Below are 57,147 nucleotides of genomic sequence, written 5' to 3' on the forward strand. Positions count from 1 at the left end.
CGACACGCCCTTTCCAATCAAGCGCGGCGAGCGCATCGCGCAGATGGTGATCGCGCCTGTGGTGCAAGCGGAACTGGTTCCCGTCGCTTCGCTGACGTCAACCGGCCGTGGCAGTGGCGGTTTTGGCTCGACCGGCCGCTGAATCGTTCGGTTTGACGGTTCGGAGCGATGCCGCCTTGATTTTTTCACAGGCAGTTTTGCGTTCACGGTCTGGACTCTTACCGGTCGACTTCCGAAGGAGATACTCTCGACCCGATTCGTGTAGGGTGCGACCAGCAAAAGTGGAGTCCGGTTTTGTGTCCGGGCGCGCTCAATCCTTAGTCGGCGCATAATCTCAACGCAAACCGCTCACATTTTGGCGGATTATGCGCTGGGGGTGGTGCCTGCAGTCATGCGTTCTTGGGGCAAATAATGTCGGGCGTAGTCGCTGCGATGCGTCGAACCCTGCTGTCGTGCACCTCACTGGCGCGCCACGGCGTGATTGCGCTCGCCACCGCCCTCTCCGTGCTGCCGGAGGCCGCGTCGGCCGACGAATTGACCATCACGCAAGCCATTTCCGCCTTGTTCGAGCTCAATCACCAGGAATTCGCGGTGCTGACGACGGCGCTATCGCTGCTCGGCTTTACCGTGGTGGCCGCAATCCTGCTGATGCGAACGCGCATTCGGGCCACCCGGATCGAACTCGACCTGCGCTCCGATATCGCCGACCTGCAGGTACAAGCCGACCGGCTGCGCGCGTTGTTGTTTGCCGAGCCCCAGGTCCTGATCGCCTGGGCCGCAGGCGACAACCGGCCCCAGATCAGCGGCGACACCTCGCTTCTGATCTCGCAGGACGCACTGTCGAACTCGCCGCAACGCATTCTTGCCTTTGGAACCTGGCTGCCGCCGGAACCGGCGCTGCGGATGGACCATGCGGTCGACGCGCTGCGCGAGGCCGGCGAAGGTTTTCTGCTCAACCTCTCCACCTCGAACGGCCGCGCCATCGAAGCGATGGGCCGCGCCATTGGGGGGCAAGCCATTGTGCGGATACGCGAACTCGGCGGCTTGCGCCGTGAACTCGCCGAAGCCAATCTCCGCTACAGAACGCTTTTGGAGGAGACCGAGTTGTTGCGCGACTTCGCCGCCGCGGCGCCCTGGCCGATCTGGGCCAAGAGCGCCGAGGGTAATCTGCGATACGCGAACGCGGCCTATGTGCGGGCCACCGAAGGCGCAAGCGTCGCGGACACGATCTACCGCAACCTCGAACTGCTGGAGAACGATCAGCGTTCCGAGATGGGCCGGGTGCTGAATGACAATTCCACGTACGCCGCACGGCTGCCGATCGTGGTGGGCGGCGAGCGGCGCATCTATGACGTTCAGGCGCTCAAGCTCGGCGGCGGCAGCGCCGGCATCGCCATCGACGCCAGCGAGGCGACCCAGTTGCGCGACGCCATGGAGCGGATGGCGGAAGCCCATCGCCGCACCCTCGACCAGTTGTCGTCGGGGGTTGCGGTATTCGACGGCCAGCGGCGGCTTGCCTTCTACAACGAATCCTACCGGCGGCTGTGGGGTCTCGATCAAGCCTTCCTCGATTCCAACCCAGACGATTCAAGCGTGCTCGACCGGCTGCGCGCGGCGCGCAAACTGCCTGAGCAACCGGATTTCCGCGCCTGGAAGGCTAAGCTCCACGAAGCCTACCGCGCCGTCGAGCCGGAGAACTACACCTGGTTTCTGCCCGATGGCCGCGCCGTCAGCGTCGTCACCACGCCGAACCTCGAAGGCGGCGTCACCTATCTGTTCGATAATGTCACCGAAAGCTTGGATCTCGCACGCCGCTATGACCGGCTGACCCGGGTCCAGCATGAAACGCTCGACAATCTGGCTGAAGCGGTTGCGGTGTTCGGCAGCAACGGCCGCGTGGAGCTGTTCAATCCCGCTTTCCTGAAAATGTGGAAGCTCTCGGCGGAATCGCTCAAAGAGCAGCCTCACATCGAGACTGTAGAAGCGTGGTGCAAGCCGCTGTTCGACAATGCGTTGACCTGGCGGGCGCTGCGCGAGGCGATCACTGCGATCGAGAACCGGGCACAGGTGGCGCAAAAGCTCGAACGCAAGGACGGCAGCGTGCTGGATTGCATGACCATGCCGCTGCCCGACGGCGCGACCCTTTTGACATTCCAGGACATCACCGACACCGAAAATGTCGAGCGCGCGCTGCGCGAGCGCAACGAGGCGCTGGAAGCCGCCGACCAGATGAAGGTGGATTTCGTTCACCACGTGTCCTACGAGCTGCGCGCGCCGCTGACCACCATCATCGGCTTTGCGCATTTCCTCAGCGATCCCTCGACCGGCCCGCTGACGCCAAAGCAGGCCGAGTATCTCGACTACGTCACCAAATCGACCAACGCGCTGCTCGCGCTCACCAACAACATCCTGGATCTCGCCACCATCGATGCCGGCGCCATGAAGCTCGAGCTCGGCCCGGTCAATATCGAAGGAGCCATTCAGGCCGCCGCCGAAGGAATCCAGGACCGGCTGGCGACCGACCGCATCGAGCTCAAGGTCGATATCGATCCTGAGATCGGCAACTTCACCGGCGACGAGCGGCGCGTGGTGCAAGTGCTCTATAACCTGCTTGCCAACGCGGTCGGGTTCTCGCCGCACGATGCCGCGGTCACGATCAGCGCGCGGCGAACCGAGCATCGCGTGATCTTCACCGTCTCCGATTCCGGCCCCGGCATTCCCGCCGAGGTGAAAGACAAGGTATTCGACTGGTTCGAGAGTCACTCCCACGGCTCGCGCCACCGCGGCGCCGGCCTCGGCCTGTCGCTGGTACGCTCGTTCGTCGAACTGCATGGCGGCAAGGTGCGGGTCGACTCGGTCGTCGGCAGAGGCACGACCGTCACCTGCGATTTCCCGATCGACCAAAACGCCCACCGTAACGCCGCCGAATGACCGCGCCTGCAACATTTACAGTGGCGTTGGCGAACGAGGCGGCAACGGCGCATCTGATGGCCGACCTCGCGCTGTTAGTCGGCCCTGGCGACGTCATCACGCTCTCGGGCGATCTCGGCGCGGGGAAGACCGCGGCGGCGCGCGCCATGATCCGTTACCTCGCCGATGATCCCGCGCTCGAAGTGCCGAGCCCGACATTCACGCTGGCGCAGAGCTACGAGCTGCCGTTTCCGATTGTCCACGCCGATCTCTACCGCATCAACGATTCAACCGAGCTGGAGGAAATCGGCTTGTCGCCCTTGCCCGAGGGCACGCTGGCGCTGATCGAATGGCCGGAGCGCGCGCCCGACGCACTGCCTGAAGATCGCATCGACATCGCCTTCAGCCATCGTCCCGCGCTCGGATCGAGCGCGCGGGCCGCCGAAATCACCGGCTACGGCAAGGCGGCGGCGCAGGTGGCGCGCCTAAGCAGCTTGCGCAAATTTCTCACTGAGGCCGGCTTTTTGGATGCAGCGCGCGAGCGCATGCCCGGCGACGCCTCGACACGCTCCTATGCGCGCCTGATCGGCGACGACGGCACATCCATCCTGATGAATTCGCCGCGCCGTTCGGACGGACCGGCGATCTATGCCGGAAAATCCTACAGCGCGGCCGTTCATCTCGCCGAGGATGTCAAGCCGTTCGTCGCCATCGACAACGGCCTGCGCGCACACGGCTTCTCGGCGCCCGCGATCCGCCACGCCGATCTCGATTCCGGCTTTCTGATCACCGAGGATTTCGGCAGTGCCGGCATCGTCGAAGGCGACCCGCCGCGGCCGATCGCCGAACGCTATGAGGCGGCAACCGACATGCTCGCGGCGTTACACCGCGAAAGCCTGCCCGAAACGGCGCCGCTCGGGCCGCAGGGCTCTTACGAAATTCCGGTCTACGATATCGATGCATGGCTGGTCGAGATCGGGCTGATGCTTGAATGGTATTTGCCGGTTCGCGGCGCTGAAGTCAGTCCGCAACAACGCGACGAATTCATCGCGATGTGGCGAACGCTACTCGAAAAGCCGGCGGCTGCGCCGCGAACCTGGGTGCTGCGTGATTTTCATTCACCCAACATCATCTGGCTCGACGACCGCACCGGGATTTTGCGTGTCGGCATCATCGACTTCCAGGACGCCGCGTTGGGTCCTGCTGCCTACGACTTGGTTTCCCTGCTGCAGGACGCGCGGATCGACGTCCCCGAACCGGTCGAGCTGTCGCTCTTGACCCGCTACATCAAGGCGCGCCGCGCGACAGATGGCCAGTTCGATCCGGCCAGCTTTGCCGAGCTCTACGCCATCATGTCGGCGCAGCGTAATACGCGCCTGCTCGGTACCTTCGCCCGGCTCAACGGGCGCGACGGCAAGCCGCAATATCTGCGCCACCAGCCCCGGATCTGGACCTACCTGAACCGCTCGCTGGCGCACCCCGCGCTGGCGGCGTTTCGCGAATGGTATGCCGCCAACGTGCCGCCGCCGCTGCCCTGATTTACCTCCTGTTAGCCACCCCGCATTTAATCTGGAACCGGCCATGCTGCGCAGGCGTGGACCAGCATTTCTTGAAGCGGAAGGACGGCCATGGCGGGGGCGGAACGGCGCCGGGGAGATCGAGTCGTATTCGAGCGCGGCTTTGCGGCGCACATGATGGGCATCGACGGCACCTGGCGGCGTGATTGCGTGATGGAAGACGTCTCCGAGACCGGCGCCAAGCTGACGGTCGAAGGCTCAGTCGAGGGCCTGCATCTAAAAGAATTCTTCCTGCTGCTGTCGTCGACGGGATTGGCCTATCGGCGCTGCGAGCTGGCCTGGGTCAATGGCGATCAGATCGGCGTCAATTTCCTGAAGCAGGGCGACAAGAAGAAGAAAATGGCCAAGCGCGGGGCCGAGGACGCCGACGCCTGAAGTTGGCAAGCGCCGGTGGCCGTCGTACGGCCGTCATGTGCGGCCACTAAGGCCTCATGGTTGGCTGGGTTCAAGCGAAGCGCCGTGGTATGATCCGCGGCGCAATTTGATGGTTCGAGAAACTCCAAAAATGTCCGTTACGCCTACCAAAGCCATGGTCCTTGCCGCCGGTCTCGGTTTGCGCATGCGCCCGCTGACCGACCACATGCCGAAGCCGCTGGTGAGCGTGGCCGGCCAGCCGTTGCTCGATCACGTGCTCGACAAGCTCGCCGGCGCCGGCGTCAGCGAGGCCGTGGTCAACGTGCATTACCTGCCTGACCAGATCATCCAGCACACGGCGAACCGTAGCCGGCCCCGCATCATCATTTCCGACGAACGCGACCAGGTGCTCGGCACCGGCGGCGCGGTGGTGAAGGCGCTGCCGCTGCTCGGCAAGGAGCCGTTCTTCCACGTCAACGCCGATACGATGTGGATCGACGGCGTGCGGCCCAATCTGACACGGCTTGCCGAAACCTTCGATCTTGATCGCATGGACATCCTGCTCTTGATGGCGCCGACCACGAGCAGCATCGGCTATGCCGGCCGCGGCGACTACGCCATGCTGCCGGATGGCGCGCTGCGCAAGCGGCGCGAACATCAGGTGGTACCGTTCGTCTATGCGGGGGCCGCGATCATGTCGCCGTTGCTCTTCGCCGACGCTCCGGCAGGCGAGTTTTCGCTGACCAAAATGTTCGACCGCGCCAACGAGCAGGAACGATTGTTTGGCCTCAGGCTCGACGGCGTCTGGATGCATGTCGGAACCCCCGACGCGGTACAGGCCGCGGAAGAGGCGTTTCTGGAGAGCGTGGCCTGATCCTACGCTGGACCAGTAGTCCCGTAGGGTGGGCAAAGGCGCGTCGCGCCGTGCCCACCATGCATCCCGGATTTCGGTAGGAAGGGTGGGCACGCTTCGCTTTGCCCACCCTACCGCTCAGGCAAAAAATCTCGAAAACAAGCCCATGCAAAGTAGAGTGGGCCCGGACTGCCTTGGTAGTGAGTAGCGGGGACGCCGCCCTCACCCGCATGACCTCCCCGTCATTCCTCCCTATATTGGCGCCTGAGTTCGAATCAGGAAGTCCATGCGCGTTTTCAGCATTCCCGTCTCCGCACCGTTCCTGCGCACCGTCATCGCGGCGCTGGTCGACGGCCGGCTGGTCGAGGGATTCGAGGCGCGAAAGGATCCGCTGAATCTTGCAACGGCAACGCTCTATCTGCCGACCCGGCGCGCCGGGCGGTTGGCGCGGGAGATTTTTCTCGATGAGCTGAAGACCGATGCCGCGATCCTGCCGCGCATCGTAGCGCTTGGCGACATCGACGAAGACGAGCTGGCGTTTGCGGAAGGTTCCGAACAATTCAGCGGCGTCGCGCCGCTCGACATTCCGCCAAAACTTGGCGAACTGGAACGTCGCCTGACGCTGGCGCATCTGGTTGCGGCATGGGCAAAAAGCCCGGTGTCGGCGCCGCTCGTGGTCGGCGGCCCGGCCTCGACGCTGGCGCTGGCCGGCGACCTGGCGCGGCTGATGGACGACATGGTGACGCGCGGCGTCGCCTGGGAAGCGCTCGACAGACTGGTGCCCGACCAGTTCGACAAATATTGGCAGCACTCGCTGGAATTCCTGCGCATCGCGCGCAAGGCATGGCCGGAGCACCTAAAGGAAATCGGCCGGATCGAACCTGCCGAACGGCGCGACCGCCTGATTGAGGCGGAAGCCGCGCGGCTCACTGCACATCACGAGGGACCGGTGGTTGCGGCCGGCTCGACCGGCTCGATGCCGGCAACCGCGAAATTCCTCAATGCCGTAGCCCACCTGAAGCAGGGCGCCGTGGTGCTGCCGGGACTCGACACCGATCTCGACGAGGAAGCCTGGCAGACGATTGGCGGCGTCAGGGACGCTCAGGGCAAATTCACCACGCAGCCCTCCTCGAACCACCCGCAATTCGCGATGCATGGATTGCTGGATCGCTTTGGCATCAAGCGAAGCGACGTCGAAACCCTGGGTACGCCAGCGCAGCGGGGGCGCGAGGTGCTGGTATCGGAGACGATGCGCCCGTCGACGGCGACCGAGCAATGGCACGACCGGCTGGCGCAGCCCGACGTTGCCGCGAGGATCGCGGCCGGCATGGCAAATCTTGCCGTCGTCGAAGCGCCCAACTCGGAGATGGAAGCGCTGGCGATTGCGGTGGCGATGCGCGAGGCGCGGCACCTCGGTAAGTCAGCCGCGTTGGTAACGCCGGACCGCGCGCTGGCGCGTCGGGTGATGGCGGCGCTGAGGCGCTGGAATCTCGAATTCGACGATTCCGGCGGCGACGCGCTGATGGACACGCCAAGCGGCATTTTTGCCCGCCTTGCCGCAGAAGTCGCTGCCCAAGGGCTGGAGCCCCCGACGCTGCTGGCACTGCTAAAGCATCCGCTGTTTCGGCTTGGTCGCGCATCCGGCGCCTTCAAACATGCCATCGAGACCTTCGAATTGGCGCTGCTGCGCGGCACCCGGCCGCAGGCAGGAACGGGCGGCTTGGCGCGCGACTTCGATCGTTTCCGCGTCGAGCTCGGAAAACTCCGGCGCAAGGAAACCTCCTCGCTTCACGCTTCGGAGCCACGTGCGAAACTAAGGGATGACGAACTCGATCAGGCCCAGGCGCTGATCGCGGCGTTGCAGAAGGCGCTGTCGCCGCTGGAAATCATGGGCCCATCGAAGCCGTACGATTTCGCAGAGCTGGCGCTGCGCCATCGCGAAACGCTGATCGCATTGTCTTCAGATCACAACGGCGTTGCGGTCGTCTTCGAGGAAGCCCAAGGCTCGGCCCTGTCAGCGGCGTTCGACGACCTGCTGGCCGAGCAAAAGCCGAGCGGCCTGATGGTCCAGCTCGGCGATTACCCCGATGTGTTCCAGACCGCCTATGCCGATCGCATGGTGCGGCGGTCGGAATCCGCGAATGCACAACTCCAAATCTACGGCCAGCTCGAAGCGCGGCTGACCGAATCCGACCGCGTCATCCTTGGCGGGCTGGTCGAAGGCGTGTGGCCGCCGGCGCCGCGAGTCGATCCATGGCTCAGCCGGCCGATGCGCCATGAACTCGGCCTCGATCTGCCGGAGCGGCGCATCGGCCTCTCCGCCCACGACTTCGCGCAATTGCTGGGCACGCCAGATGTGATTCTCACCCATGCGGCGAAAGTCGGCGGCGCGCCGGCGGTCGCCTCGCGCTTCCTGCACCGCCTGGAGGCGGTGGCCGGTGAACTGCGCTGGGACGAAGCCAAACGTGCCGGAGAAAATTACGTCCGCTTCGCCGCCGAACTGGATCAGCCCGACGAGGTCAAGCCGATCGAGCAGCCCGCGCCGAAGCCACCGGTCGAGACGCGGCCACTCAAGCTATCGGTCACGGCGATCGAGGATTGGCTGCGCGATCCCTATACGATCTACGCAAAATATATTCTGCGGCTCGATCCGCTCGACCCCGTCGACATGCCATTGTCGGCGGCCGACCGCGGCTCGGCGATCCATGACGCGCTCGGCGAATTCACGCAAGTATTCGCCGACGCCCTTCCGCCAGAGCCCGCGCTGGCGCTGCGCGGCATCGGCGAGAAATATTTCGCGCCATTGATGGAGCGGCCGGAGGCACGCGCCCTGTGGTGGCCGCGGTTTCAGCGCATCGCCGCCTGGTTTGCGGAATGGGAAAAGGCGCGGCGCGACGACGTCGAGAAGATCGCCGCCGAGATCAGGGGCGAGATCAAGATTCCGCTCGACAACGAGCGCATCTTCACGCTGTCCGCGCGCGCCGACCGGATCGAGCAGCGCCACGACGGCAGTTTTGCGATTCTCGATTACAAGACCGGACAGCCGCCGACCGGCAAGCAGGTGCGGATGGGCTTGTCCCCGCAACTGACGCTGGAGGCCGCAATCCTGCGCGAGGGCGGGTTTGAGAATATCCACGCTGGCTCATCTGTCGGCGAACTCGTCTATGTCAGGCTTAGCGGCAACAATCCGCCCGGCGAGCAGCGCTCGCTGGAACTGAAGATCAGGAACAACGATACGCCGCAGCAGCCGGACGAAGCGGCCGACTACGCGCGCGAACAGCTCGAGGCGCTGATCCGCAAGTTCGAGAACGTGGAGACCGCCTATACCTCTTTGAACCTGTCGATGTGGTCGAACCGCTACGGCGCCTATGACGACCTCGCCCGGATCAAGGAATGGTCGGCGGCCGGCGGCTTGGGAATCGAGGAATGGTGAAGGCCCGGCGCATCATCCCCGACGCCGTTCGCGCGACGCAGGCGCGTGCGTCCGATCCGGCGGCGTCCGCCTTCGTCTCGGCAAATGCGGGCTCGGGCAAGACGCATGTGCTGGTGCAGCGGGTAATCCGCCTGCTGCTCGACGGCGTGGCGCCGGAAAAAATCCTCTGCATCACCTTCACCAAAGCTGCCGCCGCCAACATGGCGGAACGCGTGTTCACCACACTCGGCCATTGGGTAACGCTCGACGATGACGCGCTGGACGCGGCGATCCGCGAGGCCGGCATTCCCCATCCCAGTGCACGCCTGCGCAAATCGGCGCGCAAACTGTTCGCCTGCGCGCTGGAGACGCCGGGCGGGCTGAAGGTGCAGACCATCCACGCGCTGTGCACTCGGCTGCTGCAGCAGTTCCCGTTCGAGGCCAATGTGCCGGCGCGGTTCGCCGTGCTCGACGAGCGCGACCAGAACGAGATGATGGAGCGTGCCAATCTCGCCGTCTTCCTCGAGGCCTCGCGCAACCCTGACAGCGCGACCGGGCGCGCGCTAATGACGGCGATGGCGAGCGCTGCCGACGTCACCTTCAAGGAAGTCGTGCGCGAGGCCTGTCTCAGCCGCGATCATTTCATGGCCTGGACGGATGCCGCCGGCAGCGCGCAAGCGGCCGCCGCGCAGATTTCAGCCGCACTCGGCGTCGGTCACGATGATCGCATTGAAGATGTCGAGCGTGAGATCATCGACGGGCCGAATCTGCCGCGCGCGCGATGGCCGGAGATTGCGCTGGTGCTGGAAACCGGCAACAAGTCCGATCAGGATCAGGCGGCGCGGCTGCGCGATGCATTGGTGTTCAGCGACGCTGCGCAGGTCGACCAGTATCTCACCCTGTTCCTCACCGACACCGAGCGCACGCCGCGCAAATCGGTGGTGACGAAGAAATTCTGTGACAGCAACCCCGCCATTGGCCGGCTGCTGGAGTCGGAAGCCCGCCGCGTCCTTCCCCTGATCGAACGGCGCCGCGCATTGGTGGCGCGCGACCGCACCGAGGCGCTGCTATATATCGCAACCGCTGCAGCGGCGAACTATCGCCGCGAGAAGCAGGAGCGCGGCCTGCTCGACTATGACGACCTGATCGACAAGACGCTGGAAATGCTCGACCGCGTCTCCTCGGGCTGGGTGCATTACAAGCTCGACCGCGGCGTCGACCATGTGCTGATCGACGAGGCGCAGGACACCAGCCCGCGGCAATGGGACATCGTCGCGCACATCATCTCCGAATTCACTTCGGGTGCCGGCGCACGCGACGGCGTGGTGCGAACGGTGTTCGCGGTCGGCGACGAGAAGCAGTCGATCTTTTCGTTCCAGGGCGCGGCCCCGCGCGAATTCGACCTGCGCCGGCGCGCCTTGCAGAGGAAGTTCGAGGGCGCTGGACTGAAGTTCGATCCGGTTTCCTTCACCTATTCGTTCCGCTCCGGACCGGAGATCCTTCACGCGGTCGATCAGGTGTTTCGCGAGCAGGATATCTACCGCAGCATTCATGCAGTCGATATCGGCAACCCGATTCATCACGCGCTGGCCGATGCTGGTCCCGGCCAGATCGATCTCTGGGAGCTGGCGGAAGCCGATGACCGGCAGGATATCGAGGGCTGGCGTGCGCCGTTCGACGGCGTCTCCGCGACCAGCCCCGAAGTGAAGCTGGCCCGGCGCATCCAGGCCGAGATCAAGGCGCTGGTCGGCAGCGGTGCGACGACCGGCAGCAAGAACGACCGCCGTCCGCTGCGCTATGGCGACATGCTGGTGTTGGTGCGCCGACGCGGCAACGCGTTCGACGCCGTGATCCAGGCGCTGAAGCATGCCGGTATCCCGGTCGCCGGCGCCGACCGCCTCAAGCTGACCGAGCACATCGCGATCATCGACCTGATGAACCTGGCCGACGCGCTGCTGCTGCCACAGGACGATCTGGCGCTGGCAGTAGCGTTGAAGAGCCCTTTGTTAGGGCTCGACGATGACGACCTGTTCAGGATCGCCTGGCAACGCAAGGGATCGTTGCGCGCCGCATTGACCGCGCGCGCTCCAACCGACGGCCGCTTGAGGGATGCGCTGTGGCGGCTCGAACAATGCGAGCGCCGCTTTGCCAGCGAGACACCGTTTGCGTTCTATGCCTGGCTGCTCGGCGGCGATGGCGGCCGCGCACGAATCCTGCGGCGGCTTGGGCACGAGGCGAACGACGCGCTGGATGAGTTTCTGGAGCTGGCGTTGAGCTATGAACGCAAGGCGCCGGCCTCGCTGCAGGGCTTCATGGCCTGGCTGCGCACCGCTGACCTCGAAGTAAAGCGCGACATGGAAATCTCGCGCGACGAGGTCCGCGTCATGACCGTGCACGGCGCCAAGGGCCTGGAAGCGTCCGTCGTGTTCCTGGTGGATACGACGACCTCGCCCTCGGATACGCAGCGGCTGAAGCTCATCAACCTGCCGCTGGGCAATGCCGATCCGCATGCGCCCGGTGTCGTGGTGTGGGCCGGCCGCAAGGCGGAAGATCCGCCCGCGGTCGCCACCGCCCGCGCGGCGATGATTGACGATACCGAGGATGAATACCGCCGCCTGCTCTATGTCGCGATGACGCGTGCCGCCGACCGCCTCATCGTCGGCGGCTGCATGCCCGGCAACATGAAAAGCGTCCGGCCGCTGTCCTGGTACGACCTGATCACCAAGGGGCTCGCCGGCTCCGCCTTGCAGCTTCAGGAGATCGAGACCGCCATCGGCCGGGTGAAGCGCTATACGCGGCCCGAGGAGGCCGCGCCCTCGGCCGCTCCGCGTGCTGGGTCGTCCCCAGCGGCGCCGATCGTGCTGCCCACCTGGCTGCTGACGCCGGCACAGCCCGAAATTTCCCCGGAAAGTCTGTTGCGGCCTTCGGACCCCGCTGACAGCGACAGCCACCCGGTCCGGACGGCGGAGTCGCTCACGAAGCGCGCCCGCGCCCTGCAGCGCGGCACATTGGTGCACCGGCTTCTGCAGTCGCTGCCCGATGTCGCCGCCGAGCGCCGCCGCGAGGCCGCGCTGACCTATCTGGCCCGCAATGCGGATGGCTGGACCGATGAGGAGCGGCAAGTGCTGGCCAAAAGCACGCTCGCCTTGATCGCCGATGCGCGGTTTGCGCACGCTTTCGCCCCGGGTAGCCGCGCCGAAGTCTCGATCGTCGGGCGGTTGGAGCGGCCGGGCGGACGGCCGGCGCTGGTGTCCGGGCAGATCGACCGCCTCGTAGTGACCGAGCGCGAAGTCCTGATTCTCGATTTCAAGACCAACCACGCCCCGCCAAGCCGGCCCGAGGAGGCGCCGAGGGGCTATGTCCGCCAGCTCGCGCTGTACCGGGCGGTGCTCGGCAAGCTTTATCCCCAGCGCCCGGTGCGGGCGGCGCTGCTTTGGACCGAAACCTCTGAATTGATGGAGATTTCCGCTTCCGCGCTGGAGGCCGAGCTGGCATCCATCATCTCGGCGTGACCGCGCTTGACCCGGCAGGGTCGCGTTCATAGGTTTGCCACTATCATCCCAGGGCGCGATTCTTTGACCGCGCCCCTTAATTTCTAACCGAACGAGGTAATTCCGATGGCCGTTGGCAAGGTTTCTGACGCCGATTTCGAAGCCGAAGTGCTCAAGGCGACCGGGCCGGTGGTCGTCGATTTCTGGGCCGAATGGTGCGGCCCGTGTCGCATGATTGCGCCCGCGCTCGACGAGATTTCCGGCGCCATGGGCGACAAGGTCAAGATCGTGAAGCTGAACGTCGACGAGAGCCCAAAGACGGCCTCGAAATACGGCGTGATGTCGATCCCGACCCTGATGATCTTCAAGGGCGGCGAGATGGCCTCCCGCCAGGTCGGCGCCGCGCCGAAGGCGAAGCTGCAGCAGTGGATCACTGCGGCGGTTTGATCGCCGTCTTTCAGACAGTAAATTTTCGACAACGGCCGGCAAATTTGCCGGCCGTTTGCGTTGAGACGGTATGTCTCGCGTTGAAGAGTACCCCGGCCTGCCACCTGGAAAGGCTCGGCGGCGCCTTGCCCCGCTGGCGGCGATGGAAGCACGCTCGGTCGATGTCATTCCGCGCGGCGCGGAATGGCAATACGAGCCGAAATGGGATGGTTTTCGCTGCCTGCTGTCGCGCCACGGCGACAAGATCGACCTTCGCTCGAAGTCCGGCGAGGATCTCGCCCGCTACTTTCCCGAACTGGTTCGCTCCGCGCTTGCATTGAAGGCGACCAGTTTTCTGCTCGATGGTGAAATCGTCGTGCCGCATGGCAGGGCATTTTCATTTGACGATCTGCTGCAGCGGATTCATCCCGCCGCGAGCCGGGTAAAAAAGCTTTCGGAGGAAACGCCGGCGCTGTTTATCGCCTTCGACCTGCTGGCGACCACGGCGGACAAGAAGCTTGCTGCATCGCCTTTGCGGATACGCCGGCCGGCGCTGGAAGCATTTGCGAAAGCGCAGTTCAAATCCAGCCCGACGTTTCGTCTGTCGCCGGTCACCACGAGTTACACCACCGTCCAGAAATGGCTGAAGCAAGCCGGCGGCGGTTTCGATGGCGTCATCGCCAAGCGCGTCGACCTGCCCTATCAGGCTGGCAACCGCGACGGCATGCAGAAGATCAAGAAATTCCGCAGCGCCGATTGTGTCGTCGGCGGTTTCCGTTACGCCACCAACAGAATCGCGAACCGGAAAGTCGTCGGCTCGCTGCTGCTCGGTCTTTATGATGATAAGGGACTTCTGCATCATGTCGGCTTCACTTCCGCGATCAAGCAGGCGGACAAGCCGGCGCTGACATATCGGCTCGAGCCGCTGATCGCGCCTCCCGGCTTCACCGGCAACGCGCCGGGCGGCCCGAGCCGATGGTCGACCGAGCGATCGGCAAAGTGGTGCCCGCTGAAGCCAAAACTCGTGATCGAGGTCTGCTACGATCATTTCAGTGGCGAGCGATTCCGCCACGGCACCTCGATCTTGCGCTGGCGGCCCGACAAGGCGCCGCGGCAGTGCACCTTCGATCAACTCAAGCAGAAAGCTGCCGACCCGATGAAGCTGCTGAAGTGAAGTGGGCCGCAGCTCGGGTGAAGACCCGGGGTTCTATATTCGCGCCGCGATCGTCTCCCGGGTTGCGCTTCGCTCCACCCGGGCTACAGGCATCGGCTATCTGATCCATCCTGTCGCCAGCACGCTGGCGAGCTCGGCCTGACCGTTCCGTTGCGCGAGCGCTGCCATCGCGCCGTGATCATACGGCACATGCCGAAACGTGACGCGCCAGGCGCCGTCAGCAAGTTCGAGGATAGCATAACGCGCATCCGGCGTGCCGGCCTCGACGACATGCGGAAAGGGATGCACGTCGCGATAGCCGGGCGAGCCGACGCTGCCGGGGTTGACGATCAATCGGCCATCGCGAAGCCTGACCGCGCGGGCAAGATGGGTGTGCGCGCAGAGGATCAGGGACTGCGTGATGCCCCGCGCGCGCTCGTCGATTTCATCCAGCGATGACATTCGCACTGTGCCGTCGGGCAACACCGTTTCCAGCCAGTAGACCTCGTCATGTTCGGGCGTTGCATGGCAGAGGAAGACCCGATCGCGAAACACGGCCGTCTTCGGCACCGCGCGCAGCCAATCGAGATGGCGCTCTTCGAGCTGCGCGTGCGCCGGCCGGTCCCATGATCCCATCTTCTCCGGCGGCCGGTCGATCAAATACCGATCGTGATTGCCTAATACGTGAACGGCGTCGAGCGCTATCAGCGCATCCATAGTGCGTCGCGCGTCGAGCGGTCCGCTCGCCATGTCGCCGAGATTGACGATTTCGCCAATGCCCAGTGCGCGGATGTCGGCCAGCACGGCTTCCAGCGCGAGAAAGTTTCCGTGCACGTCGGCAATGGCGGCAAAACGCATGGCGATTCCAGCTTTGATGATTGTTGTCCTGGGCCTGCAAGAACAATGCTGCGCCATTTACCTCATTTGGGTGAAGCCAGCCTGCAACATTATCCCTACTTCCTATTGCGGAACGAAGGTTCCGACTCGCGGCTCTCAGGCGTCTTGGCTAGTCTTTGCAAAGACCGGGGCTGGTTAGTTTCATTAAGCAATTGATATTTTTTCCCGGGCGGCCGCTGGAAGCGATTCCAGCGGTCATTTAATTTTGGGGAATACTATGCCGGCGGTGTGCCGTTGATGGCAAGCACATGGCCGACGAGATAGAGCGAGCCGGTGACCAGAATCCGCGGCGGCACTTCGTAGGCGAGACGCGAGAGCGCGTGCAGCGCGGCTTCGACGGTTGCAGCATTTTCCACGCGCATGCCGAGCGCGCGCGCCGCATCCGCAAGCCGGTCCGGCGGCATCGCATTGTCGCGCCCGGGGATCGGCACCGCCACGATGTGCCGCGTCAGTCCTGCGAAATTGGCGAGAAACGCGCCGGCATCCTTGTTCGCCATCATGCCCGCGATCACCACCAGGGGCCGCGACACCCGCTCTTCGAGATCGCCTAGCGCGGCCGCAGCGACGCGGCCGCCTTCCGCATTGTGTCCGCCATCGAGCCAGATCTCGCAGCCCTTCGGCCCCTGATCGACCAGTGCGCCCGAGACCAGCCGCTGCATCCGCGCCGGCCATTCGGCGCCAATGATGCCGGCCTCGAACGCCGCCATTCCGATCCTGAACGCCTCGACCGCACGCAGCGTCGCGATCGCAAGGCCAGCATTGTCGAATTGATGCCGACCGAACAGCTTTGGCGCCGCAAGATCCATCAGGCCGCGCTCGTCCTGATAGACCAGCCGCCCACGCTCGACACCGACATGCCATTGCTGCCCGGCAGCATGCAACGGCGCGCGCATGCGGTCGGCCTGCGCCTCGATCACCGCCATCGCCTCCGGCGCCTGCTCTGCGCAGATCACCGGCGCACCGCGCTTGATGATGGCGGCCTTCTCGCCGGTTATCGCGGTCAGCGTGTTACCGAGAAATTCCGTATGGTCCATGCTGACTGGCGTGATCACGGTCGCGACCGGCCGGTCGATGACGTTGGTGGCGTCGAGTCGTCCGCCGAGCCCGGTTTCCAGCAGCGCGACATCGGCGTCATGCTCCGCGAACAGGCAGAACGCCGCTACGGTCTCCATCTCGAAAATCGTGATCGGATCGCCCGCGTTGACCTGCTCGCAATACTCCAGCACCCGGCGCAGTTCGGCATCATCAGCCAACCGTCCGCCGCCCTTCTGACCTAGCCGGAAGCATTCGTTGATCCTGACCAGATAGGGCGAGGTGTAGACGTGCACGCGCAGGCCTGCAGCCTCCAGGATCGCGCGCAGATAGGCGATGGTGGAGCCCTTGCCATTGGTGCCGGCAACATGGATCACCGGCGGCAACAGCCGCTCCGGATGATCGAGCCGCGCCAGCAGGCGGTGCATCCGATCAAGGTTGAGATCGATCCGCTTCGGATGCAAAGCAGACAGCCGCGCGATCAATTCACCGAGCGGCTGAGGTCTGGCGGCAGGCAGGCTCACGCGTGGGGCGCAGCCGGCACCGCTTCCGGGGCCGAGACGATCTGGGCCGGGTCTGTGACCTCAGGCAAAGGCTTTGAGGCGACGTCAGGCGGCGGCGATTTGGTCAGGAGCCGGCACAGCCGCGCCAGCGTCGAGCGCATCTCGTGGCGATGCACGACCATGTCGATCATGCCGTGATCGAGCAGATATTCGGCGCGCTGGAATCCTTCCGGCAATTTTTCACGGATGGTCTGTTCGATCACGCGCGCGCCGGCAAAACCGATCAGCGCGCCGGGTTCGGCAATCTGCACGTCGCCCAGCATAGCGTAGGATGCGGTCACGCCGCCGGTGGTCGGATTGGTCAGCACCACGATGTAGGGCAGCTTCGCTTCCCGCAGCATCTGCACGCCGACGGTGGTGCGCGGCATCTGCATCAGCGACAGGATGCCTTCCTGCATGCGTGCGCCGCCCGAAGCCGCGAACACGATGAACGGCGACCTCTTTTCCACCGCCAGTTCGAGCCCGCGCACGATCGCCTCGCCCGCGGCCATGCCGAGCGAGCCGCCCATGAAATCGAAATCCTGCACCGCGATAACGACGCCGGCGCCTTCGAGCTTGCCGTAGCCAACCTTGATGGCGTCGTTCAGCCCGGTCTTGGCGCGGGCGTCCCTGATGCGGTCGGCATATTTGCGTTCATCGCGGAACTTCAGCGGATCGGCTGTCACTTCGGGCAGCGCGATGTCGTACCAGGTCTCGTTGTCGAAGATCGACTTCAGCCGCGCCACCGCGCCCATGCGCATGTGGTAGTTCGAGCCGGGAATGACGAACTGGTTGGCCTCGACGTCCTTGTAAAACACGAGCTGCCCGGAATCCGGGCACTTGATCCACAGATTCTCCGGCGTCTCGCGGCGCAGGATGCTGCGGATTTTCGGCCGGACGACATTGGTGAGCCAATTCATGGTTCGCTCCGAATGCGGTTGAACGCATTGATGGAATATATGGCGGCCTGGCCTGGACCCGGCAAGCCGCCGCCTACTGGTTTGGGCATGATCTTTTCGGAAAACCGGTCTCCACTTTTCCGGATCATGCCCCGCCTATTTCCACGTAAATTGTGGCTTATTCCGCAGCCTGCTTCGCGCCCCGGACGCCCTGCGCCAGCGACGCCACGACGTCGGCCACCGCGGCCACGGTCTTGGCGGTCGCCTGCCCCTGGGTGTCGAGGCTGTCGCGCAACGCGTCGACCAGGGCGGTGCCGACCACGGCGCCATCGGCCTTCTCGGCAATCGCGCGCGCCGCCTGCGGGGCGCGGATGCCGAAGCCGACGCACACCGGAAGCTTGGTGTGGCGTTTGATACGGGCCACCGCATCGCCGACCACCTTCGAATCGGCCGCCGCAGCGCCGGTGATGCCGGTGATCGAGACGTAGTAGACAAAGCCGGAAGTATTCGCGAGCACGGCGGGCAGGCGTTTGTCGTCGGTCGTAGGTGTCGCCAGGCGGATGAAGTTGAGTCCGGCCTTCAGCGCGGGAATGCAGAGCTCATCGTCCTCCTCCGGCGGCAGGTCGACGATGATGAGGCCATCGACGCCGGCGGTCTTGGCGTCGCTAAGGAACTTGTCGACCCCATAAATATAGATCGGATTGTAATAGCCCATCAGCACCAGCGGCGTGGTGTTGTCCTCCTTGCGGAAGCCGCGCACCATATCGAGCGTCTTCCTAAGGGTCATGCCGCCCTTGAGCGCGCGCAGGCCCGCGGCCTGGATCGACGGTCCGTCCGCCATCGGATCGGTAAAGGGCATGCCGATTTCGATGATATCGGCGCCCGCCTTGGGCAGCGCCTTGATGATGTCGAGCGATGTCTGCGGATCGGGATCGCCGGCCATCAGGAAGGTGACAAACGCCGAGCGGCCTTCTTTTGCGAGCTCGGCAAAGCGTGCGTCGATGCGGGTGGTCACTGCTTCCTGCCTTTCAAGATCTCCGTGATCTGCGGAATGTCCTTGTCGCCACGGCCGGAAAGGTTGACCACCATCAGATGGTCCTTCGGCCGCTTCGGGGCGAGCTCCGTGACCTTGGCGATCGCGTGCGCAGACTCCAGCGCGGGTGGAATGCCTTCCAGTCGCGACAGCAGCATGAAGGCGGCGAGCGCTGCGTCATCGGTCGCAGAAAGGTAAGTGACGCGGCCGGTCTCATGCAGCCAGGAATGCTCCGGGCCGATGCCGGGATAGTCGAGGCCCGCCGAGATCGAATGCGCATCCTGGATCTGGCCGTCATCGTCCATCAAGAGATAGGTGCGGTTGCCATGGAGAACGCCGGGCCGGCCGCCGGCGATCGAGGCGGCATGCAGTTGCGTCAGCCCATGGCCGGCCGCTTCGACGCCGAAAATTTCGACGGAGGGGTCGTCGAGGAACGGATGAAACAGGCCCATCGCGTTGGAGCCACCGCCGATGCAGGCGACCAGCGAATCCGGCAAACGGCCTTCGGCTTCCTGCATCTGCTTGCGCGTTTCCTCGCCGATCACCGACTGGAAGTCGCGCACCATCATAGGATAGGGATGCGGCCCCGCCACCGTGCCGATGCAATAGAAAGTGTTGTGCACGTTGGTGACCCAGTCGCGCAGTGCCTCGTTCATCGCGTCCTTCAGCGTGCGCGTGCCCGCCTGCACCGGCACGACCTTGGCACCCAACATCTCCATGCGGAACACGTTCGGCGCCTGACGGGCGACGTCCACCGCGCCCATATAGACCACGCATTCGAGACCAAAGCGCGCGCACAGCGTCGCGGTGGCGACGCCATGCTGGCCGGCGCCGGTTTCGGCGATGATGCGCTTCTTGCCCATGCGGCGCGCGACCATGATCTGGCCGAGCACGTTGTTCACCTTGTGCGAGCCGGTATGGTTCAGCTCCTCGCGCTTCAGGTAAATCTTGGCGCCGCCGAGATGCTCGGTGAGCCGCTCGGCGAAATAGAGCGGTGATGGCCGGCCGACGTAATCCTTGAGATGGCCGTTCATCTCGGTCTGGAACGACGGATCGGCCTTGGCCACCGAATACGCTTTTTCAAGGTCGAGGATCAGCGGCATCAGCGTTTCCGCGACGAAGCGGCCGCCGAAATTGCCAAAATGCCCGCGCTCGTCGGGACCGGTGCGGAATGAATTGGGCAGGCGTTGATTCATCGGACCATCAATTGTTCGGTGGCGCGCGCGGCGCGAATGAAATGGCGGATCAGTTCGGCATCCTTGACACCGGGCGCGCTTTCCACGCCCGAGGATACGTCGACGCCGCCGGCGCGGGTGACGCGAATGGCATCCGCGACATTGTCGGCGCTGAGCCCGCCGGAGACCATGAAGGGCAATTGGAGATCGAGCTTCTCCAAAACGTGCCAGTCGAACACCGTCCCCAACCCGCCTGGACGGGTGGCGCCCTTGGGAGCGCGAGCATCGAACAGGATGCGGTCGGCAACGCTCGCATAGCCCGGCAGCGCGGCGAGATCGGCCGAGGTTTCAACGGCGATCACCTTCATAACCGGCAATCCGAATTTTTGCTTAATGTCGCGCACCCGCGCGATGGTTTCCTTGCCGTGCAGTTGCAGCAGGTCCGGCTGCAGCGTCTCGGCGATATTTTCAAGCGTCGCGTCGTCGGCATCGACGGTCAATGCCACCTTGGCCGCGCGGCCCTTGGCCTGCCGGCCGAGTTCGCGCGCCGTCGCGAGGCTGAGATGACGCGGCGAAGGGGAGAAGAACACGAATCCCACCATGTCGGCACCCGCCTCAAGCGCTACCTCGAGCGTCTCGCGCGTGGACAGGCCGCAAATTTTGACGAGCAGGGACATGGTCTCTCGGACACGGATTATAGCCCCGTAACCGCATGGAACAGGGGCTGACGGGGCGGGTTCTACAACGTCGCGCCTTGCTTGTCTCGCCCGGCGGCCCCGTAGAAGCCATATTGGGACGGCGCTGGAAGCCGCTGCTGATCCGCCCGGGAAACTGCCGCCGCGGCTCGTAAATCGGCCGCCTCCACCCTTGCGCGGCGGGCATCCGCCTCATGCTGGCGCGCCGCGCGGCGCCAGTGGCGCTGGCGGAACCAGGTCGCCATGCCGCCCGCCGCCACCCCCAGAATGGCCACCGTGATGATCACGGCAAACAGCGGCATCCTCACCGTGATCGCCGGATCGCTTGAATTGAAGGGATCGAACGACACCGTCACGAAATGGCGGTTGGCGACGGCGAAAATGGTGAAGATCAGCCCTAAGGGAATGACGACCAGCGCCGTGAAGAACTTTCGCATGACCATTTCTCGCAGTGACGGAGAAAGGCGGGCAAGAGGCCCGCAACACGGCTACAGATCGAAAAAATTGGTTACGCGCCGGCCTCGTGCGAGCCGTTGTCGCGGTTCAGCCGCTCGCGCATTTCCTTGCCCGTCTTGAAGAACGGGACGCTCTTCTGGTCGACTGGCACATGAGCGCCGGTGCGCGGATTACGCCCCGCCCGCGCCGGGCGATGCTTGACCGAGAAGGCGCCGAAGCCGCGCAGCTCGACACGGTCGCCGCGCGCCAAGGCAGCGACGATCTCATCGAGGATCGCGTTCACAATGTTCTCCACATCCCGCTGATAGAGGTGCGGGTTGTGCTCGGCGATGCGCTGAACAAGTTCGGATTTGATCATCGAAGTAGGGGTCCGGGATCGTGCGGACTTCCATTTCCGTGAAAATGCCTTGCACTGTCAAGACGCTAATTCACTTTTGGGCAGCGCGAAATGGCGTGACAAGCCGCCCGGAAGCGGTTTGTGACAACACCCGCAGTGCGGGAGAACGTCGCGAAGGGCAGCCGCTGCGGTTCAATTGGAGGCTGCGGGGCGCCACAAAGCCAGCATGCCGTCGAGCGCGAGCCGATCGACCGCCTGGGCGACGCCGGCCTGTTCAATCTGGCGTGCAATGGAACTCAATCCGAGCGCGTCGAAGGCGATGGAAGCCGCCGTTCGCAGAAACGTCAGGTCGCCAAGCTGCGGATTCAGCTTGTAATCGCGCACCGGCAGATCTTTCTTGATCTTCTTCTCGGCGACCAGCCACTCAACGGCTGCTTTTTCATCGCCGAGCTGATCGACCAGTTTCAGTTCGAGCGCCTGACGGCCGGTGAAGACCCGTCCGTCCGCGACTTTTTCCAGTAGCGCCTCATCCATGCCGCGCCGCTCCTTCACCAGGCCGCGGAACCAGGCATAGGAATCCTTTACCAGCGCGTCGAGCGCAGCGCGCGCTTCAGGACTGGTCGGCTCGAAACCATTGGGCGCAGCCTTTAACGGCGAGGATTTCACCTCCTCGACCTTGACGCCCACGGTCTTCATCAGCTCGGTGAAATTCGGATATTGAAACAGCACGCCGATTGAGCCGACCAGCGAGCTCTGCCGGGCGACGATATGATCGGCGGCCATCGCCGAGATGTAACCACCCGACGCGGCCAGCCCCTCCACCACCACAACCAGCGGCTTCTTGGCCTTCAGGCGCATCAGCGACTCGTAAAGCTGCTCGGAGCCCGCCGTGGTGCCGCCCGGCGAGTTGATGTGCACGATAACGGCAGCATGGCTCGATTTCTCCAGCCGCTCCAGCGCCTCGACGCGCTTCTGATCGCTGCGGATCAGCCCTTCGATATTGACGCGCGCGATCGATCCCGATGGCGTCAGGGCAGCCGGCCCACTCGTTGTCGCGATTGCGCCGGCGGCGACGATCGCCGCGATGGTCACCAGGCCAGCCATGATACGCCAGAACGTGAGCTTCCGGCGGATCCTGCGGCGATCGACGATCACGTCCGAATCGAGCGACATCGAAATTCTCCTGGAAATATCAGCCCGTTTTGCAGTCGCAGCGTGAGCGAAGCGTTACCTGATTACATCAATTGCGATGCAATATGAAGAAAGCAAGGCTCCTTTCTCTTCCCTCCTCCCCTTGTGGGAGAAGGAAAAACAAAAAGGCCCCGGTCGAAACCGGGGCCTGATGTCGCAGGCAATAAGCAAACGCTTACTTCTCGCGGTTCTTGAGCGCGGTGCCGAGAATATCGCCGAGCGTCGCGCCCGAATCGGAGGAGCCGTACTGCGCGATGGCTTCCTTTTCTTCGGCAACTTCCAGCGCCTTGATCGAGACCTGCACCTTGCGGGCCTTCTTGTCGAACTGGATCACGCGGGCATCGACCTTCTCGCCGACGGCGAAGCGTTCGGCGCGCTGATCGTTGCGGTCACGGGCCAGTTCGGAGCGCTTGATGAAGGTGGTGAAGTCGGTGCCCGAGATCTTCACCTCGATGCCGGCTTCCTTCACTTCGAGCACTTCGCAGGTCACGACCGCGCCCTTCTTGACGTCGCCGGGTTCTGCGAAGGGGTCGCCTTCGAGCTGCTTGACGCCAAGCGAGATGCGCTCCTTCTCGACATCGACGTCGAGCACCACGGCCTTGACCATGTCGCCCTTCTTGAAGTTGTCGATGACCTGCTCGCCCGGCAGCTTCCAGTCGAGGTCGGACAGATGGACCATGCCGTCGACGTCGCCGTCGAGGCCGAGGAACAGGCCGAACTCGGTCTTGTTCTTGACCTCGCCTTCGACCACCGAACCGACCGGGAACTTCTCGACGAAGACTTCCCAGGGATTGCGCATGGTCTGCTTGAGGCCGAGCGAGATGCGGCGCTTGACCGAATCGACTTCGAGCACCTGCACTTCGACTTCCTGCGAGGTCGAAACGATCTTGCCGGGGTGCATGTTCTTCTTGGTCCACGACATTTCCGAGACGTGGATCAGGCCTTCGATGCCCGGCTCCAGTTCGACGAACGCGCCGTAGTCGGTGATGTTGGTGACGCGGCCGGTGAAGCGCGCGTTCAGCGGATACTTCGCCTCGATGCCCTGCCACGGATCGTCCAGCAACTGCTTCATGCCGAGCGAAATGCGGTGGGTCTCGTGGTTGATCTTGATGATCTTGACCTTCACGGTCTGGCCGATGGTCAGCACTTCCGTCGGGTGATTGACCCGGCGCCAGGCGATATCGGTGACGTGGAGCAGGCCGTCGATGCCGCCGAGATCAACGAACGCACCGTAATCGGTGATGTTCTTGACCACGCCGTCGATCACCTGACCTTCCTCGAGGTTCTGCACCAGCTCCTGGCGCTGCTCGGCGCGGGTCTCTTCGAGAACCGTGCGGCGCGACACCACGATGTTGCCGCGGCGACGATCCATCTTGAGGATCTGGAACGGCTGCGAGTTGTTCATCAAGGGAGCGACGTCGCGGATCGGGCGGATATCGACCTGCGAGCGCGGCAGGAAGGCGACAGCGCCGTCGAGGTCGACAGTGAAGCCGCCCTTGACTTGGTTGAAGATGACGCCGTGAACCTTCTCGTTGTTGTTGAAGGCCTTCTCGAGCTTGCCCCAGCTTTCCTCGCGGCGCGCCTTGTCGCGCGACAGCACGGCTTCGCCGAGCGCATTCTCGATCCGGTCGAGGAACACCTCGACCTCGTCGCCGACCTTGAGATCGCTTTCGCGGCCGGGGCCGGCGAATTCGCGCAGCGCCACGCGGCCCTCGGTCTTCAGGCCGACGTCGATGACGGCCATGTCCTTTTCAATTGCAACCACCTTGCCCTTGATGACGGAGCTTTCCTGCAGATTGCCGCCGGCAAAGGACTCGTCCAGCATCGCAGCGAAATCGTCGCGGGTCGGATTATAAGAAGCAGCAGTAGTCGAAGCCATTTGTTCTCCAATGCGGGATATTGCCGGCCGTTCGGGTTACAGGGCGCATCGTGCGTGAAGTGTCAGGGGTCCGCAAACCCTGACGACCGCATTTGCGGAAGGCGCAAAAGCGGGCCGGCAGCATGCCTGCACGTTCGATACGTTTGATGTCGCGCATTCCGCAAAAGCGGGTACCGGTTCAGCGGAAGAGTGCGCGTAGCGTCAGAAATCCGGAGCCTGAAACGAGCATATCGACTTCAAGAACCTGGAGCGGGCTTTCCTCCAATGACGGCGGGAGGTTCAAACCTCCGGCCGGCCCGCTCGGACAGCCCTGATCTCATCGATGGCGGCCCGGATGGCCGTGGATATAGCCCCACGGGCCATTTTCGGCAAGCCGGAAATGCCCGATTTACAGGCGGTTCGGGCCGCCGCGACGGGTCAAATCCTGGCTATTTCCGCTGGGCGCGGACGGCCTCGACGATGGCAATTGCGGCGCGAACACCGGCCTCGATGTCGAGATTGGAATTATCCAGGACGTAGGCGTCGTCGGCCGCTTTGAGCGGGGCGGCAGCGCGATTGCGGTCCCGCTCGTCGCGCTTGAGGATATCGGCCAGCACCAGCGCCTCATCGGCCTCCTCACCCCGCGCGCGGGCTTCGAGCGTTCGGCGGCGGGCCCGCACTTGCGGATCGGCGACCACGAAAATCTTCACGTCGGCATTCGGGCAGATCACGGTTCCAATGTCGCGCCCGTCAAGCACGGCGCCCGGCGGACCGGCCGCGAACTGGCGCTGAAAATTGACCAGCGCCTCACGCACGCTGGGGATCGCCGACACCACCGAAGCGGCATCGCCGATCCGTTGCGTCTTGAGCTCAGGATGTCCGAACTTCTCGGGATCAAGCTCCATCGCGACAGCGACCGCCCGCGCCTCGTCCGTCAGATCGAACCCCTCGTCCAGCAACGCCTTCGCCACCGCGCGATAGATCACGCCGGTGTCGAGGTGGCGATAGCCGTAATGATGGGCGAGGCGTTTGCCGAGCGTACCCTTGCCGGATGCCGCTGGTCCGTCGATGGCGATGATCATGAAAACTCAGCCCCCAGCGATCGCATCATCGGAATGAAATCCGGAAAGCTGGTGGCGATGAAGGCGGTGTCGTCGACCTTGACCGGCTTGTCGGCTGCGAGCCCCATCACCAGCGCCGACATGGCGATACGGTGGTCCATGTGGGTGACGACGAGACCGCCGCCGGGCACGTGGCCGCGGCCCTCGACGATCAAATCATCGCCCGCGATCTCGACCCTGACGCCGTTGACGCGCAGCATGTCGGCGGTGGCCTCCAGCCGGTCGGACTCCTTGACGCGCAGTTCCTGCAGGCCGCGCATGATGGTGGTACCTTCGGCAAAGGAGGCTGCGACCGCGAGCACCAGATATTCGTCGATCATCGAGGGCGCGCGCTCCGGCGGCACCTCGACGCCGCGCAGTTTTGACGCGCGCACGCGCAACCGGGCCATCGGCTCGCCGGCGTCGCCGCGAACCTCGCTTTCCTCGATGGCGGCGCCCATCTGGCGCAGCGTCGTGAGCAGGCCAGTGCGCAACGGGTTGGTCATGACGTCGGAGAAGGTCACGTCTGAGCCCTCGACGATCAGCGCCGCCACGATCGGAAACGCCGCCGAGGATGGATCGGCAGGCACCACGACCTCGGCGCCATGCAGTTCGGGCTGGCCGGTGAGCGCGATCTTGCGGCCGTGGCTGCCTTCCCTGACTGAGACGATATCCGCGCCGAAATGTTTCAGCATCAGTTCGGTATGATCGCGACTGGCTTCCTGCTCGATGACGGTCGTGACGCCAGGCGCGGCAAGTCCCGCCAGCAGCACCGCCGACTTGATCTGAGCCGAGGCCACCGGGGTGCGATACAGGATCGGCACGGGATCGCGGGCGCCATGCAGAGTCAGCGGCAGGCGGCCGCCTTCCTTGGTCTCACCGGCCTTGGCCCCCATCAGTTCCAGGGGATCGAGGATCCGGCGCATCGGACGGGAGCGCAGCGAGGCATCGCCGTCGAACACGGCCGTGATCGGGCAGCCGGCCACAGCCCCCATCACCAGGCGGCACCCGGTACCGGAATTGCCGAAATCGAGCGGGGAGGCCGGCTGGGCGAAGCCTGCCACGCCCACGCCCCTGACCTGCCAGGCAAACGGCCCGGTTCGCTCGACCTGGGCGCCCAGCGCCTGCATCGATTTGGCGGTGTTGAGGACATCCTCGCCCTCGAGCAGGCCGGAGATTCTCGTTTCGCCGACCGAAAGCGCCCCCAGGATGAGTGCGCGGTGCGAAATCGACTTGTCGCCGGGAACGCGGACTTTCCCGGCCAAGGGACCGCTGGCGCGGGATTCCAGCGGGGTCTGGGTGGAGGTTGAATGGGTCAAGATGGTGGTCCTCTGCGGGGGCGGCAGTATCACATGGACCACCCGGCGTCACGCGGCCCTCAAAAGCTTCAAAGCGCTATTGACACCGGCCCCTCAACTAGCCAAGTGAAGCACCGTTTTTCAGAATTTCCCAGGATCTACACGTGGCCAAAGCCGATCTCGGAACCAAGCGTATTTGCCCGACGACGGGTAAAAAGTTCTATGACCTGAACAAGAGCCCGGTGATTTCGCCCTACACCGGCGAGGTCGTCCCGATTGCCCCGATCGCGCCGCCGCGAGCCGCCCGTGGCGATGCCGCGCGCGCTGCAGCCGCAGCGTCGGCAACCGCTGCTGCCGATATGCCGGAGGCCGCCGAGGCAGAAGAATTGGTCTCGCTCGAGGAGGCCGATGCCGAGGAGAACACCGGCAAGGTCAAGGCCGTGGTTCCCGAATCGGAAGACGATATCGAGATCGACGAGACCATCGAGGACGATGACGACGACGATTCTACCTTCATTCCCGACGAGGAAGAGGGCGATGAGGACGTTACCGACATCATCGGCGACGTCGGAGGTGACGAAGAGACTTGAGATCGGCCCTAAACTGTGGTTCAGGGTCATTGCCCGCACGCCGAATTGAGGCGCGCGATTCTTAAGGGGCCATAGCTCAGCTGGGAGAGCGCTTGCATGGCATGCAAGAGGTCGGCGGTTCGATCCCGCCTGGCTCCACCAGCCTTCGCTCGCTTCGCGAGCTACGGCTGGGCAAGCCCAGAAGGTCTCGCGGAGCGAAGTGAGCGAAGGCTGCCCCCCCCAAAACCCGAAGGGCGACGGCGGGCCGAGGCCGCTTCTGGCCTCGATGAATTGCTCGTGTTCGCTCGCTTCGCGAGCTACGGCTGGGCAAGCCCGGAAGGTCTCGCGTAGCGAAGTGAGCGAAGGCTGCCCCGCCATAGCCCGAAGGGCGACGGCGGGCCGAGGCCGCTTCTGGCCGCGATGAATGGCTCGTGTATCCTCCCTTTCGGAGGATAGCCCATGAAATACGTCTACATTCTTGAAAGTCTCGATTCCGAACATTTCTACGTCGGAATCACCGACGACCTGCGAGCCCGCTTGGCGAAACACAATGCGGGAGAGGTGCCTCATACGTCAAAGTACAGACCTTGGCGGATACGAACCTATTTTGCGTTCAGCGACGAGCAACTCGCTATCGCGTTCGAGAAGTACCTAAAGTCTGGCTCGGGGCGCGCGTTCGCGAAGAAGCATTTCTGACCAGCGAATCGACTCCGCGCCTCGCCCCTCACTCCCCCACCACCGCATTCAATCGATCGCGCAGCGCGACGATCTCGTTCTTCATCGCCGCCAGTTCGCCGACTGAGCAGGCCGACGCCGCCAGGATCGCCTGCGGCACAGCCCGCGCTTTCTCCCGCAGCGCCTCGCCTTTTGGCGTCAGCGCGATCAGCACCTGCCGCTCGTCCTCGGTGCTGCGTGTCCGCTTGATCAGTTCGGCCGCCTCCAGCCGCTTGAGCAGCGGCGTGAGCGTGCCGGAGTCCAGGTGCAGCCGCGCGCCGATGTCTTTCACCGGTACGCCATCGCGCTCCCACAGCACCAGCATGACCAGATATTGCGGATAGGTGAGTCCGAGCCGGTCGAGCAGCGGCTTGTAGACGCGGTTGAACGCGTGCGCGGTGGAGTACACCGCAAAGCAGAGCTGATTATCGAGCTTCAGCGGCAGGTCAGCCGCATGTTTTCTGGCCATCACAACCTCGTCAACGGGCGGCGCCCCCCGCCCCGATTCGGAGCCGTAAGCGCTTGATTTCAATCGTATACAATTAAATTGCGACCTCCGCAATAATTCACATTGTGCAAAATCTAATTGTGTGCAATACATTTTTCACCGAAACGGCAAACCCAGAGGAGACCGACATGTCCGTGAACGTGCTCTACAAGACCAGCGCCAAGGCAACCGGCGGCCGCGATGGCCACGCCGCCACCCTCGACGGCGCACTCGACGTCAAGCTCGCCACCCCGAAAGAACTCGGCGGCGGCGGTGGCGCCGGCAACAATCCCGAGCAACTGTTCGCGGCCGGTTATGCCGCCTGCTTCATCGGCGCAATGAAATTTGTCGCTTCGCAAGGCGGGCCGAAGGTGCCGGCGGATGCTTCGGTGACCTCCACCGTCGGCATCGGCCCGCGCTCGGCAGGCGGCTTCGGGCTCGATATCGAACTCGCCGTTTCGCTGCCCGGCCTTCCCAAGGCGGATGCGGAAGCCCTGGTCGCGAAGGCCCACCAGGTGTGCCCCTATTCCAACGCCACGCGCGGCAATGTCGACGTGCGCCTGACCGTCGTCTGACGACGATGTCCGAACGGCCCGCCGCTGGGTATCGGCGGGCCGTTCGTCCCGTGGAATTTCACCTCGTGCTACGGCGGCCGCGTCATGCGCCTGTGCGCGAGACGCCATTGCCGCCGCGCCAGAAGACCGCTAGCTCAAAGCCTCCATTTCTCATCCTGAGCGAAGGTCTTCTCCATGAGTTCTTCCGGCGCAATGACCGGCCTGCGCGTGATCGATCTGACGCGCGTGCTTGGCGGCCCCTATTGCACGCAAATCCTCGCCGACCATGGCGCCGACGTGATCAAGATCGAGCCGCCGGCCGGCGACGAAGTGCGCGACTGGGGCCCTCCGTTCCACGAGGAGGATGCGGCCTATTTCGTCGGCATCAACCGCAACAAGCGCTCGATCGGCCTCGACCTCGCGTCCGAAGGCGGACGCGCGGTGCTGATGAAACTATTGGAGACGGCCGACGTCCTGATCGAGAATTTCAAGCCGGGCACGCTCGACAAATGGGGCATCGGCAACGACGTCTTGCGCGCGAAGTTTCCGAGGCTGGTGCATTGCCGGATTTCCGGCTTCGGCGCCGACGGTCCGCGCGGCGGCAATCCCGGCTATGACGCGATCATCCAGGCCATGACCGGCATGATCGCGGCGACCGGCTCGCCCGAAAGCGGCCCGATGCGGATCGGCGTACCCCTGGTCGACATCACCACCGGGCTTTACGCGGCGATCGGTATCCTGATGGCGCTGTCGGAGCGGCAGCGTTCGGGGCTTGGCCAGTTTCTCGAAACCACGCTGTATGAAACCGGTCTGGCGATCATGCATCCGCACACCGCGAACTATTTCATGCATGGCAAGCCGCCGTCGCTCACCGGCAATGAGCATCCGAACCTCGTTCCTTACGCGATCTTCCCGACCAAGACCGACAACATCTTCATCGGCGTCGGCAATGACGGCACCTTCCGCAAGCTCGCCAAGGAAATCGGTAAGCCCGAACTCGGTGCCGATCCGCGCTTTGCCCGCAACAAGGACCGTATCGCCAACCGCGAGGCGCTGCGCGTCGAGCTCGCCGCCGTGTTCAGCCAGCATGAGGCCGAACCGCTCTGCAATCGGCTGCTGGCGGCGGGACTGCCGGCCGGTCCGGTGCAGAAGATCGACCAGGCGCTGACCAATCCCCATACGCTGCATCGTGGCGATATCATCGAAAAGGACTGGTACAAGGGCGTCGCCTCCCCGATCCGGCTGGAGCGGACCAAGCCCAGCCTGCGCCGCACGCCGCCGAAATTCAGCCAGCACACATCGGAGGTGCTGGGCGAGTTCGGCTACTCGAAAGGCGAGATCGAGGCGCTGGTCGCCAAGGGCGCGGTCTGCGGCTCGGAGCGCAAGCGGTAAACGTCGTCGCCCCTGCGAACGCAGGGGCCCATACGCCGCGGCTTCGCTTTGGGCGCTATGGTAGCCGCTCTGCTTCAACCACAGACGGCTGTGGTTATGGGCCCCTGCGTTCGCAGGGGCGACGGGTATCATTGGCGCCTTCGCCTATTTTCCGGCTTCCCCAGCCGCACGCTTTCCCACTAGCATCCTTTCGCTTATAGGGTCATTTGCACGTCATCCGGCGCTGCTATCGCGCGAAACGAAGGTGACGACCCCAACCTGGAGGAATATTACATGGCATTTCGACAATTCGGCCCAGCCGCGGCAATCACTGCTGCGCTGGCGTTCGCAACACCTGCCCACGCTGTGACCGAGATCCAGTGGTGGCACGCCATGACCGGCGGCAACAACGACATCGTCAACAAGCTCGCCGAGGAGTTCAACGCCAGCCAGTCCGACTACAAGGTCGTGCCGTCCTACAAGGGCAGCTATCCCGACACCATGAACGCCGGCATCGCGGCGTTCCGGGCCGGCAACGCGCCGCATATCATGCAGGTGTTCGAGGTCGGCACCGCCACCATGATGAGCGCCACCGGCGCCATCAAGCCGGTTTACCAGCTCATGAAGGATGCCGGCGAGCCGTTCGACCCCAAGGCGTACCTGCCGACCATCACCGGCTACTACTCGACCTCCAAGGGCGACATGCTTTCGTTCCCCTTCAATTCCTCATCGACGGTGATGTGGATCAACAAGGACGAATTGAAGAAGGCCGGTGTCACCGAAATCCCGAAGACCTGGCCGGAAGTGTTCGAGGCCGCCAAGAAACTGAAGGCGGCCGGGCATGCGACCTGCGGCTTCTCCAATGCCTGGGCGAGCTGGGTGCATATCGAGCAGTTCTCGGCCTGGCACAACGTGCCGATCGGCACCAAGGCCAACGGCCTCGACGGCTTCGATACCGAGCTGAAGTTCAACTCGCCGCTGCACGTAAAGCATCTGCAGAACCTCGTGGATCTGCAGAAGGACAAGACCTACGACTATGGCGGACGCACCAGCACCAACGAAGCCCGCTTCGGCTCCGGCGAATGCGCGATCTTCTTGACCTCGTCGGGCTATTACGCCACCGCCAAGGGCACGGCCAAGTTCGACTTCACCTCGGCGCCGATGCCCTATTACCCTGATGTCGCCGGCGCCCCGCAGAACTCGATCATCGGCGGCGCGTCGCTCTGGGTGATGGGCGGCAAGAAGCCGGAAGAGTATAAGGGCGTCGCAAAGTTCTTCACCTTCCTGTCGGACACCAACCGCCAGGCCAAGCTGCATCAGGAGTCCGGCTATCTGCCGATCACCAAGGCGGCCTACGAGAAGTCGATCAAGGACGGCTTCTATGAGAAGAACCCGACCCTGCAGACTCCCTTGAAGGAACTCACCAACAAGGAGCCGACCGAGAACTCGCGCGGCCTGCGCTTCGGCAACATGGTGCAGATGCGCGACCTCTGGTCCGAGGAGATCGAGGCGGCGCTGGCCGGCAAGAAGTCCGCGAAGGAAGCCCTCGATGCCGCCGTTTCCCGCGGCAATGCGGTGTTGCGCACCTTCGAGAAGACTGCAAAGTAGGCGAAGCCGAACTAGGCTACTGGCGCTCCCTCCCGAAACCTGGGAGGGAGCGCTTGCATCACCGGTAAGCCCGCGACGCCTGAATGGAAAAATCCACCGTCTTCAACAACCGCCTGCTGCCCTATTTGCTGCTGCTGCCGCAGCTCGTCATCACGGTTGTTTTCTTCTACTGGCCGGCAAGCCAGGCGATCTGGCAGTCCTTCCTGCGCGAGGACGCGTTCGGCCTGGTCTCCGAATTCGTGGGGCTGGAAAATTATCAGGCCCTGTTCGCTCAGCCGGAATATTACCGGTCGATGCTGACGACGGTGATCTTCTCGACGCTGGTTGCAGCGTTGTCGCTCTCGATCGCGCTGTTGTTCGCGACCCAGGCCGACAAGAATCTGAAGGCCGCGCCCGCCTACAAGACGCTGATGATCTGGCCCTATGCGGTGGCGCCCGCAGTAGCCGGCGTGCTCTGGTTCTTCATGTTCCAGCCTTCGCTCGGCATGCTCGCGCGTCCGCTGCGCGGCATGGGTCTCGACTGGAATCCGCTGCTTAACGAGAACCACGCCATGATGCTGGTGGTAATGGCGTCCGTCTGGAAACAGATCTCCTACAATTTCCTGTTCTTCTTGGCCGGCCTGCAATCGATCCCGAAAAGCGTGATCGAGGCCGGCGCCATCGACGGCGCCCGGCCAGTGCGCCGCTTCTGGACCATCATCTTCCCGCTGCTGTCGCCGACCACGTTCTTCCTGCTGGTGGTCAACGTCGTCTACGTCTTCTTCGACACGTTTGGCATCATCGACGCCGTCACCGGCGGCGGACCCGCGGGCGCCACCACCACCATGGTCTACAAGGTCTATGCCGACGGCCGTCTCGGCGGCGACCTCGGCGGCTCGGCGGCGCAGTCGGTGGTGCTGATGGTCATCGTGATCGCGCTGACCGCAATCCAGTTCCGCTATGTCGAACGCAAGGTGCAGTACTGATGGTCGAGCACCGCCCGCTCACCGATTTCATCGCCTACGCCGTCCTGACGCTTGGCGTGTTCATCGTCGCTTTCCCGGTTTATCTCGCGCTGGTCGCCTCGACCCATGACGCGGCGACCGTGGTCGGCGGCCACATGCCGGCGGCGCCCGGCAGCCGCACGCTGGAAAATTACTACCGCGCCATCTTCGTCGGCGGCGCGCGCACCAGCCGCGAGCCGGTGGCCAACATGCTGATCAATTCCTTCATCTCGGCGATCGGCATTGCAGTGGGCAAGATTTTCATCTCGATCCTGTCGGCCTATGCGGTGGTCTATTTCCGCTTTCCCTTCCGCAAGACTGCGTTCTGGATCATCTTCATCACGCTGATGCTGCCGGTCGAAGTGCGGATCTACCCGACCTACAAGGTCGTTGCCGACCTGCGCATGCTCGACACCTATGCCGGGCTGATACTGCCGCTGATTGCATCCGCTACTGGCACCCTGCTGTTTCGCCAGTTCTTCATGACCGTGCCGGATGAACTGCTGGAAGCCTCGCGCATCGACGGCGCCGGACCTTTCCGCTTCTTTTGGGATACGCTCTTGCCGCTGTCGGTGACGACCATGGCGGCGCTGTTCGTCATCCAGTTCATTTATGGCTGGAATCAATATCTCTGGCCGCTTTTGATCACGACGCAGGATTCAATGCAGACCATCGTGATCGGCATCAAGAAGATGCTGGTGACGACCGACGAACTCGCCGAATGGCAGCTCGCAATGGCGACCGCAGTCCTCGCCATGCTGCCGCCGGTCGCGGTCGTCATATTCATGCAGCGGCTGTTCGTGCGCGGCCTGGTCCAGACGGAAAAGTGAGGAGGCGAATAGTGAGTAGCGAATGGCGAATGGAGAATACTGGGAGCGTCCCGGCGCGCCGCGCTTCCCTACTCGCTATTCGCCATTCGCTATTCGCCGGTGCAACCCATGGCTAATGTAGCGCTCCGCAACGTCCGCAAAACCTATCTTGGTGGCTTCGAGGCCATCAAAGGCATCGATTTCGAGGTCGGCGATGGCCAGTTCTGCGTGCTGGTCGGCCCGTCCGGCTGCGGCAAGTCCACGCTGCTGCGCATGGTGGCGGGGCTGGAGACTATCACCGGCGGTGAGATCGATATCGGCGGGCGCGTCGTCAACCAGATCGAGCCGGCCGACCGCGACATCGCAATGGTGTTCCAGAACTACGCGCTCTATCCGCACATGAGCGTCTACAACAACATGGCCTACGGTCTGCGCAATCGCCGCATGGCGGAGGGCGAGATCAAGACGCGTGTCGAGGAAGCCGCGCGCATTCTCGAGCTCGGCGCAATGCTCGAACGCAAGCCGCGGCAATTGTCCGGCGGCCAGCGCCAGCGCGTGGCGATGGGCCGCGCCATCGTGCGGCAGCCAAAAGTGTTTCTGTTCGACGAGCCGCTATCGAACCTCGACGCCAAACTGCGCATCGCCATGCGGGTCGAAATCCGCAAATTGCAGCGTCGGCTGTCCACGACATCGATCTACGTCACCCACGACCAGCTCGAGGCGATGACGCTGGCCGACATTCTCGTGGTGATGAACGGCGGCCAGGTCGAGCAGATCGGCAATCCGCTGGAAATTTACCAGAAGCCCGCCACCACCTTCGTTGCCTCGTTCATCGGCGCCCCGCCGATGAACCTGATGCCGCTGCGCTCCGAATTGAAATCGCAACTGGCCGGCGATGCCCGCGCCGCCGAAGCCGGCATCATCGGCATCCGGCCAGAGGACTTTGTGATCTCGAACCAAACGGTGTCCGGTGGCGTGGCGCTCGGCCTCACCGTGGAAGCGATCGAGCGCGTCGGCGCCGAGACCTTCCTCTACGGGACGAGGCAGCAGGAAATGCAGGGGGTAGCCGCCACCCCGGGCGAGCTGCCGCCGGGGGAAATCATCGTGCGCATTCCCGGCGCCGTCGGCCCCGCCATCGGCGAGCGAATCAGGGCGGTGGCTGCGCCCGACAAGCTGCATCTATTTACCGCTGACGGGAGGAAGCGAGTCAGTTGAGGTCGTCATTCCGGGGCGGCGCGAAGCGTCGGTGCGCAATAGCGCACCTGAGAATCTCGCGCCAACAACCTCGAGATTCCGGGTTCAGTCGCTGGCGCGCCTGCCCCGGAATGACGGTGGAAAACCCCGCCACCGCCGATTTACGCTGCATTCAGAGGTGCTTGAACCCTCCCCAAATCACCCCCATATTCCCTCCTGACCGGACGGCAAGTCGGCCGGCCGGTTGAATGGGGCGCCGCAAGGGCCCCTCAAAGTCGCTTCGAGAGGACTTTGTGATGTCTCGTGTTCCTTCGTTATCAAGTCCGTTCCTGCTTGGGTTCGACGAAATCGAGCGTGCGCTTGATCGCGTCGTTAAAGGCGCCGACGGCTATCCTCCTTACAACATCGAGCGGTGTGACCGCGCCAACGGCCAACCCGAACGGTTGCGCATCACGCTGGCGGTAGCGGGTTTTACCCGTGACCAACTCGATGTGACGATTGAGGAAAACCAGCTCGTGATCCGGGGCCGCCAGCAGGACGACAAGGCCCGGCAATACATCCATCGCGGCATCGCCGCGCGCCACTTCCAGCGCACCTTCGTGCTGGCGGAGGGGATGCAGGTGCTGGGCGCGGATTTGAAAAACGGGCTGTTGTCGATCGACCTTGCCAGGCCGGAACCTGAAAGGGTCGTTAAGACAATCGCTATCAATGAGCACGAATAATAGTGGAACAAGGAGCGGACTCGACCGCTTAGTCTCCAGAGGAGTCGAGACCATGAGTGACGTGAGTGTGACCTTCGAATCCGAAAAGGTTTCCGTTGAGGCGCTGGCCCATCTTGGCGAAGGCCATATCGCCTACGTGAAACAAGTCCGTTCCGAGGACGTGCCGGGACTGTTTCCGCAGGCGCCGAAAATCGCGCCAGGGCTGAAACTGTTCGCGCTGCATGCCGCCGACGGCACCCCGATCATGCTGACCGACAGCCGCGAAGCGGCGATCGCCAACGCATGGAGCAACGAGCTTCAGGCCGTCAGCGTGCACTGACGCAGCTCTTGCTGCTGTCACTGACGAAGCTTCGCCGGCATCGACTGACCTGATGCCGAGTGAATGCGAGAAGAGAGTTTCGGATACGCGGGCATCGCCCGCGTATCTTCGTTAATAGCAAATTCCAATCCGCCTAGGCCGCGCGCACGGTCGAGAGGAATTTCTCCACTTCGCCCTTGAGATGATTGCTTTGTCCCAGCAGCGAGCGGGCCAGACCGTGCACATGCGTCGATGCCGCGCCGGTATCGGTCGCGCCGCGGTTGACGTCGGTGATGCTGCCCGCGACCTGCGTGGCGCCCTGCGCCGCCTGCTGCACGTTGCGCGAGATCTCCTGGGTTGTGGCGCCCTGCTCTTCCACCGCCGCCGCGATTGCCTGCGAGATTTCTGCGATGCGGCCGATTGTGCCGCCGATTTCCTGGATCGCCGATACCGATTGATTGGTCGCCGATTGCATCTGGCCGATCTGCTCGCTGATTTCCTCGGTCGCTTTCGCGGTCTGCGCGGCGAGCGCCTTGACCTCGGAGGCAACGACAGCAAATCCACGTCCCGCCTCACCGGCGCGCGCCGCTTCGATCGTGGCGTTCAGCGCCAGCAAGTTGGTCTGCTCGGCGACCGCGCTGATCATCTTGACCACTTCGCCGATCCGGCTGGCGGACTGCGCGAGATCGGCAATCCGCGCATTGGTCTGCTCGACCTGGCTGACCGCCTCGCGGGATATCTTGTGCGAATCCTGGACCTGGCGGCCGATCTCCGACACCGACGAGGCCATCTCTTCCGCGGCCGCCGCGGCGGACTGCGCGTTGGCCGAGGATTGCTCCGATGCGGAGGCAACGGTTGCCGAGAGCATCTGGGTCACTTCGGCGGTCTTGGTTAGCCGTCCGGCCGATGATTCGAGTTCGGACGAAGCGGTCGATACGGTCTGGATGATCTTTCCAATCGCGGCATCGAAGCCGTCGGCCATCTGCTGCATCGCGGCCTTGCGCTCGCCTTCGGCCTTCGACTTCAGACTTGCCTGCTCCTGTTCCATCGACTGAACGCGCAGCGCGTTGTCCTTGAACACCTGAACCGCGCGCGCCATGGCGCCGACTTCGTCGTCGCGGCTGAGGGCCGGGACCGAGACAGAGAGATCGCCGCCGGCAAGGCCCTTCATTACGTCGGTCATTTCGGCGATGGGGCGTATGACGCCGAATGCCACACCGAAAATGCCGGCGCCGATGACCAGAAACACTGCGGCCGAAACGCCCCATAGCACCCACGTGAACGTGCTGACGCGCCCCGTCGCCGCGACCTCCGTCGCCGCATTCCGGTCGTTGGTCTGCTTGACGATGTCGTCGATGATGGCGCGGTGCGCGGTATAGCGTGCGGTGATCTCGGCATAGGATTTCGCCGCAGCCGTGCCGTCGCCCTTGGCGAGCGCAGGCAACAGGCCGTCCTGGATTGCGGTCCAGAAGCGGCGCACCTCGCTGTCGGACTTCTCGACCAACTTCGTCTTCAGCACCGGATCGAGATCGGATTTGGTCCAGAAATCGTGCCGCTCGTCATATTCCTTCTTGAGCTGCGCAATACGGTCGCGATGCGACGAAAGCTGCGCCGGATCGTGCAGAACGAGGGTGGCCTCGAGATAGGCCTCGATGACATATTCGGGCGGAGGCAGGATGTCGGCGATGAGGTCGTTGCCGAGCTTGATCTGGCTATAGAGCGGGCCACCGACCTTGAGCTGCGACAGCGCATAAACGCTGGTGGCAATCACGGCACCGAGGCCTAAGGCGGTAACCAATCCGAAAATCAAAATTGCGCGCGAAATCGTCAGGCGCAGCGTCATGGCAATGTTCTCCGGGCCTAGTAAAAAATCCCAGCGCCCGAAATAAGCTGCTATTTAGCTTAAAATTGCGTTTATTCTGGCGTACTACCGCCCGGAAACTGTTCCGACGCGCGGATTACGCCGCGCTCGCCGGCGGCAGCGCCAGCACCGAATAGATCGCCTGAGCGTCGCGGGAGGCGCGCAGCTTCTTGGCGACGTCCTGGTCGCGCAACAGCCGGGCGATTCGGGCCAACGCCTTCAGATGATCGGCGCCGGCGCCTTCCGGGGCCAGCAGCAGGAATATCAGGTCGACCGGCTGGCCGTCCATCGCCTCGAAATCGATCGGGCGTTCCAGCCGGGCGAACAGCCCGAACAGCTTTTCCAGTTTCGGCAGTTTGCCGTGCGGAATGGCGACGCCATAGCCCACCGCGGTGGTGCCCAGTTTCTCCCGCTGCAACAGCACCTCGAATACGGAGCGCTCGTTCTGGCCGGTCAGGGCGGAAGCGCGCGCGGCCAGCTCCTGCAGCGCCTGCTTCTTGCTGATGACCTTCAAAGCGGGGAGAATCGCCTCGGGTGCGACCAGATCGGTAATCGTCATGGGGCGTTCCGAGGTGAATTAAACCGTCAGGTTGCGAGATAGGTTCTAGAACCGGGGTGTCAACAAGATGAGACGGGAGGCAGGGTTAAGCCCGGGTCCCGATTTGCACGGCTTCTACTCCAACGCACGCGCGGTGCCAACTCCCGAAGGGCCAGTTCCTGCACCTCATGCTTTAAAGAGCGGCGGACCATAGGGAGGGCGAATGGGGGCGTCAATGCCATGGGCATGGTTCTCAGGGGGTAACCGAGGGAGGATCGATCCAGCCGACGTTGCCGTCCGGCCGGCGGTAAATGATGTTCACCCGGCCGCTGGACCCGTGCTGAAACACGATGCAGGCGGCCCCCGTCAGATCGAGTTCCATGACCGCCTCGCTGACCGAGAGCCGCTTCAGCGACGTGGTCGCCTCCGCGATGATGACGGGGCTGTAGGATGTGACCTCTTCGTCGCCTCCCGCCGGCGCCTCGATCACATAGCTCGGCGCATCGAGCACCGGGGTATTGATCTCGGCCAGCGCCGCGGAGGCCGCATAGGCCTTGCGGGCCGAGCGGTCCTTCAGCCGGCTCTTGTAGCGGCGCAGGCGCTTCTCGATCATCAAGAGCGCCTGGTCGGCGCTGGCATAGGCATCGGGAGCATTGGAATCGGCCTCCAGCGTAATCCCGGAGTCCAGATGCAGCGCGCAATCGGTGCGGAAGCCGAAGCCATCCTTGCTCAGCGTGATGTGGCCGGAATAGTTGCCGTCGAAATACTTTCTCAAGACCTCATCGGTGCGCTCGCTGACGCGCGAACGAAGCGCCTCGCCGACACTGATGCTTTTCCCGGAGATTCGAAGGGTCATTTGATGCCTCGCTTGATGCCTCGACTACTCTGGTGTTGCCGGAGCATGGCCCATTCGGAAAGCCGGTGTCGCCTTCCGGGCCGCGCTCTGTCGGGGACCTGACACTATCGCGATCTGACGCGAACGCAATCAGGCCGGCGCTGCATCGCGGGACCGGTCGGAGGAAGTGGCGGGAGCGGAAAGGGCGTTACCGAGCATGCTCTGTTTGTCGCGGCGGCGCTGGACCGAAGAAGGAATGCGCATGGCTTCGCGGTACTTCGCGACCGTGCGGCGGGCAATATCAATGCCCGATTCGCGCAATCGTTCCACGATTGTATCGTCGGAGAGGATCGCGCTCGGCGCTTCCGCATCGATCAATTGCTTGATGTGGTGGCGGACCGCTTCCGCCGAATGCGCCTCGCCGCCGTCGGCCGAAGCAATCGAGGCGGTAAAGAAATATTTCAGCTCGAAACTGCCGCGATTGGTCGCCATGTATTTGTTGGCGGTGACCCGCGACACCGTGGATTCATGCATCTGGATCGCGTCCGCCACCGCTTTCAGATTCAGCGGCCGCAGATGCGCGACGCCATGGGTGAAGAATCCGTCCTGCTGGCGGACGATTTCGGTGGCGACCTTCAGGATGGTGCGGGCGCGCTGATCGAGTGCGCGCACCAGCCAGGTCGCGTTCTGCAGGCAGTCGCTGAAATAGGATTTGTCGCCGTCCTTGCGGATCGTCTTCGACAGCTCGGTGTAATAGACTTGATTGACCAGCACGCGCGGCAAGGTGTCGCTGTTGAGTTCGACATGCCATCCGCCGTCCGGGCCGGGCCGCACATAGACGTCGGGCACCATGGTCTGGGTGCGCGCCGAGCCGAACTTGAGGCCGGGCTTCGGATCGAGACGCCGTATCTCACCGATCATGTCGGTGATGTCTTCGTCGTCGACGCCGCACAGTTTGCGTAAAGACGCAATGTCGCGCCGCGCCAGCAGACCGAGATTTTCCACCAGCGCTTGCATGGCCGGGTCGTAGCGGTTGAGTTCGCGGAGCTGGATCGCAAGGCACTCGCTCAGGTTCCGCGCGCACACGCCGGGCGGATCGAACGTCTGCAGCACCGCGAGCACGGCACCGACGTCCGCCTGCGAGGCGCCCAGGCGCTCGGCAGCCTGCCCCAGATCCGGCGGCAGATAGCCGGCATCATCGACCAGATCGATCAGGTACTGCCCGATCATGCGCTGCGCCGGCGCGCTGAAGGCGACCGCGAGTTGTTCGGCGAGGTGGCTGGATAGCGTCACCTCAGCGGCGACGAAGGCTTCCAGATTGTATTCGTCGTCATTGGAGGCGCCCCCGCCCCACTCGGTGTAGGCGGTCGGCGCCGCGTCCTGTGCGGCGCGCGCGGCGGCTTCGGCGGGCTCTTCGGAAAAGACGTTGTCGAGCGGGGTGTCGAGCGTCTGCTCGATCTCGGTCCGGCTGCCGAGGTCGCGGTTTAGCCAGTCCTCTTGGCCGGGCTCGAAGGTCTCGCTCCCTGGGCCGGTGCTCATATCGGAGGCATCGCCGCCGCCATTCTCACCATAGCTGCCGGAGTCGGAGAATTCGGCGCGCTCGGGTACCGGCTCGCCTGCAACCGGCGGTTCGGGGCCGTCGCTGGCCCGTTCCAGCAGCGGATTGCGCTCCAATTCCTCCTCGACGAAAGCCGAGAGGTCGAGATTGGACAATTGCAGCAGCTTGATCGCCTGCATCAATTGCGGCGTCATCACCAGCGACTGCGACTGCCGGAACTCTAATCTCTGCGTCAGCGCCATGAGGCCAAGAACCGATCTACCAAAAGTTGGTCCGATTCTTGCTTATATTAGTCCAACGCCCTTGTACACGCCTTGACGAATGCGAAAATTGGGCTATGGCGCGATCAGCGACCGCGGGAAGCCGAGCCGGTCCCGGGCGCGCCAGAAAATCCTGATTGAGTGCAATACCTTATGAACGAACCGCCGATATTTTGTCGGGTCGTGCGCTATAGTCGGAATTCCTCGCCAAGGTAAAGACGGCGTACATCCGGATCGTTGACGATCTCTTCCGGACTGCCCTCGGTCAGTATCTGTCCGGCATAGACGATATAGGCGCGGTCGGTGAGGCCGAGCGTTTCGCGGACATTGTGGTCGGTGATCAGGACGCCGATGCCACGGTTGGTGAGGTGGCGGACCAGGTCCTGAATGTCGCCGACCGCGATCGGATCGATGCCGGCAAAGGGCTCGTCCAGCAGCATGTAGTTCGGACGCGTCGCCAGCGCGCGCGCAATTTCGACGCGGCGGCGCTCGCCGCCGGAGAGCGCGATCGATGGCGATTTGCGCAAGCGCGTGATGTTGAACTCGTCGAGCAGCGAATTGAGTTCGGCCTCCCGCTTCTTGCGGTTGGGCTCGACGACCTCAAGCACGGCGCGAATATTCTGTTCGACGGTGAGGCCGCGAAAGATCGAGGCTTCCTGCGGCAGATAGCCGATGCCGAGCCGCGCGCGCTGATACATCGGCAGTTGCGTCACGTCGTGACCGTCGAGTTCGATGGCGCCGCGATCCGCCTTGATCAGGCCGGTGATCATGTAGAACACGGTGGTCTTGCCGGCGCCGTTCGGGCCGAGCAGACCGACCGCCTCGCCGCGGCGAACATAGATGCTGACGCCGCGCACCACTTGCCGTGTGCCAAAACTTTTTTCCACGCTGTGCACAGCGAGAAAGCCGGGCCGCTTGACGAGGCGTGGCGCTTCGCCGCCATTGACCTTGGCGCGAGGCGCCTGTGCCCGTGAACGCGCTCTCTCCTCGCGAGGTTCGACGTGGGGCTCAGGCTGCGGCAATTGCAGCCCGGGCAGCGAAGCCGAACGGGCCATTGGCGGCGCATCGCGCACCGGGCTCGCCAGCATGTCGCCGAAGGAATCGCCAAGCGCGGTGATGTCCTCGCGCGAACGCGCAAAGCCTACAGGGCCGCGTTTCGCGGGGCGTCGACGGAACATGCCGAATAAATCCACCATCCCGCTTCGCTTATGCCTTTCACGGTGATTCCGCGACGCGCCCGCCGGCGAATCGCTTCGCTAGCGAACCATGAATGAATGGATGTCCCTGCCCAGCGAAACACCCCGCCGTGCGCCCTGTAGATACAGGTTCGCGCTATCGGCTTCAACCGTGACCGGCCCAAATAATCTTTAAGACGCTGATCTGGCTTATTTTTTACCAGGGATCAGCGAGGGTATCTGAACCGGAGCGGCCTTCGACCCGCCCGATCCCGACCCGCAATTCTCTCCCTGGATGAACATGCCCTGCACCTTGCCGCTGTCGGATTCGACGCGCGACACGCCGGTCGTCATGTCGACCTTGAGGCGGTCGCCCTTGAGCACGTTCTTGCACTGGGTCAGCACGACCCCGCCCACCATGGTGATGAGGTTGGCCCGCGTGTCGAAAATCGCAGTCTCGCCGGTCACAACCTGGTCCTTCTGCGTGACCACGACGGAGCCCTTGGCTTCGAGCCGGCGGATAGACGAGCTGCCGCCGGGTCCGGGGCTCGCGGACTGCATCGACGCGGATTTCGATCCCTTGGGCGTAGCGGGCGGCGCGTCCGACGCCGGGCCGGAGTCGTAAAACACCACCAGCGACTTCGAGGTCATGGTGGTATCGCCCTGCACGACCTTCACGTTTCCGGAAAAGGTCGCCTCCTTTTTCTTGTCGCGCATCTCGAGCGAGGCTGCCTCGATTTGAATCGGCTGATCGCGGTTTTGCGAAAAGCCCTGCATCGCATTCGGCACGCCCGACATGGCGCCTTGCGCGAAGGCGCCATCGGAGGCGGTCAACGCGAGCACAAGCGCTGCGGCCGCAAACCTGTGCGAGAACAACTGCATCATAGGATATCATTTCGTATTGGCGGACTTGCCGCTGATGGACCGCGTCTTCGGCGCTGGCTGCGGCTCGGGCTCAGGTGCCGGAGCGCTTTCCATGACCAGGTTCATCACGACATTGCCTTCGAAGCGCACGATCTCGCCGCTGTTGATGATCCTGAGCCGGTCGGCGGTGAGCGTACCGTTCAGCAATTTGACGTCGACATGCTCGTCCGACGTCACCGTCCCCTTGTTGATGTCGACATAGGCCTGCGACAGTTTCGCCTCGTAGCCGGTGGAGGATTGCAGGAAGATATCCTTGCGCAGGTCGAGCATCTGCTGCTTGCTGTCGAAAAATCCCGTGCGGGCATCCATCGTCACCGTGCTCTTGTCCTCCATCATGACCTTGGCCCGCAGCGTCTGGAGTTCGACGTGATCGGGGTTGGCCAGATCCTGGATCGCCGCCTTGGCCCACAAATCGTAGGGGCGCTGGTCGGTGGAGAAGCCGGCCAGGTGCGGCGTTTCCATGGTGATCTTGGTTCCGGACACGACGAGATTGCCCATGTCGACCGGCAACTTCGAGAGCCCCGTGATGCGGAACGGGTTGAAGATCGAGATCGCGACGATCCCGGCCATGGCCAGCAGCACGGCTGCCGGAACCGCGACCCGCAGCACCCGCACCATCCGGCTATGGCGGGCGGCCGCGGCAAAACGGGCCTCCATTCCGGTGGCAAAGGCTGGGTTCTGTATCGAGTTCACCGCGGCTCCAAAGACGCCCAAGAGAGCGTCATCCTACCCGCAATCGCGGGATTATGCAGCCCGGACACTCGCGATGAGTGTGACCGAAACGGGGCGGAAGCGGGCAGCCCGGCGCTTCAAATGGTCCCGGTCACGAATGCGCGAAGATGTCCTCGGCCTCCCAGCCGCCGAGATCGAGTATTGCCCGGGTCGGCAGGAAGTCGAAACAGGCCTGCGCCATCGCTGTCCGTCCCTCGCGCGCCAGCATGGCATCGAGCCGCTCGCGAAGGCCATGCAGATGCAGCACGTCGGACGCGGCATAGGCGAGCTGCGCCTCGCTCAAATTCGCTGATCCCCAGTCGCTCGACTGCTGTTGCTTCGACAGATCGATGTTGAGCAGCTCGCGCACCAGGTCCTTCAGGCCGTGGCGGTCGGTATAGGTGCGGCTCAGCCGCGAGGCGATCTTGGTGCAATAGACCGGCTGCGGCATCACGCCGAAGGTGTTGTAGAGCACGGCGACATCGAAGCGGGCGAAGTGGAAGATCTTCGTGATCGCGGGATTGGCGAGCAGCGCCTTCAGGTTCGGCGCGTCGGTGTGGCCTTTCGGGATCTGGATGACATCAGCGCTGCCATCGCCGTTCGATATCTGCACCACGCAGAGCCGGTCACGATGCGGATTGAGCCCCATGGTCTCGGTATCGATCGCCACCGAATCCTTGTAGCGGGACAGATCGGGTAGGTCGCCACGATGCAGGCGGATTGTCATGAAGGGAAGCCTCGTCTTAGTCGATTCGACGGAAACACTAGCGCCCGGAGCCGCGGGTGGCGAGCGGCCAACCATGGCTTATAGGCCGGGAATTGGCGGCTTTGTGGTGATTTTGTCCGCTTTGTCGGGCGATCGATTGCTCTGCGCGCTGAGGAGCGTCTCCGCAACGGCCCGGAATAGCCGGCCACGCCAGGTTCGGGACCGCTCAGGCCGTCTTCGGCTCGGACGATTTCGGGGGCGGAAGCTCCGGACTGCGGCTCAGCAATGAAAGCACTCATCTCTGGAAACATGCGGCTATCGATAATTGTTCTTGGGCAAGCTGACTTGCCGCAGTGGCGTGCGACAACGAGCCGTTGCGCTGTTCCCGAAATGTTGTCTGCGGCTCAGGAGCGGGCGAAGGCTCCCCCTCGTGACCGGACAGGTCCCGCTGACTACTCGCAGATGCCGGATTTTGGGCATGGGCAGTGGTGCCCAGGAAAGGACTCGAACCTTCACGGCCGTGAAGCCACTGGCACCTGAAGCCAGCGCGTCTACCAATTCCGCCACCTGGGCCCGGGCGGGTTAGTAAGGATCAGTCACGCGCTTGTCAAATCGCTTCAGCACCATCCGAAATCCGCTGTACAGCGGGCCCACGTTGGCGTATCGCGAATCCGCTAAATCCAACCTATATCTTCGAATTTGACCGGCAGGAATTGACCCCGATGGCATTGCACGCGGCAGCGAACCTGGAAACGCTCATCACGGTGTTTGGCGGATCGGGCTTTCTGGGACGAAACGTGGTCCGGGCGTTGGCCAAGCGCGGCTATCGGATTCGGGTCGCGGTGCGGCGGCCCGAACTGGCGGGGCACCTGCAGCCGCTCGGCCGCGTCGGCCAGATCCACCCCGTGCAGGCCAATCTGCGCTACCCGGCTTCGGTGGAGGCGGTGATGCGCGGTTCCGAAGCCGTGGTCAACCTGGTCGGCACCCTGGCCGAGAGCGGCGCGCAGACCTTCGACGCGGTGCAGACCAAAGGCGCCGAAACCATCGCCAAGGCCGCCGCCGCCATCGGCGCGCAGGTGGTGCATGTATCGGCGATCGGCGCCGACGAGAATTCGCCGTCGGCCTACTTCCGCTCCAAGGCTTTAGGCGAGAAGGCCGTGCTGGCGGCGGCGCCATCGGCCACGATCCTGCGGCCGTCGCTGCTGTTCGGGCCCGAGGATCAATTCACCAACCGCTTTGCGTCGCTCGCCCGGATATCGCCGTTCCTGCCGCTGATCGGCGGCGGCGAGACACGGATACAGCCGGCCTATGTCGCCGACGTCGCCAACGCGGTTGCCGACGCCGCCGAGGGCAAGACCAAGCCGGGCGTGACCTACGAGCTCGGCGGGCCCGATGTGCTGACCATGCGCGAGATCATGGAAATCATCCTCAAGATCACCGACCGCAAGCGCATGCTGATTTCGCTGCCGTGGGGGCTGGCGAAGCTAAAGTCGCAGTTCCTGCAATTCGCGCCGGGTCCGCTCACGCTGACGCCAGACCAGGTGGCGATGCTGCAAGTCGACAATGTCGTGTCGGACGAAGCGAAGGCGGCTGGCCTGACGCTGCAGGGGCTCGGCATTACGCCGGAGGCTATGGAAGCGATCGCCCCGCAATATCTCTGGCGCTTCCGCGCCGCCGGGCAGTTTCAACGGAAGAGCGCGTAGTCTTCGTAGCGAATCCGTAGGGTGGGCAAAGGCGCTCTTGCGCCGTGCCCACCATTCAATATCGCGCTCGTGATGGTGGGCACGCTTCGCTTTGCCCACCCTACACTCTACAATTCGAGAACTACCTCCCCAGCGCCAGCGCGATCAGGCCGAGCGTGCCGAGGGCGACGCGCCACCATGCAAAAAACGTGAATCCGTGGCGGGTGACGTAGGTGAGGAACGTCTTCACCACGATGGTCGCGGTGACGAACGAGACTACGAAGCCGACCGCGATGATACCTATGTGATCGGTCGTCATCTCGGCGCGGTTCTTGTAGAAATCATAAGCGAACGCGCCGATCATGGTCGGGATCGCGAGAAAGAACGAAAACTCCGCGGCCGATCGCTTGTCACCGCCGAGCAGCATCGCCGCCACGATGCTGGCGCCGGAGCGCGACACGCCGGGAATCATCGCCACGCATTGCGCAATGCCGATCCACAGATACATCAGCAGCGGATAGCGCGTAGCATCGTGCTGTGTCGGCTTGAGATAGAGTTGATCGACCCACAACAGAATTGCGCCGCCGACGATCAGGGTGAAGCACACCACCCACGGATTGAAGAGAAACTCTTTGATGTACTTGCCGGCAACCAGGCCGATGAGCACCGCAGGCAGAAACGCCAGCAATATGCCGATCACGAAACGCTGGTCGTCCGGATTGGTGAACATGCCGAGCGCTACGCGCCACAATTTGACGAAATAGAGCATGACGATGGCGAGGATCGCGCCGAGCTGAATCAGCACGACAAAGCTCTGCCAGAACGCGCCCTCGCCAAGCCCGAAGAATCGTTGCGCGACCAGCATATGGCCGGTCGACGAAACCGGCAGGAATTCCGTGACGCCCTCGATGATGCCGAGAATCACCGCGTTCACTACATCCGACATCATGATGTGGGTCCGTTTTGGCTGGAAAAGTCGCGTCCTTCTCGCCTATTCATCCCGATGCCGCAATCGCAAAAAAACGCCAAAGACAGGTTGCCTCTTACGTCTGCTTGGCTAGTGTCGCGATTCGCATGACGCGGCTTGACCGCTCGGGTTCCTTGAGCGTCGCCGCGAATTGTTCAAGGATTTCATGTACACGCTCTATCATCATCCGTTCTGTCCGCATTCGCGCTTCATCCGCCTAGTGCTGGGCGAACACGGCCTCGATCTGCGGCTGGTGGAAGAACGAGCCTGGGAACGGCGTGAAGGGTTTCTCGTGCTCAATCCCGCGGGCACCACACCGGTGTTGATGGCTGACGGCTTTCCGCCGATTCCCGGCGCAGGCGTCATCGCCGAATATCTCGACGAGACGCACGGCCTGGAGGCCGGCGAGCGGCGGCTGTTGCCGGCGTCGATGGCGGAGCGCGTCGAGGTGCGCCGGCTGATGGCGTGGTTCAATGAAAAATTCTTCGAGGAGGCCTCGAACCCGCTGGTAACCGAGCGCATCTATAAGCGTTTTATGAGCGAGGAGAATGGCGGCGGCGCGCCGGCGGCCGATGTGATCCGCGCAGCCAAGGCCAATGTGCGCTATCATCTGGCCTATATCGGCTGGCTGGCGCAGACGCGCAATTTCCTCGCCGGCGACCGGCTGAGCTACGCGGATCTCGCCGCCGCGGCGCACCTTTCGGCGATCGATTATCTGGGCGATGTGCCATGGAGCGAGGACGAAGCGGCAAAGATGTGGTACGCGCGGGTGAAATCCCGCCCGTCGTTCCGCCCGCTCTTGAGCGAGTGGCTGGCGGGCGTTCCGGCGTCACGCACCTACGTGGACCTCGACTTCTGAACCAGGCCGTCAAGCTCGCTGCCAGCGATCTAAAGTCCGCGCTCGTGCGCGAAGCGGAGGCGCTCGGTTTCGATTGCATCGGCGTCACCGATCCCGGCGCGCTTGGCAATGCCGGAAAGTATTTCCGCGAGTTCCTCGATGCCGGCGCGCATGGCGACATGGACTGGCTCGCCGCTCAGCCCGAGCGGCGGATGGATCCGCGCGTGCTGTGGCCGGGCGTGCGGTCGATCATCATGCTCGGCTTCAATTACGGACCCGATGACAATCCGCTCGCGCTTCTCGAAAAGCGCACCCGCGGCGCAATCTCCGCCTATGCCCAGGGCGACGACTATCACGACGTGATCAAGAAACGCCTGAAGACGCTGGCGCGGTGGCTGGTCGCGGCGTCGGGCGAGGACGTAAAGGTGTTCATCGATACAGCAGCGGTGATGGAAAAGCCGCTGGCGCAGGCGGCGGGCCTAGGCTGGCAAGGCAAGCACACCAATCTGGTCTCGCGCGAGTTCGGCTCATGGCTATTTCTCGGCGCGATCTTCACCGCCGCCGAGTTGCCGCGCGACACCGCCGACACCGACCATTGCGGCTCATGCAACGCCTGCCAGGAGATCTGCCCGACTGCTGCGTTCCCTGCACCTTACAAGCTCGATGCAAGACGCTGCATTTCCTACCTGACGATCGAGAACAAGGGCCCGATACCGCGCGAATTCCGCAAAAGCATCGGCAACCGCATCTATGGCTGCGACGATTGCCTCGCCGTGTGCCCGTGGAACAAATTCGCCCAAAAAGGCCGCGAAACCAAACTCGCCGCGCGCGCGGAATTGCGCGCGCCTTCGCTAGGAGAGTTGGCGCGGCTTGACGACGCCGCATTTCGCGCTCTGTTTTCGAAATCGCCGGTCAAGCGCATCGGCCGTGACCGTTTCGTCCGCAACGTGCTGATCGCGATCGGCAACGCGGAGGATCCGTCGCTGGCGATTGAAGCCGAGCGATTGCTTGACGATGCAAGCCCGCTCGTGCGTGGCGCAGCGGTCTGGGCGCTGTCGCAATTGGTCGAGCGGGAGAGGTTTGAAGCGCTGGCTGCGAGGGCGATAAGCGCTGAGGCTGACATAAATGTGCGCGAAGAGTGGTGCCTAACCCTGACGCAACGCAAGCCGACGGCAAACGTGCCGCCGCCGTAGATCTCACCCGTCATTGCGAGGAGCGAAGCGACGAAGCAATCCATCGTCCCGCATATGCCGAACTATGGATTGCTTCGCTTCGCTCGCAATGACGGTGGAGAGATTAGCGCTCAGGCCAAATGCCGCTTCATCTCCGGCCGTGCCTTCAGCGCCGCGCCCTGCTTGGCCACGATCTTGGCGATCCGCTCCGGCGCGAATTTGAGATCGACGAAGGCCGGCGCAGTGTTGGCGACCTCGTGATATTCCATGATCATGCCGTCGCGCAGCCGCATGACCGCGACGCCCTCGAACATCGCCCGCGCACCCTCGGCCTCCGGCAGCGTCGAGCGATAGCTGAACGTATAGCGCGCATAGAGCGTGTGGCCGTCACTGACGGGATCATGCATGTCCCAGCGAAAATCGGTCGCTGTGCGATAGAACCAATCGTCGATCATGTCAGCGATTTTTGCCCGGCCCTCGAACGCGCCGTAGAACACGTCGTGATAGACGCCGTCCTCGGTGAACAGTTCCGAGAACGCCTTGCCGTTGCGCTGCTCGACGGCGTCGCAGAAGGCGCGGAGCATGGTGGATGTGTTCATGGCGTTGTCTGCCTGTCATGCCCCGCGAAGGCGGGGCATCCAGTATTCCAGAGAGGGTGAGACAAGTCGATAAGCCGCGGCGTACTGGATCGTCCGCTGGAGCCTGTCATCGGGCGCGCGTTCGCGCGACCCGGTGGCGGACGATGACACCGAGAAATGCGGAAGGAACTCACCCGATCTCCGCCACCGCAGCGATGATCCGCGCGATGTCCTGCGGGCGCGACAGACGGTGGTCGCCGTCCTGGATCATGGTCAACACCACGTCCTCGGCCGGCAACCGGTGCGCCAGTGCGAAGGCGTGCTGCCAGGGCACGTCGGGATCCTGCGCGCCCTGCAGGATGCGCACGGGGCATCCGACCTCGATGGCGCTACCGAGCAGGAGATGGTTGCGGCCCTCCTCGATCAGCGCGCGCGTGATCGGATAGGGTGCGCCGCCGCCATACTCCGAAGGCCGCATCCACACGCCCTTGGTCCGGATCTCCTCGCGGACCTCGTCGGAGAAGCTATTCCACATCAATTGCTCGGTGAAATCAGGCGCCGGCGCGATCAGCACGAGTCCGGCGAGGTTCGCCTGCGTTGCCTCACGCTCGGCGATGGCGCGCGCCAGCAACAGCGCCAGCCAGCCGCCCATCGATGAACCGATCACGACCTGCGGGCCCCGGCAGAACTGCTCGAATACCGCAACGCTCTCTTCCAGCCAGCGTCCGATGGTGCCATCGATGAAAGCCCCACCCGATTCGCCATGGCCGGAATAATCGAATCTAATACAGGCCCGGCCGTGTTCCGCGGCCCAGGCGTTAAGCGCGAGCACCTTGGTGCCCCGCATGTCGGAATTGAAGCCACCGAGCCAAAGTAGCCCGGGTCCGCTGCCGACGCGGGCACGCACCGCGATCCGGCGGCGGCCGGTGCCCTCTCCCACCTCGATAAAGGTCGGTTCCTGGTCAATTGGCGCTGAATTTGTCGCTGAATCAGTCATTGGATCGGTCACTCTCGTCCTGCCGCTTTGTCCGCGAGCGCGCTCTATCGGTCAAGCACGAGACCGCCCGGCGCTTGCGGATCAGGCCGCCGCGCTATATTTGCCGGACGTGACCGAAATGCCTCGCATTTGACGGTTTTCGGGCGCAGACCGCGAGTTCGCTTGCTGTCTTGAGCGTATTGCTTCAAACTACGGCCCTTCTTTCACAACTTTGGAGAGTTACCCATTCGCCGTCCCAACAGAGCCCCGCCCGCTGCAACCAAAGACGGGCCGCGCACCAATGATGATATCCGCAACGCGCAAATCCAGCTGATCGATCAGAACGGCACCAACCACGGAACGGTCGAGACCGTGGTCGCCATCAAGATGGCGCTCGAGGCGGGTATGGATCTTGTCGAGATTTCGCCGAACAACAATCCTCCCGTCTGTAAGATCATGGACTACGGGAAGTTCAAGTATTCGGCACAGAAGAAAGCCGCCGAGGCGCGCAAGAAGCAGAAGATCGTCGAGATCAAGGAGATCAAGCTGCGGCCGATGATCGACGATCACGATTACGACGTGAAAATGCGCGCCATGCAGCGGTTCTTCGAGGAAGGCGACAAGGTCAAGATCACCTTGCGCTACCGTGGCCGCGAAATGGCGCACCAGGAGATCGGCACCAAGCTCCTGGACAAGGTGAAGGCCGACGTCGCCGAATTCGCCAAGGTCGAGCAGGACGCCAGGTTCGAGGGACGCCAGGTCGTGATGGTGCTGGCGCCGCGCTAGCCGTCGTCTATCGTTGTCGCCCCCGCGAAAGCGGGGGCCCATAACCACCGCACTTCATTGATAACAAAAGCCGTCTCCTATCCTGCCCGGATGGGAGGCCGCGGCGCCGCGATGAGCGCAATTGCGCTCACGCTCGGGGTCCCTGCGTTCGCAGGGACGACGGAGAAAATCAAGTCCGCGTGGCCTGCCAGGTGCCGCTGCAGCGGTCGCCGGTGATGATGCCGCTCCACGCGCCCGCGCCGCTGACGCCGGCAAGCCGGCCGCCGCCGCTGGCCTTGGAGGCGCCGACGGAAACCTTGACCGCAACCGCGCCGGTGCGATTGACCGAACCGGAAACCCGGCCACCGCCGGCCGATAACACGCGGTTACCGGCGACAGTGAAGGGGACACTGTATCCGGAACTGCAATTGCCCCGCGTCGTCGCGAAGACCACGTTCCAGATGCCGTCATAGACGCCTGCGGCCCTTCTGGTAGCCGCATCGGCACCACTAGGCGTGGCCACCGCGGCAAGTGCTGCGAACACGGGAAGCCAGCGCAGGGAGCGCAGGCCGGGAAACGCGTTAAGACAGGCAATCGATCGCTGAAATCGGGTCATTCTTCCTGCTCCGCACCGAGGTGATTAACGGCATCACGGCGTTGGTAACGGCACCACCCCCCGCGGTTCATCGTTGCCATTTGGCGTTTCCTCTGCCATAAGCCCGACCTTCATCGCCCGGCTGATCAAGGGCTGCCGTGTCGATGTCCGTGCGGGTTGCCTCGCTTTTGAGAAAAACCTGAGCACTTTCAACGCTCTAACGAGCATTTTAAGCCGCAAAAGCGCCCCTCGGGCGCGTTTTTCTGCGGCCACAGGAGAGCCAAATGCCCAAGCTGAAGACCAAGTCAGGCGCTAAAAAGCGCTTCAAGGTGACTGCCACCGGCAAAGTGATGCACGCCCAGCGCGGCAAGCGCCACGGCATGATCAAGCGGACGAAGAAGCAGATTCGTCAGCTCCGCGGCACCCGCGTGCTGTTCAAGACCGACGGCGATAACGTCAAGAAGTACTTCTTGCCGAACGCCTGATCGCGTTCACGTCATTACAGCCGAGCCGCGCCCGCGCGGCGATCCCGTCATCTTATTTGATCAAGGATACCAGTCATGTCTCGCGTCAAACGCGGTGTGACCGCTCACGCCAAGCACAAGAAAGTCTACAAGGCCGCCAAGGGTTTTTACGGCCGCCGCAAGAACACCATCCGCGCCGCCAAGGCCGCGGTCGAGAAGGCCGGGCAATACGCGTTCCGCGACCGCAAGCGCAAGAAGCGCACCTTCCGCGCGCTCTGGATCCAGCGTCTGAACGCGGCTGTGCGCCCGTACGGCATGACCTACAGCGTCTTTATCAACGGCCTCTCGAAGTCGGGCATCACGGTGGATCGCAAGGTGCTGTCGGATCTCGCCATCAACGAGCCGGCGGCGTTCCAGGCGATTGCCGAGAAGGCCAAGGCCGCCCTGGCGGCCTAATTCGCAATCGCTGCGGCGTTCTTGCAATTCCGGTGTCATGACCCGCCTTGTGCGCATTGCGCACTGGGGCGGGGCATCCAGTAACCACCGACCGACATTTTGACTCCGGGGTTACTGGATCATCCGCCTTCCGCCTTCGCTCGTTGAGCTTCGGCGGACAAGTCGCGGATGGTGAGGGTCCCGTTTGGACTGCGAGCGCGCGTTGCCCAAAGGTACCGTCGCTATGTCCGACCTAGCTCAACTCGAATCCCAAATTCTCAGCCAGATCGCCGCCGCCGGCGACGAAGCCGCGCTCGAAGCCGTGCGCGTCGCAGCACTCGGCAAGAAGGGCTCGATCTCCGCGCTGCTCGCCACCCTCGGCAAGATGTCGCCGGAGGAGCGCAAGACGCGAGGCGCCGCGATCAACCTCGCCAAGGACAAGGTTACACAGGCGCTCACGGCACGCCGCGACATCTTGAAGTCGGCCGCACTCGATGCCCGGCTTGCCTCCGAGACCATCGACGTCACACTTCCGCTGCGCGAGACGCCTGCCGAACAGGGCCGCATCCATCCGCTGAGCCAGGTCTTCGAGGAGGTCAACACGATCTTCGCCGACATGGGATTTGCGATCGCCGAAGGTCCTGATATCGAGACCGACGATTACAATTTCACGAAACTGAACTTCCCCGAGGGCCATCCGGCGCGGGAGATGCATGACACGTTCTTCTTCAATCCGAAGGAAGACGGTTCGCGCATGCTGCTGCGGACCCACACCTCGCCGGTGCAGGTGCGCACGATGTTGTCGCAGAAGCCGCCGATCCGCGTGGTTTGCCCGGGCCGCACCTATCGCATCGATTCGGACGCGACCCATACGCCGCAATTCCACCAGGTCGAAGGCCTCGTGATCGACAAGGGCTCGCATCTCGGCCACCTCAAATGGATCTTGCACGAGTTCTGCAAGGCGTTCTTCGAGGTCGACCACATCAACATGCGGTTCCGCCCGTCGTTCTTCCCGTTCACCGAACCGTCGCTCGAGGTCGACATCCAGTGCCGCCGCGACAAGGGCGAGATTCGTTTCGGCGAGGGCGAGGACTGGCTGGAGATTCTCGGCTGCGGCATGGTGCATCCGAACGTGCTGCGCGCCTGCGGCATCGACCCTGATGTCTATCAGGGCTTTGCCTGGGGCATGGGCATCGACCGCATCGCAATGCTGAAATACGGCATGTCCGATCTCCGGCAATTGTTCGAGAACGACGTGCGCTGGCTCTCGCATTACGGCTTCAAGCCGCTCGACGTCCCGACGCTGGCGGGGGGATTGAGCACGTGAATCTGAGCGCCGTATGTGAGATGGTATCGGGCGCCGCTGTGTCCTCTCTCACGACCGCCGTTGTGGAGAGAGCCCCCACCCTAACCCTCCCCCGCAAGCGGGAGAGGGAATGGACTGCGTTTGGGGTGACCAGGTTTCGTCACATGGATACGAGCTCTCCATCCGAGCAGGCGGTTAAACCCCCTCTCCCGCTTGCGGGGGAGGGTTGGGGTGGGGGTCTCTCCGCATCGGAGGTGTCGATGGTCGATCCGGAACATCCTAACTGGAAGGTCTCCGCCAGACTGCGCACGAACGCTCGTGTGCTTCGAAAAAACTCCACCGACGCGGAAAGAATTCTCTGGTCAGAGCTGCGCGGTCATCGCCTGAACGGCGCCAGCTTCCGTCGCCAGGTCCCCATCAAAAGCTACATCGCCGACTTCGTCTGCCACACCGCCAAGCTCGTGATCGAACTCGACGGCGGCCAGCACTTTTCCGATCCATCCGAACTAGCCGATGCCCGTCGCTCTGCCGTGATCGAAGCCCAAGGCTTCAGGGTTCTTCGCTTCAGCAATCTCGACGTGATGAAAAATCGCGCAGGCGTCCTTGAGACAATTGCCGCTGCCGTTGCGGAGAGAGCCCCCACCCTGGCCCTCCCCCGCGAGCGGGAGAGGGGACAAGAGAAACCATCGTCATGAAATTCACGCTCTCCTGGCTGAAGGAACATCTCGACACCGATGAGCCGCTGGAAAAGCTTGCCGACAAGCTCACCATGATCGGGCTCGAGGTCGAGAGCATCGAGGACAAGGCGAAGGCGCTCGCGCCATTCTCCATCGCGCGGGTGATCTCGGCCGAGCAGCATCCCAATGCCGATCGTCTGCGCGTCTGCATGGTCGATACCGGCAATGGTGCTGCGCCGGTGCAGGTGGTCTGCGGCGCGCCGAATGCGCGCGCTGGGCTCGTCAGCGTGTTCTCGCCGCCCGGCACGTTCATCCCGGGCAAGAACATCACGCTCGGCGTCGGCACCATCCGCGGCGTCGAAAGCCGCGGCATGCTGTGCTCGGCGGCGGAGCTGCAGCTTTCCGAGGACCATGACGGCATCATGGAGCTGCCGGCCGATGCGCCGATCGGCAAAGGCTATGCCGAGTGGGCCGGGCTTGGCGATCCCGTGCTCGAAATCAACCTCACGCCGAACCGGCAGGACTGCACCGGCGTGCATGGCATCGCGCGCGACCTTTCCGCCGCCGATATGGGCAAGCTGATCGACCCCGGCATCAGGCCGGTGAGGGGCGAATTCCCCTGCCCGGTGAAAGTGACGGTCGAAGATGCGACGCTGTGTCCGGGCTTCGCGCTGCGGCTGGTGCGCGGCGTCAAGAACGGTCCCTCACCGGAATGGCTGCAGAAGCGGCTGACCGCGATCGGGCTGCGGCCGATCAATGCGCTGGTCGACATCACCAACTTCATGACCTACGACCGGGCCCGCCCACTGCATGTGTTCGACGCCAGGAAGGTGACGGGCAATCTCACCGTGCGCCGCGCCAAGGAGGGCGAGAGCCTGCTGGCGCTCGACGGCCGCACCTACACGCTCGATCCCTCGATCTGCGTGATCGCGGATGAGCACGGCGTCGAATCGCTCGCCGGCATCATGGGTGGCGAGACTTCCGGCTGCGACGAGAATACATCAGACGTGCTGATCGAATCGGCGCTGTGGAACGCGATCAACATCGCGCAAACCGGACGCAAGCTCGGCATCAATTCGGATGCGCGCTACCGCTTCGAGCGCGGCGTCGATCCGGCCTTCATGGTGCCGGGGCTCGAGTTCGCGACCAAAATGGTGATGGAGCTCTGCGGCGGCACGCCGTCGGAGACCATGGTCGTTGGCAATGCGTTCGGCGACGACCGCATCATCGACTTCCCGCTTGCCGAGGTGAAGCGCCTCGCGGGAATCGAGGTGCCGCTGGTCGAGATGCGACGCATCCTTGGCCATCTCGGCTTCATGGTCGCCGGCAACGGCCCGGTGGTGAAGGTCGCTGTACCCTCCTGGCGCACCGACGTTCACGGCAAGGCCGACATCGTCGAGGAAATCGTCCGCATCGTCGGCGTCGACAAGGTGCCGATGGCGCCGTTCGAGCGCGGCGACGAAGCGCGCAAGCCAGTGCTGACCACGATTCAGTCCCGCACCCGCCGCGCCAAGCGCGCGCTGGCCACACGCGGCATGGTGGAAGCCGTGACGTGGTCGTTCATCTCCAAGCCGCATGTTGAGATGTTCGATCGCGATCCGCCCAGCGCTTTGCCTGACCATGCACTGGCGAACCGCCGCGGCCATCCCGAACTGTCGCTGGCCAATCCGATCGCGGCTGATATGTCCGACATGCGGCCGAGCCTGCTGCCTGGTCTCGCCACGGCGGCGCAGGCGAATATCAACCGCGGTGTTCCGGATCTGGCACTGTTCGAAGTCGGACAGGTCTTTGCCGGCGACAAGCCGGGAGATCAACTGGTTGCAGCCTCCGGCGTGCGCCACGGCTTTGCGTCGTCGAGCGGCATGGGCCGGCATTGGTCCGGCTCGGGCACAGCAGACGCGCTCGACGCCAAGGCCGATGCGTTTGCGGTGCTCGCGGCAGCCGGCGCGCCGATGCAGGCGCTGCAGATCGTTCCCGGGGGACCTGCGTGGCTGCATCCGGGTCGTTCCGGCACGATCCAGATCGGACCGCAGAACGTGCTCGGCTATTTCGGCGAACTGCATCCCCGCGCGCTGGAGGCGCTCGGCGCCGATGGCCCGATGATCGCGTTCGAGGTGATCCTCGAT

The 57,147-nt window shown here is 63.6% G+C and carries 52 protein-coding genes, 2 tRNA genes and 1 pseudogene (2 of these 55 only partly in view); 29 read left to right on the top strand and 26 right to left on the bottom strand.

From position 1 onward, the window contains the following. From dut to YUO_RS0114310, 9 genes and pseudogenes are all read left to right on the top strand, one after another. Positions 1-142: the 3' end of a dUTP diphosphatase gene (gene dut / locus YUO_RS0114270; protein WP_028347882.1), read on the top strand. The gene continues 317 nt to the left of window position 1, outside the view; only the last 142 of its 459 coding nucleotides appear in the window; its start codon lies beyond the left edge, outside the window; the stop codon is at positions 140-142. A 269-nt stretch (positions 143-411) separates the two neighbouring features. After that, entirely contained in the window at positions 412-2,931 is a 2,520-nt protein-coding gene (locus YUO_RS0114275) for a PAS domain-containing sensor histidine kinase (RefSeq protein WP_028347883.1), read from the top strand. Further along, complete coding sequence (tsaE, locus tag YUO_RS0114280; RefSeq protein WP_028347884.1) at positions 2,928-4,448, top strand: tRNA (adenosine(37)-N6)-threonylcarbamoyltransferase complex ATPase subunit type 1 TsaE; 1,521 nt, start codon at positions 2,928-2,930, stop codon at positions 4,446-4,448. The genes YUO_RS0114275 and tsaE overlap by 4 nt, the downstream gene beginning before the upstream one ends. Positions 4,449-4,538: 90 nt before the next feature. Beyond that, on the top strand, positions 4,539-4,862 hold the full coding sequence (locus tag YUO_RS0114285; RefSeq protein ID WP_028347885.1) for a PilZ domain-containing protein: 324 nt from the start codon (positions 4,539-4,541) through the stop codon (positions 4,860-4,862). A gap of 130 nt (positions 4,863-4,992) precedes the next feature. Then, complete coding sequence (locus tag YUO_RS0114290; protein WP_028347886.1) at positions 4,993-5,715, top strand: nucleotidyltransferase family protein; 723 nt, start codon at positions 4,993-4,995, stop codon at positions 5,713-5,715. 265 nt (positions 5,716-5,980) lie between these two features. Next, positions 5,981-9,127 (top strand): double-strand break repair protein AddB, encoded by a 3,147-nt coding sequence (gene addB, locus YUO_RS0114295; RefSeq protein ID WP_028347887.1) that lies wholly within the window; start codon positions 5,981-5,983, stop codon positions 9,125-9,127. Then, a pseudogene (addA, locus tag YUO_RS0114300) lies at positions 9,121-12,650 on the top strand (double-strand break repair helicase AddA). The gene addB and the pseudogene addA overlap by 7 nt, the downstream one beginning before the upstream one ends. 73 nt (positions 12,651-12,723) lie before the next feature. Beyond that, on the top strand, positions 12,724-13,044 hold the full coding sequence (gene trxA / locus YUO_RS0114305) for a thioredoxin (protein ID WP_016847387.1): 321 nt from the start codon (positions 12,724-12,726) through the stop codon (positions 13,042-13,044). 70 nt (positions 13,045-13,114) lie between these two features. Next, positions 13,115-14,197: an ATP-dependent DNA ligase gene (locus YUO_RS0114310; RefSeq protein WP_283806408.1), complete on the top strand. Its 1,083-nt coding sequence runs from the start codon at positions 13,115-13,117 to the stop codon at positions 14,195-14,197. Positions 14,198-14,293: 96 nt separating this feature from the next. On the opposite strand, the gene YUO_RS0114315 is transcribed toward YUO_RS0114310, so the two are convergent. The 12 genes from YUO_RS0114315 to aroA form a co-directional block, all read right to left on the bottom strand. Next, positions 14,294-15,034: a metallophosphoesterase family protein gene (locus YUO_RS0114315; RefSeq protein ID WP_028347890.1), complete on the bottom strand. Its 741-nt coding sequence runs from the start codon at positions 15,032-15,034 to the stop codon at positions 14,294-14,296. A 254-nt stretch (positions 15,035-15,288) separates the two neighbouring features. After that, entirely contained in the window at positions 15,289-16,629 is a 1,341-nt protein-coding gene (locus YUO_RS0114320) for a bifunctional folylpolyglutamate synthase/dihydrofolate synthase (protein WP_028347891.1), read from the bottom strand. Then, complete coding sequence (gene accD / locus YUO_RS0114325) at positions 16,626-17,567, bottom strand: acetyl-CoA carboxylase, carboxyltransferase subunit beta (RefSeq protein ID WP_028347892.1); 942 nt, start codon at positions 17,565-17,567, stop codon at positions 16,626-16,628. The genes YUO_RS0114320 and accD overlap by 4 nt, the downstream gene beginning before the upstream one ends. Before the next feature lie 157 nt (positions 17,568-17,724). Next, positions 17,725-18,561, bottom strand: coding sequence for a tryptophan synthase subunit alpha (gene trpA / locus YUO_RS0114330; RefSeq protein WP_028347893.1), 837 nt, complete (start codon positions 18,559-18,561; stop codon positions 17,725-17,727). Next, complete coding sequence (trpB, locus tag YUO_RS0114335; RefSeq protein WP_028347894.1) at positions 18,558-19,775, bottom strand: tryptophan synthase subunit beta; 1,218 nt, start codon at positions 19,773-19,775, stop codon at positions 18,558-18,560. The genes trpA and trpB overlap by 4 nt, the downstream gene beginning before the upstream one ends. Beyond that, positions 19,772-20,431, bottom strand: a complete 660-nt coding sequence (locus YUO_RS0114340; protein ID WP_028347895.1) for a phosphoribosylanthranilate isomerase — start codon at positions 20,429-20,431, stop codon at positions 19,772-19,774. The genes trpB and YUO_RS0114340 overlap by 4 nt, the downstream gene beginning before the upstream one ends. A gap of 62 nt (positions 20,432-20,493) precedes the next feature. Continuing rightward, positions 20,494-20,886: a LapA family protein gene (locus YUO_RS0114345; protein ID WP_028347896.1), complete on the bottom strand. Its 393-nt coding sequence runs from the start codon at positions 20,884-20,886 to the stop codon at positions 20,494-20,496. A 71-nt stretch (positions 20,887-20,957) separates the two neighbouring features. Continuing rightward, entirely contained in the window at positions 20,958-21,263 is a 306-nt protein-coding gene (locus YUO_RS0114350) for an integration host factor subunit beta (RefSeq protein WP_028347897.1), read from the bottom strand. A gap of 171 nt (positions 21,264-21,434) precedes the next feature. Continuing rightward, a complete protein-coding gene (sppA, locus tag YUO_RS0114355) occupies positions 21,435-22,415 on the bottom strand; it encodes a signal peptide peptidase SppA (protein ID WP_028347898.1) in 981 nt (326 codons plus the stop codon). Between the two features lie 193 nt (positions 22,416-22,608). Then, positions 22,609-24,312: a 30S ribosomal protein S1 gene (gene rpsA, locus YUO_RS0114360; protein WP_028347899.1), complete on the bottom strand. Its 1,704-nt coding sequence runs from the start codon at positions 24,310-24,312 to the stop codon at positions 22,609-22,611. Between the two features lie 428 nt (positions 24,313-24,740). Next, a complete protein-coding gene (cmk, locus tag YUO_RS0114365; protein WP_028347900.1) occupies positions 24,741-25,373 on the bottom strand; it encodes a (d)CMP kinase in 633 nt (210 codons plus the stop codon). Further along, on the bottom strand, positions 25,370-26,710 hold the full coding sequence (gene aroA / locus YUO_RS0114370) for a 3-phosphoshikimate 1-carboxyvinyltransferase (protein ID WP_028347901.1): 1,341 nt from the start codon (positions 26,708-26,710) through the stop codon (positions 25,370-25,372). Before aroA ends, cmk begins: the two co-directional genes overlap by 4 nt. A 143-nt stretch (positions 26,711-26,853) precedes the next feature. On the opposite strand from aroA, the gene YUO_RS0114375 reads away from it, so the two are divergent. From YUO_RS0114375 to YUO_RS0114385, 3 genes are all read left to right on the top strand, one after another. After that, positions 26,854-27,279, top strand: coding sequence for a TIGR02300 family protein (locus tag YUO_RS0114375; protein WP_028347902.1), 426 nt, complete (start codon positions 26,854-26,856; stop codon positions 27,277-27,279). Between the two features lie 65 nt (positions 27,280-27,344). Beyond that, positions 27,345-27,420: transfer RNA gene (locus YUO_RS0114380), tRNA-Ala, on the top strand. Between the two features lie 297 nt (positions 27,421-27,717). Further along, positions 27,718-27,954, top strand: a complete 237-nt coding sequence (locus YUO_RS0114385; RefSeq protein WP_028347903.1) for a GIY-YIG nuclease family protein — start codon at positions 27,718-27,720, stop codon at positions 27,952-27,954. A 28-nt stretch (positions 27,955-27,982) separates the two neighbouring features. On the opposite strand, the gene YUO_RS0114390 is transcribed toward YUO_RS0114385, so the two are convergent. Beyond that, a complete protein-coding gene (locus YUO_RS0114390; protein WP_028347904.1) occupies positions 27,983-28,441 on the bottom strand; it encodes a MarR family winged helix-turn-helix transcriptional regulator in 459 nt (152 codons plus the stop codon). A 167-nt stretch (positions 28,442-28,608) separates the two neighbouring features. Between YUO_RS0114390 and YUO_RS0114395 the strand changes: the two genes are divergently transcribed. The 8 genes from YUO_RS0114395 to YUO_RS0114430 all read left to right on the top strand — a co-directional run bounded on the left by YUO_RS0114395 (position 28,609) and on the right by YUO_RS0114430 (position 36,019). Further along, positions 28,609-29,034, top strand: coding sequence for an organic hydroperoxide resistance protein (locus YUO_RS0114395; RefSeq protein ID WP_028347905.1), 426 nt, complete (start codon positions 28,609-28,611; stop codon positions 29,032-29,034). A 174-nt stretch (positions 29,035-29,208) separates the two neighbouring features. Next, positions 29,209-30,405, top strand: a complete 1,197-nt coding sequence (locus YUO_RS0114400; protein ID WP_035726730.1) for a CaiB/BaiF CoA transferase family protein — start codon at positions 29,209-29,211, stop codon at positions 30,403-30,405. Between the two features lie 273 nt (positions 30,406-30,678). Next, positions 30,679-31,992, top strand: coding sequence for a sn-glycerol-3-phosphate ABC transporter substrate-binding protein UgpB (ugpB, locus tag YUO_RS0114405; RefSeq protein WP_028347907.1), 1,314 nt, complete (start codon positions 30,679-30,681; stop codon positions 31,990-31,992). A gap of 83 nt (positions 31,993-32,075) precedes the next feature. Next, a complete protein-coding gene (gene ugpA, locus YUO_RS0114410) occupies positions 32,076-32,957 on the top strand; it encodes a sn-glycerol-3-phosphate ABC transporter permease UgpA (RefSeq protein WP_028347908.1) in 882 nt (293 codons plus the stop codon). Next, entirely contained in the window at positions 32,957-33,805 is an 849-nt protein-coding gene (ugpE, locus tag YUO_RS0114415) for a sn-glycerol-3-phosphate ABC transporter permease UgpE (protein ID WP_028347909.1), read from the top strand. The genes ugpA and ugpE overlap by 1 nt, the downstream gene beginning before the upstream one ends. Positions 33,806-33,913: 108 nt before the next feature. Continuing rightward, entirely contained in the window at positions 33,914-34,999 is a 1,086-nt protein-coding gene (locus YUO_RS0114420; protein ID WP_028347910.1) for a sn-glycerol-3-phosphate import ATP-binding protein UgpC, read from the top strand. A gap of 275 nt (positions 35,000-35,274) precedes the next feature. Continuing rightward, positions 35,275-35,700: an Hsp20 family protein gene (locus YUO_RS0114425; protein ID WP_028347911.1), complete on the top strand. Its 426-nt coding sequence runs from the start codon at positions 35,275-35,277 to the stop codon at positions 35,698-35,700. A 52-nt stretch (positions 35,701-35,752) separates the two neighbouring features. Continuing rightward, entirely contained in the window at positions 35,753-36,019 is a 267-nt protein-coding gene (locus YUO_RS0114430; RefSeq protein ID WP_028347912.1) for a BQ00720 family protein, read from the top strand. A gap of 133 nt (positions 36,020-36,152) precedes the next feature. Here YUO_RS0114430 and YUO_RS0114435 read toward each other — a convergent pair whose 3' ends face one another. From YUO_RS0114435 to YUO_RS0114475, 9 genes are all read right to left on the bottom strand, one after another. Then, positions 36,153-37,841 carry a methyl-accepting chemotaxis protein gene (locus YUO_RS0114435; protein ID WP_028347913.1) on the bottom strand — a complete coding sequence of 563 codons (1,689 nt, stop codon included), beginning with the start codon at positions 37,839-37,841 and terminating at the stop codon, positions 36,153-36,155. A gap of 115 nt (positions 37,842-37,956) precedes the next feature. Further along, complete coding sequence (ptsN, locus tag YUO_RS0114440) at positions 37,957-38,418, bottom strand: PTS IIA-like nitrogen regulatory protein PtsN (protein ID WP_028347914.1); 462 nt, start codon at positions 38,416-38,418, stop codon at positions 37,957-37,959. A gap of 232 nt (positions 38,419-38,650) precedes the next feature. Beyond that, positions 38,651-39,253: a ribosome hibernation-promoting factor, HPF/YfiA family gene (hpf, locus tag YUO_RS0114445; RefSeq protein WP_028347915.1), complete on the bottom strand. Its 603-nt coding sequence runs from the start codon at positions 39,251-39,253 to the stop codon at positions 38,651-38,653. Positions 39,254-39,382: 129 nt separating this feature from the next. After that, the gene (gene rpoN, locus YUO_RS0114450) at positions 39,383-41,032 is read right to left on the bottom strand and encodes an RNA polymerase factor sigma-54 (RefSeq protein WP_028347916.1); all 1,650 of its coding nucleotides are present in this window, start codon (positions 41,030-41,032) and stop codon (positions 39,383-39,385) included. A 206-nt stretch (positions 41,033-41,238) separates the two neighbouring features. Beyond that, positions 41,239-42,246 carry an LPS export ABC transporter ATP-binding protein gene (gene lptB, locus YUO_RS0114455; RefSeq protein WP_028347917.1) on the bottom strand — a complete coding sequence of 336 codons (1,008 nt, stop codon included), beginning with the start codon at positions 42,244-42,246 and terminating at the stop codon, positions 41,239-41,241. 189 nt (positions 42,247-42,435) lie between these two features. Then, complete coding sequence (locus YUO_RS0114460) at positions 42,436-43,110, bottom strand: LptA/OstA family protein (RefSeq protein ID WP_028347918.1); 675 nt, start codon at positions 43,108-43,110, stop codon at positions 42,436-42,438. Between the two features lie 6 nt (positions 43,111-43,116). Then, positions 43,117-43,842, bottom strand: coding sequence for an LPS export ABC transporter periplasmic protein LptC (lptC, locus tag YUO_RS0114465; protein ID WP_028347919.1), 726 nt, complete (start codon positions 43,840-43,842; stop codon positions 43,117-43,119). A gap of 130 nt (positions 43,843-43,972) precedes the next feature. Next, positions 43,973-44,587, bottom strand: a complete 615-nt coding sequence (locus YUO_RS0114470; RefSeq protein WP_028347920.1) for a ribonuclease H-like domain-containing protein — start codon at positions 44,585-44,587, stop codon at positions 43,973-43,975. 465 nt (positions 44,588-45,052) lie between these two features. Next, positions 45,053-45,139 (bottom strand) — tRNA-Leu (locus YUO_RS0114475). 149 nt (positions 45,140-45,288) lie between these two features. Here YUO_RS0114475 and YUO_RS0114480 point away from each other — a divergent pair. Continuing rightward, positions 45,289-46,269, top strand: a complete 981-nt coding sequence (locus tag YUO_RS0114480; RefSeq protein ID WP_028347921.1) for a complex I NDUFA9 subunit family protein — start codon at positions 45,289-45,291, stop codon at positions 46,267-46,269. 121 nt (positions 46,270-46,390) lie between these two features. On the opposite strand, the gene YUO_RS0114485 is transcribed toward YUO_RS0114480, so the two are convergent. Then, the gene (locus YUO_RS0114485) at positions 46,391-47,197 is read right to left on the bottom strand and encodes an undecaprenyl-diphosphate phosphatase (RefSeq protein WP_028347922.1); all 807 of its coding nucleotides are present in this window, start codon (positions 47,195-47,197) and stop codon (positions 46,391-46,393) included. A gap of 184 nt (positions 47,198-47,381) precedes the next feature. On the opposite strand from YUO_RS0114485, the gene YUO_RS0114490 reads away from it, so the two are divergent. Both YUO_RS0114490 and queG read left to right on the top strand, forming a co-directional pair. Then, complete coding sequence (locus YUO_RS0114490) at positions 47,382-48,074, top strand: glutathione S-transferase family protein (protein WP_028347923.1); 693 nt, start codon at positions 47,382-47,384, stop codon at positions 48,072-48,074. Beyond that, complete coding sequence (gene queG, locus YUO_RS40710) at positions 48,023-49,246, top strand: tRNA epoxyqueuosine(34) reductase QueG (protein ID WP_051379433.1); 1,224 nt, start codon at positions 48,023-48,025, stop codon at positions 49,244-49,246. The genes YUO_RS0114490 and queG overlap by 52 nt, the downstream gene beginning before the upstream one ends. A gap of 110 nt (positions 49,247-49,356) precedes the next feature. Here the strand turns inward: queG and YUO_RS0114500 are convergent, their stop codons facing one another. Together YUO_RS0114500 and YUO_RS0114505 are read right to left on the bottom strand one after the other, a co-directional pair. Next, positions 49,357-49,824 carry a nuclear transport factor 2 family protein gene (locus YUO_RS0114500; protein ID WP_028347924.1) on the bottom strand — a complete coding sequence of 156 codons (468 nt, stop codon included), beginning with the start codon at positions 49,822-49,824 and terminating at the stop codon, positions 49,357-49,359. A 169-nt stretch (positions 49,825-49,993) separates the two neighbouring features. Next, positions 49,994-50,800: an alpha/beta hydrolase gene (locus YUO_RS0114505; protein WP_051379434.1), complete on the bottom strand. Its 807-nt coding sequence runs from the start codon at positions 50,798-50,800 to the stop codon at positions 49,994-49,996. Positions 50,801-51,025: 225 nt separating this feature from the next. Here YUO_RS0114505 and infC point away from each other — a divergent pair, with 225 nt between their 5' ends. After that, the gene (infC, locus tag YUO_RS0114510; RefSeq protein ID WP_028347926.1) at positions 51,026-51,565 is read left to right on the top strand and encodes a translation initiation factor IF-3; all 540 of its coding nucleotides are present in this window, start codon (positions 51,026-51,028) and stop codon (positions 51,563-51,565) included. Positions 51,566-51,734: 169 nt separating this feature from the next. Here the strand turns inward: infC and YUO_RS0114515 are convergent, their stop codons facing one another. After that, positions 51,735-52,160 carry a hypothetical protein gene (locus YUO_RS0114515; protein WP_028347927.1) on the bottom strand — a complete coding sequence of 142 codons (426 nt, stop codon included), beginning with the start codon at positions 52,158-52,160 and terminating at the stop codon, positions 51,735-51,737. 263 nt (positions 52,161-52,423) lie between these two features. Between YUO_RS0114515 and rpmI the strand changes: the two genes are divergently transcribed. The 5 genes from rpmI to pheT all read left to right on the top strand — a co-directional run. Beyond that, the gene (rpmI, locus tag YUO_RS0114520) at positions 52,424-52,624 is read left to right on the top strand and encodes a 50S ribosomal protein L35 (RefSeq protein ID WP_008539890.1); all 201 of its coding nucleotides are present in this window, start codon (positions 52,424-52,426) and stop codon (positions 52,622-52,624) included. A 75-nt stretch (positions 52,625-52,699) separates the two neighbouring features. Further along, a complete protein-coding gene (rplT, locus tag YUO_RS0114525; protein ID WP_028347928.1) occupies positions 52,700-53,059 on the top strand; it encodes a 50S ribosomal protein L20 in 360 nt (119 codons plus the stop codon). Positions 53,060-53,282: 223 nt separating this feature from the next. After that, complete coding sequence (gene pheS / locus YUO_RS0114530) at positions 53,283-54,365, top strand: phenylalanine--tRNA ligase subunit alpha (RefSeq protein ID WP_028347929.1); 1,083 nt, start codon at positions 53,283-53,285, stop codon at positions 54,363-54,365. A gap of 239 nt (positions 54,366-54,604) precedes the next feature. Then, on the top strand, positions 54,605-55,039 hold the full coding sequence (locus tag YUO_RS0114535) for an endonuclease domain-containing protein (RefSeq protein WP_028347930.1): 435 nt from the start codon (positions 54,605-54,607) through the stop codon (positions 55,037-55,039). After that, a protein-coding gene (gene pheT, locus YUO_RS0114540) for a phenylalanine--tRNA ligase subunit beta (RefSeq protein ID WP_028347931.1) crosses the window boundary here: on the top strand, positions 55,036-57,147 show its 5' portion. Its footprint extends 342 nt past the window's final position; the window shows 2,112 of its 2,454 coding nt (coding positions 1-2,112); the start codon lies at positions 55,036-55,038; the stop codon falls past the right edge of the window. Before YUO_RS0114535 ends, pheT begins: the two co-directional genes overlap by 4 nt.

This window comes from Bradyrhizobium murdochi (genome assembly GCF_000472965.1).
GTDB classification, from domain to species: domain Bacteria; phylum Pseudomonadota; class Alphaproteobacteria; order Rhizobiales; family Xanthobacteraceae; genus Bradyrhizobium; species Bradyrhizobium murdochi.

Coding starts and splice junctions, on each gene's coding strand:
- YUO_RS0114275 (WP_028347883.1), top strand. CDS start 412: ATGTCGGGCGTAGTCGCTGCGATGCGTCGAACCCTGCTGTCGTGCACC.
- tsaE (WP_028347884.1), top strand. CDS start 2,928: ATGACCGCGCCTGCAACATTTACAGTGGCGTTGGCGAACGAGGCGGCA.
- YUO_RS0114285 (WP_028347885.1), top strand. CDS start 4,539: ATGGCGGGGGCGGAACGGCGCCGGGGAGATCGAGTCGTATTCGAGCGC.
- YUO_RS0114290 (WP_028347886.1), top strand. CDS start 4,993: ATGTCCGTTACGCCTACCAAAGCCATGGTCCTTGCCGCCGGTCTCGGT.
- addB (WP_028347887.1), top strand. CDS start 5,981: ATGCGCGTTTTCAGCATTCCCGTCTCCGCACCGTTCCTGCGCACCGTC.
- trxA (WP_016847387.1), top strand. CDS start 12,724: ATGGCCGTTGGCAAGGTTTCTGACGCCGATTTCGAAGCCGAAGTGCTC.
- YUO_RS0114310 (WP_283806408.1), top strand. CDS start 13,115: ATGTCTCGCGTTGAAGAGTACCCCGGCCTGCCACCTGGAAAGGCTCGG.
- YUO_RS0114315 (WP_028347890.1), bottom strand. CDS start 15,034: ATGCGTTTTGCCGCCATTGCCGACGTGCACGGAAACTTTCTCGCGCTG.
- accD (WP_028347892.1), bottom strand. CDS start 17,567: ATGAATTGGCTCACCAATGTCGTCCGGCCGAAAATCCGCAGCATCCTG.
- trpB (WP_028347894.1), bottom strand. CDS start 19,775: ATGAATCAACGCCTGCCCAATTCATTCCGCACCGGTCCCGACGAGCGC.
- YUO_RS0114340 (WP_028347895.1), bottom strand. CDS start 20,431: ATGTCCCTGCTCGTCAAAATTTGCGGCCTGTCCACGCGCGAGACGCTC.
- YUO_RS0114345 (WP_028347896.1), bottom strand. CDS start 20,886: ATGCGAAAGTTCTTCACGGCGCTGGTCGTCATTCCCTTAGGGCTGATC.
- YUO_RS0114350 (WP_028347897.1), bottom strand. CDS start 21,263: ATGATCAAATCCGAACTTGTTCAGCGCATCGCCGAGCACAACCCGCAC.
- sppA (WP_028347898.1), bottom strand. CDS start 22,415: ATGTCGCTCGATTCGGACGTGATCGTCGATCGCCGCAGGATCCGCCGG.
- rpsA (WP_028347899.1), bottom strand. CDS start 24,312: ATGGCTTCGACTACTGCTGCTTCTTATAATCCGACCCGCGACGATTTC.
- cmk (WP_028347900.1), bottom strand. CDS start 25,373: ATGATCATCGCCATCGACGGACCAGCGGCATCCGGCAAGGGTACGCTC.
- YUO_RS0114385 (WP_028347903.1), top strand. CDS start 27,718: ATGAAATACGTCTACATTCTTGAAAGTCTCGATTCCGAACATTTCTAC.
- YUO_RS0114390 (WP_028347904.1), bottom strand. CDS start 28,441: ATGGCCAGAAAACATGCGGCTGACCTGCCGCTGAAGCTCGATAATCAG.
- YUO_RS0114395 (WP_028347905.1), top strand. CDS start 28,609: ATGTCCGTGAACGTGCTCTACAAGACCAGCGCCAAGGCAACCGGCGGC.
- YUO_RS0114400 (WP_035726730.1), top strand. CDS start 29,209: ATGAGTTCTTCCGGCGCAATGACCGGCCTGCGCGTGATCGATCTGACG.
- ugpB (WP_028347907.1), top strand. CDS start 30,679: ATGGCATTTCGACAATTCGGCCCAGCCGCGGCAATCACTGCTGCGCTG.
- ugpA (WP_028347908.1), top strand. CDS start 32,076: ATGGAAAAATCCACCGTCTTCAACAACCGCCTGCTGCCCTATTTGCTG.
- ugpE (WP_028347909.1), top strand. CDS start 32,957: ATGGTCGAGCACCGCCCGCTCACCGATTTCATCGCCTACGCCGTCCTG.
- YUO_RS0114420 (WP_028347910.1), top strand. CDS start 33,914: ATGGCTAATGTAGCGCTCCGCAACGTCCGCAAAACCTATCTTGGTGGC.
- YUO_RS0114425 (WP_028347911.1), top strand. CDS start 35,275: ATGTCTCGTGTTCCTTCGTTATCAAGTCCGTTCCTGCTTGGGTTCGAC.
- YUO_RS0114430 (WP_028347912.1), top strand. CDS start 35,753: ATGAGTGACGTGAGTGTGACCTTCGAATCCGAAAAGGTTTCCGTTGAG.
- YUO_RS0114435 (WP_028347913.1), bottom strand. CDS start 37,841: ATGACGCTGCGCCTGACGATTTCGCGCGCAATTTTGATTTTCGGATTG.
- ptsN (WP_028347914.1), bottom strand. CDS start 38,418: ATGACGATTACCGATCTGGTCGCACCCGAGGCGATTCTCCCCGCTTTG.
- hpf (WP_028347915.1), bottom strand. CDS start 39,253: ATGACCCTTCGAATCTCCGGGAAAAGCATCAGTGTCGGCGAGGCGCTT.
- rpoN (WP_028347916.1), bottom strand. CDS start 41,032: ATGGCGCTGACGCAGAGATTAGAGTTCCGGCAGTCGCAGTCGCTGGTG.
- lptB (WP_028347917.1), bottom strand. CDS start 42,246: ATGGTGGATTTATTCGGCATGTTCCGTCGACGCCCCGCGAAACGCGGC.
- YUO_RS0114460 (WP_028347918.1), bottom strand. CDS start 43,110: ATGATGCAGTTGTTCTCGCACAGGTTTGCGGCCGCAGCGCTTGTGCTC.
- YUO_RS0114470 (WP_028347920.1), bottom strand. CDS start 44,587: ATGACAATCCGCCTGCATCGTGGCGACCTACCCGATCTGTCCCGCTAC.
- YUO_RS0114480 (WP_028347921.1), top strand. CDS start 45,289: ATGGCATTGCACGCGGCAGCGAACCTGGAAACGCTCATCACGGTGTTT.
- YUO_RS0114485 (WP_028347922.1), bottom strand. CDS start 47,197: ATGATGTCGGATGTAGTGAACGCGGTGATTCTCGGCATCATCGAGGGC.
- YUO_RS0114490 (WP_028347923.1), top strand. CDS start 47,382: ATGTACACGCTCTATCATCATCCGTTCTGTCCGCATTCGCGCTTCATC.
- YUO_RS0114500 (WP_028347924.1), bottom strand. CDS start 49,824: ATGAACACATCCACCATGCTCCGCGCCTTCTGCGACGCCGTCGAGCAG.
- YUO_RS0114505 (WP_051379434.1), bottom strand. CDS start 50,800: ATGACTGATTCAGCGACAAATTCAGCGCCAATTGACCAGGAACCGACC.
- YUO_RS0114515 (WP_028347927.1), bottom strand. CDS start 52,160: ATGACCCGATTTCAGCGATCGATTGCCTGTCTTAACGCGTTTCCCGGC.
- rpmI (WP_008539890.1), top strand. CDS start 52,424: ATGCCCAAGCTGAAGACCAAGTCAGGCGCTAAAAAGCGCTTCAAGGTG.
- rplT (WP_028347928.1), top strand. CDS start 52,700: ATGTCTCGCGTCAAACGCGGTGTGACCGCTCACGCCAAGCACAAGAAA.
- pheS (WP_028347929.1), top strand. CDS start 53,283: ATGTCCGACCTAGCTCAACTCGAATCCCAAATTCTCAGCCAGATCGCC.
- YUO_RS0114535 (WP_028347930.1), top strand. CDS start 54,605: ATGGTCGATCCGGAACATCCTAACTGGAAGGTCTCCGCCAGACTGCGC.